The organism is Paenibacillus sp. GCM10027630, assembly GCF_042676305.1.
GTDB lineage: Bacteria > Bacillota > Bacilli > Paenibacillales > NBRC-103111 > Paenibacillus_S.
Map to the genome: position 1 here is coordinate 1 of NZ_JBHTGY010000092.1, position 57,671 is coordinate 57,671.

General features: G+C 42.8%; 58 protein-coding genes, 1 pseudogene, 1 riboswitch and 1 other annotated feature (1 of these 61 running past the window's edge). Of the genes and pseudogenes, 53 read left to right on the forward strand and 6 right to left on the reverse strand.

Features of this window, described 5'->3' with window-relative positions:
• Positions 1-612 precede the first annotated feature (612 nt).
• From ACFQ0C_RS34245 to ACFQ0C_RS34425, 37 genes and pseudogenes are all read left to right on the forward strand, one after another.
• Entirely contained in the window at positions 613-1,134 is a 522-nt protein-coding gene (locus tag ACFQ0C_RS34245) for a GrpB family protein (RefSeq protein ID WP_379373676.1), read from the forward strand.
• A 102-nt stretch (positions 1,135-1,236) separates the two neighbouring features.
• The gene (locus ACFQ0C_RS34250; RefSeq protein WP_379373678.1) at positions 1,237-1,971 is read left to right on the forward strand and encodes a hypothetical protein; all 735 of its coding nucleotides are present in this window, start codon (positions 1,237-1,239) and stop codon (positions 1,969-1,971) included.
• Positions 1,964-2,614, forward strand: a complete 651-nt coding sequence (locus ACFQ0C_RS34255) for an HAD family hydrolase (RefSeq protein ID WP_379373680.1) — start codon at positions 1,964-1,966, stop codon at positions 2,612-2,614. Before ACFQ0C_RS34250 ends, ACFQ0C_RS34255 begins: the two co-directional genes overlap by 8 nt.
• 143 nt (positions 2,615-2,757) lie before the next feature.
• A complete protein-coding gene (locus tag ACFQ0C_RS34260; protein ID WP_379373682.1) occupies positions 2,758-3,063 on the forward strand; it encodes a hypothetical protein in 306 nt (101 codons plus the stop codon).
• Positions 3,064-3,139: 76 nt separating this feature from the next.
• Positions 3,140-3,619: an NUDIX domain-containing protein gene (locus ACFQ0C_RS34265; RefSeq protein ID WP_379373684.1), complete on the forward strand. Its 480-nt coding sequence runs from the start codon at positions 3,140-3,142 to the stop codon at positions 3,617-3,619.
• Positions 3,620-3,803: 184 nt separating this feature from the next.
• A complete protein-coding gene (locus ACFQ0C_RS34270; protein WP_379373686.1) occupies positions 3,804-4,457 on the forward strand; it encodes a YdcF family protein in 654 nt (217 codons plus the stop codon).
• 843 nt (positions 4,458-5,300) lie between these two features.
• A complete protein-coding gene (locus ACFQ0C_RS34275; RefSeq protein ID WP_379373688.1) occupies positions 5,301-6,161 on the forward strand; it encodes a PHP domain-containing protein in 861 nt (286 codons plus the stop codon).
• 29 nt (positions 6,162-6,190) lie between these two features.
• Positions 6,191-6,823, forward strand: a complete 633-nt coding sequence (locus ACFQ0C_RS34280; RefSeq protein ID WP_379373690.1) for a DapH/DapD/GlmU-related protein — start codon at positions 6,191-6,193, stop codon at positions 6,821-6,823.
• Between the two features lie 24 nt (positions 6,824-6,847).
• Complete coding sequence (locus ACFQ0C_RS34285) at positions 6,848-7,549, forward strand: GntR family transcriptional regulator (RefSeq protein WP_379373692.1); 702 nt, start codon at positions 6,848-6,850, stop codon at positions 7,547-7,549.
• 80 nt (positions 7,550-7,629) lie between these two features.
• Positions 7,630-8,055 carry a phosphonate C-P lyase system protein PhnG gene (gene phnG / locus ACFQ0C_RS34290; protein ID WP_379373694.1) on the forward strand — a complete coding sequence of 142 codons (426 nt, stop codon included), beginning with the start codon at positions 7,630-7,632 and terminating at the stop codon, positions 8,053-8,055.
• Between the two features lie 14 nt (positions 8,056-8,069).
• Positions 8,070-8,663: a phosphonate C-P lyase system protein PhnH gene (phnH, locus tag ACFQ0C_RS34295; protein ID WP_379373696.1), complete on the forward strand. Its 594-nt coding sequence runs from the start codon at positions 8,070-8,072 to the stop codon at positions 8,661-8,663.
• Entirely contained in the window at positions 8,663-9,808 is a 1,146-nt protein-coding gene (locus ACFQ0C_RS34300) for a carbon-phosphorus lyase complex subunit PhnI (protein WP_379373698.1), read from the forward strand. The genes phnH and ACFQ0C_RS34300 overlap by 1 nt, the downstream gene beginning before the upstream one ends.
• A gap of 5 nt (positions 9,809-9,813) precedes the next feature.
• Positions 9,814-10,656, forward strand: a complete 843-nt coding sequence (locus ACFQ0C_RS34305) for an alpha-D-ribose 1-methylphosphonate 5-phosphate C-P-lyase PhnJ (RefSeq protein ID WP_379373700.1) — start codon at positions 9,814-9,816, stop codon at positions 10,654-10,656.
• 15 nt (positions 10,657-10,671) lie between these two features.
• Complete coding sequence (locus ACFQ0C_RS34310; RefSeq protein WP_379373702.1) at positions 10,672-11,517, forward strand: ATP-binding cassette domain-containing protein; 846 nt, start codon at positions 10,672-10,674, stop codon at positions 11,515-11,517.
• A 202-nt stretch (positions 11,518-11,719) separates the two neighbouring features.
• On the forward strand, positions 11,720-12,898 hold the full coding sequence (gene phnM / locus ACFQ0C_RS34315; RefSeq protein ID WP_379373704.1) for a phosphonate metabolism protein PhnM: 1,179 nt from the start codon (positions 11,720-11,722) through the stop codon (positions 12,896-12,898).
• Positions 12,899-12,912: 14 nt separating this feature from the next.
• Positions 12,913-13,641 (forward strand): phosphonate C-P lyase system protein PhnL, encoded by a 729-nt coding sequence (locus ACFQ0C_RS34320; RefSeq protein WP_379373706.1) that lies wholly within the window; start codon positions 12,913-12,915, stop codon positions 13,639-13,641.
• Positions 13,642-13,726: 85 nt separating this feature from the next.
• Positions 13,727-14,786, forward strand: a pseudogene (locus ACFQ0C_RS34325) (PhnD/SsuA/transferrin family substrate-binding protein).
• 43 nt (positions 14,787-14,829) lie between these two features.
• Positions 14,830-15,618, forward strand: a complete 789-nt coding sequence (gene phnC, locus ACFQ0C_RS34330) for a phosphonate ABC transporter ATP-binding protein (RefSeq protein ID WP_379373708.1) — start codon at positions 14,830-14,832, stop codon at positions 15,616-15,618.
• Positions 15,608-16,393 carry a PhnE/PtxC family ABC transporter permease gene (locus ACFQ0C_RS34335; protein WP_379373710.1) on the forward strand — a complete coding sequence of 262 codons (786 nt, stop codon included), beginning with the start codon at positions 15,608-15,610 and terminating at the stop codon, positions 16,391-16,393. The genes phnC and ACFQ0C_RS34335 overlap by 11 nt, the downstream gene beginning before the upstream one ends.
• Positions 16,394-17,263, forward strand: coding sequence for a PhnE/PtxC family ABC transporter permease (locus ACFQ0C_RS34340; RefSeq protein ID WP_379373712.1), 870 nt, complete (start codon positions 16,394-16,396; stop codon positions 17,261-17,263).
• Positions 17,264-17,479: 216 nt separating this feature from the next.
• Positions 17,480-18,199 (forward strand): kasugamycin N-acetyltransferase AAC(2')-IIb, encoded by a 720-nt coding sequence (aac(2')-IIb, locus tag ACFQ0C_RS34345; RefSeq protein ID WP_379373713.1) that lies wholly within the window; start codon positions 17,480-17,482, stop codon positions 18,197-18,199.
• A gap of 156 nt (positions 18,200-18,355) precedes the next feature.
• Entirely contained in the window at positions 18,356-18,529 is a 174-nt protein-coding gene (locus ACFQ0C_RS34350) for a hypothetical protein (protein WP_379373715.1), read from the forward strand.
• A 199-nt stretch (positions 18,530-18,728) separates the two neighbouring features.
• Entirely contained in the window at positions 18,729-19,193 is a 465-nt protein-coding gene (locus tag ACFQ0C_RS34355) for a GNAT family N-acetyltransferase (protein ID WP_379373717.1), read from the forward strand.
• Positions 19,194-19,595: 402 nt separating this feature from the next.
• A complete protein-coding gene (locus ACFQ0C_RS34360; protein WP_379373719.1) occupies positions 19,596-19,922 on the forward strand; it encodes an ArsR/SmtB family transcription factor in 327 nt (108 codons plus the stop codon).
• Between the two features lie 132 nt (positions 19,923-20,054).
• A complete protein-coding gene (locus ACFQ0C_RS34365; RefSeq protein ID WP_379373796.1) occupies positions 20,055-20,435 on the forward strand; it encodes a VOC family protein in 381 nt (126 codons plus the stop codon).
• Between the two features lie 241 nt (positions 20,436-20,676).
• The gene (locus ACFQ0C_RS34370; protein WP_379373721.1) at positions 20,677-21,474 is read left to right on the forward strand and encodes an aminoglycoside 6-adenylyltransferase; all 798 of its coding nucleotides are present in this window, start codon (positions 20,677-20,679) and stop codon (positions 21,472-21,474) included.
• A 64-nt stretch (positions 21,475-21,538) separates the two neighbouring features.
• Positions 21,539-21,792: a binding site (T-box leader), on the forward strand.
• 72 nt (positions 21,793-21,864) lie between these two features.
• Positions 21,865-23,541: a glutamine--tRNA ligase/YqeY domain fusion protein gene (locus ACFQ0C_RS34375; protein WP_379373723.1), complete on the forward strand. Its 1,677-nt coding sequence runs from the start codon at positions 21,865-21,867 to the stop codon at positions 23,539-23,541.
• 73 nt (positions 23,542-23,614) lie between these two features.
• A riboswitch (ZMP/ZTP riboswitch) is annotated at positions 23,615-23,694 on the forward strand.
• A 35-nt stretch (positions 23,695-23,729) separates the two neighbouring features.
• The gene (locus ACFQ0C_RS34380) at positions 23,730-24,062 is read left to right on the forward strand and encodes a DJ-1/PfpI family protein (protein ID WP_379373798.1); all 333 of its coding nucleotides are present in this window, start codon (positions 23,730-23,732) and stop codon (positions 24,060-24,062) included.
• Positions 24,063-24,085: 23 nt separating this feature from the next.
• Entirely contained in the window at positions 24,086-24,577 is a 492-nt protein-coding gene (locus ACFQ0C_RS34385) for a GNAT family N-acetyltransferase (protein ID WP_379373725.1), read from the forward strand.
• 34 nt (positions 24,578-24,611) lie between these two features.
• Positions 24,612-25,151, forward strand: a complete 540-nt coding sequence (locus ACFQ0C_RS34390; RefSeq protein ID WP_379373727.1) for a hypothetical protein — start codon at positions 24,612-24,614, stop codon at positions 25,149-25,151.
• Positions 25,152-25,412: 261 nt separating this feature from the next.
• On the forward strand, positions 25,413-26,459 hold the full coding sequence (locus ACFQ0C_RS34395; RefSeq protein ID WP_379373729.1) for a stalk domain-containing protein: 1,047 nt from the start codon (positions 25,413-25,415) through the stop codon (positions 26,457-26,459).
• 80 nt (positions 26,460-26,539) lie between these two features.
• The gene (locus ACFQ0C_RS34400; protein ID WP_379373731.1) at positions 26,540-26,902 is read left to right on the forward strand and encodes a hypothetical protein; all 363 of its coding nucleotides are present in this window, start codon (positions 26,540-26,542) and stop codon (positions 26,900-26,902) included.
• A 5-nt stretch (positions 26,903-26,907) separates the two neighbouring features.
• Positions 26,908-27,309, forward strand: a complete 402-nt coding sequence (locus tag ACFQ0C_RS34405) for a riboflavin biosynthesis intermediates N-glycosidase (RefSeq protein ID WP_379373800.1) — start codon at positions 26,908-26,910, stop codon at positions 27,307-27,309.
• Between the two features lie 310 nt (positions 27,310-27,619).
• A complete protein-coding gene (locus ACFQ0C_RS34410) occupies positions 27,620-28,093 on the forward strand; it encodes a pentapeptide repeat-containing protein (protein WP_379373733.1) in 474 nt (157 codons plus the stop codon).
• Positions 28,094-28,300: 207 nt separating this feature from the next.
• Complete coding sequence (locus ACFQ0C_RS34415; protein WP_379373735.1) at positions 28,301-28,990, forward strand: metalloregulator ArsR/SmtB family transcription factor; 690 nt, start codon at positions 28,301-28,303, stop codon at positions 28,988-28,990.
• A gap of 9 nt (positions 28,991-28,999) precedes the next feature.
• Complete coding sequence (locus ACFQ0C_RS34420; protein WP_379373737.1) at positions 29,000-30,367, forward strand: MFS transporter; 1,368 nt, start codon at positions 29,000-29,002, stop codon at positions 30,365-30,367.
• 78 nt (positions 30,368-30,445) lie between these two features.
• Complete coding sequence (locus tag ACFQ0C_RS34425) at positions 30,446-30,973, forward strand: cysteine hydrolase family protein (RefSeq protein WP_379373739.1); 528 nt, start codon at positions 30,446-30,448, stop codon at positions 30,971-30,973.
• Between the two features lie 734 nt (positions 30,974-31,707).
• On the opposite strand, the gene ACFQ0C_RS34430 is transcribed toward ACFQ0C_RS34425, so the two are convergent.
• Positions 31,708-32,112, reverse strand: a complete 405-nt coding sequence (locus ACFQ0C_RS34430) for a DUF6855 family protein (RefSeq protein WP_379373741.1) — start codon at positions 32,110-32,112, stop codon at positions 31,708-31,710.
• Between the two features lie 118 nt (positions 32,113-32,230).
• Between ACFQ0C_RS34430 and ACFQ0C_RS34435 the strand changes: the two genes are divergently transcribed.
• Together ACFQ0C_RS34435 and ACFQ0C_RS34440 are read left to right on the forward strand one after the other, a co-directional pair.
• Positions 32,231-32,554: an ArsR/SmtB family transcription factor gene (locus tag ACFQ0C_RS34435; protein WP_379373743.1), complete on the forward strand. Its 324-nt coding sequence runs from the start codon at positions 32,231-32,233 to the stop codon at positions 32,552-32,554.
• Entirely contained in the window at positions 32,538-32,996 is a 459-nt protein-coding gene (locus tag ACFQ0C_RS34440) for an SRPBCC family protein (RefSeq protein ID WP_379373745.1), read from the forward strand. Before ACFQ0C_RS34435 ends, ACFQ0C_RS34440 begins: the two co-directional genes overlap by 17 nt.
• Positions 32,997-33,203: 207 nt before the next feature.
• On the opposite strand, the gene ACFQ0C_RS34445 is transcribed toward ACFQ0C_RS34440, so the two are convergent.
• From ACFQ0C_RS34445 to ACFQ0C_RS34455, 3 genes are all read right to left on the reverse strand, one after another.
• Positions 33,204-34,883 (reverse strand): hypothetical protein, encoded by a 1,680-nt coding sequence (locus tag ACFQ0C_RS34445; RefSeq protein ID WP_379373747.1) that lies wholly within the window; start codon positions 34,881-34,883, stop codon positions 33,204-33,206.
• Positions 34,880-41,713, reverse strand: a complete 6,834-nt coding sequence (locus tag ACFQ0C_RS34450) for a DUF7507 domain-containing protein (RefSeq protein ID WP_379373749.1) — start codon at positions 41,711-41,713, stop codon at positions 34,880-34,882. The genes ACFQ0C_RS34445 and ACFQ0C_RS34450 overlap by 4 nt, the downstream gene beginning before the upstream one ends.
• A gap of 95 nt (positions 41,714-41,808) precedes the next feature.
• Positions 41,809-42,447: a methyltransferase domain-containing protein gene (locus ACFQ0C_RS34455; RefSeq protein WP_379373751.1), complete on the reverse strand. Its 639-nt coding sequence runs from the start codon at positions 42,445-42,447 to the stop codon at positions 41,809-41,811.
• 343 nt (positions 42,448-42,790) lie between these two features.
• Between ACFQ0C_RS34455 and ACFQ0C_RS34460 the strand changes: the two genes are divergently transcribed.
• Positions 42,791-43,582 carry a DUF817 domain-containing protein gene (locus ACFQ0C_RS34460; protein ID WP_379373753.1) on the forward strand — a complete coding sequence of 264 codons (792 nt, stop codon included), beginning with the start codon at positions 42,791-42,793 and terminating at the stop codon, positions 43,580-43,582.
• A gap of 212 nt (positions 43,583-43,794) precedes the next feature.
• Here the strand turns inward: ACFQ0C_RS34460 and ACFQ0C_RS34465 are convergent, their stop codons facing one another.
• Positions 43,795-44,580, reverse strand: coding sequence for a hypothetical protein (locus tag ACFQ0C_RS34465; protein WP_379373755.1), 786 nt, complete (start codon positions 44,578-44,580; stop codon positions 43,795-43,797).
• 178 nt (positions 44,581-44,758) lie between these two features.
• Here ACFQ0C_RS34465 and ACFQ0C_RS34470 point away from each other — a divergent pair, with 178 nt between their 5' ends.
• The 3 genes from ACFQ0C_RS34470 (at position 44,759) to ACFQ0C_RS34480 (ending at position 47,557) form a co-directional block, all read left to right on the forward strand.
• The gene (locus ACFQ0C_RS34470) at positions 44,759-45,181 is read left to right on the forward strand and encodes a MarR family winged helix-turn-helix transcriptional regulator (RefSeq protein ID WP_379373757.1); all 423 of its coding nucleotides are present in this window, start codon (positions 44,759-44,761) and stop codon (positions 45,179-45,181) included.
• Between the two features lie 54 nt (positions 45,182-45,235).
• The gene (locus ACFQ0C_RS34475; RefSeq protein WP_379373759.1) at positions 45,236-46,057 is read left to right on the forward strand and encodes an alpha/beta hydrolase; all 822 of its coding nucleotides are present in this window, start codon (positions 45,236-45,238) and stop codon (positions 46,055-46,057) included.
• Positions 46,058-46,294: 237 nt separating this feature from the next.
• Entirely contained in the window at positions 46,295-47,557 is a 1,263-nt protein-coding gene (locus ACFQ0C_RS34480) for a hypothetical protein (protein WP_379373761.1), read from the forward strand.
• Between the two features lie 292 nt (positions 47,558-47,849).
• Here ACFQ0C_RS34480 and ACFQ0C_RS34485 read toward each other — a convergent pair whose 3' ends face one another.
• The gene (locus tag ACFQ0C_RS34485; protein WP_379373763.1) at positions 47,850-48,485 is read right to left on the reverse strand and encodes a peptide-methionine (S)-S-oxide reductase MsrA; all 636 of its coding nucleotides are present in this window, start codon (positions 48,483-48,485) and stop codon (positions 47,850-47,852) included.
• Positions 48,486-48,833: 348 nt separating this feature from the next.
• On the opposite strand from ACFQ0C_RS34485, the gene ACFQ0C_RS34490 reads away from it, so the two are divergent.
• From ACFQ0C_RS34490 to ACFQ0C_RS34535, 10 genes are all read left to right on the forward strand, one after another.
• On the forward strand, positions 48,834-49,682 hold the full coding sequence (locus ACFQ0C_RS34490) for a M15 family metallopeptidase (protein WP_379373765.1): 849 nt from the start codon (positions 48,834-48,836) through the stop codon (positions 49,680-49,682).
• Between the two features lie 61 nt (positions 49,683-49,743).
• On the forward strand, positions 49,744-50,439 hold the full coding sequence (locus ACFQ0C_RS34495; RefSeq protein WP_379373767.1) for a response regulator transcription factor: 696 nt from the start codon (positions 49,744-49,746) through the stop codon (positions 50,437-50,439).
• A complete protein-coding gene (locus ACFQ0C_RS34500) occupies positions 50,432-51,541 on the forward strand; it encodes a sensor histidine kinase (RefSeq protein WP_379373769.1) in 1,110 nt (369 codons plus the stop codon). Before ACFQ0C_RS34495 ends, ACFQ0C_RS34500 begins: the two co-directional genes overlap by 8 nt.
• Before the next feature lie 134 nt (positions 51,542-51,675).
• Positions 51,676-52,554 carry a carbohydrate ABC transporter permease gene (locus ACFQ0C_RS34505; RefSeq protein ID WP_379373802.1) on the forward strand — a complete coding sequence of 293 codons (879 nt, stop codon included), beginning with the start codon at positions 51,676-51,678 and terminating at the stop codon, positions 52,552-52,554.
• A 57-nt stretch (positions 52,555-52,611) separates the two neighbouring features.
• Positions 52,612-53,442: a carbohydrate ABC transporter permease gene (locus ACFQ0C_RS34510; protein ID WP_379373804.1), complete on the forward strand. Its 831-nt coding sequence runs from the start codon at positions 52,612-52,614 to the stop codon at positions 53,440-53,442.
• Between the two features lie 109 nt (positions 53,443-53,551).
• On the forward strand, positions 53,552-54,709 hold the full coding sequence (locus ACFQ0C_RS34515; protein ID WP_379373771.1) for an efflux RND transporter periplasmic adaptor subunit: 1,158 nt from the start codon (positions 53,552-53,554) through the stop codon (positions 54,707-54,709).
• Between the two features lie 44 nt (positions 54,710-54,753).
• A complete protein-coding gene (locus ACFQ0C_RS34520) occupies positions 54,754-56,064 on the forward strand; it encodes an ABC transporter substrate-binding protein (protein WP_379373773.1) in 1,311 nt (436 codons plus the stop codon).
• A 69-nt stretch (positions 56,065-56,133) separates the two neighbouring features.
• Complete coding sequence (locus ACFQ0C_RS34525; protein ID WP_258211853.1) at positions 56,134-56,532, forward strand: RrF2 family transcriptional regulator; 399 nt, start codon at positions 56,134-56,136, stop codon at positions 56,530-56,532.
• 85 nt (positions 56,533-56,617) lie between these two features.
• On the forward strand, positions 56,618-57,535 hold the full coding sequence (locus ACFQ0C_RS34530; protein ID WP_379373776.1) for an NAD(P)/FAD-dependent oxidoreductase: 918 nt from the start codon (positions 56,618-56,620) through the stop codon (positions 57,533-57,535).
• A protein-coding gene (locus ACFQ0C_RS34535) for a class I SAM-dependent methyltransferase (RefSeq protein WP_379373778.1) crosses the window boundary here: on the forward strand, positions 57,528-57,671 show its 5' portion. It continues 555 nt past the right edge of the window; 144 of the gene's 699 nt are visible here — the first part of the coding sequence; it begins with the start codon at positions 57,528-57,530; its stop codon lies beyond the right edge, outside the window. The genes ACFQ0C_RS34530 and ACFQ0C_RS34535 overlap by 8 nt, the downstream gene beginning before the upstream one ends.

A 57,671-nucleotide genomic window follows, 5' to 3' on the forward strand; every position in this document is an offset into this window, starting at 1 on the left:
TATTTGGTTGGGGAACCATAAACTTCGAGATTGTGGGGAGGTACTCCTTTTTTGTGTGCGAAAAAAACCAGTCGTAGCAAGGGGTTCGAATTATGAAATTGACTTAATGTGCATTTATTTTTTCATTCTTAGCTGAATCGGAGCGTTTTCCATGAAAATTGATGTACTTTTGCAGGTTTGTTCTCTCTACAGCCATTTCTGTAGGAAAATAGCTGCGTTTTTGCAGGATTTTGTGAGGACTAGTGGTCGGAGGGAGACCAGTACTGATTTTGAGGTTTAGCCTTTTTATTTGTGTAATTTCTTTTATGATTATTTAAAAAGACATAAGCAATTTGTTAGTCTACAGAATTTGTTTAATAGTCCCGAGACAATTTTAGGAGGGGGAGTCAGTCAGACAGATACTGCACCGACTTACCACAGTCGCGCAGTCCTTCGGGCTTTATCTTGGTAAGGAATGTCGTAACTACCGACCGAAACGGCAATCAGGTATTGTGCTAAACCGAGGTACAGGCAGAATGTTGCAATAGTAATAATGTATCCACATATTCATCAAATTGTTATAAAATGGATGGGTAGCAACATCTTATTCCTGTTAAATTGGGGGGGCTTGCGATGCTTGGATTGCCTAAAGGAGAAGTGTTTTTAATTCCTTGGACTGTGGAGTGGGAAAAGGAGTTTTTGTTAGAAAAAGAGAGGATTGTAGAATTAATAGGAAATAAGATTTTATCTGTCCATCATATTGGCAGTACCTCAATCAAAAATTTAAGTGCAAAGCCCATTATTGATATTGCTATTGTGATTCAGTCATTTCAAGATGGAACAGATTGTATGGCCCCCCTAGAGAAGCTTGGTTATACCTATAAAGGACCAGACCTATTACCAGATAGACATTATTTTAACAAAGGTGAGCCAAGAACACACCAGATACATATATATCAGAGTGATAATAGATATTTGCTGGAGCAATTAGCATTCAGAGATTATTTAAGAATTAACGATGAGGCAAGGGTTCAATACGAAAACCTTAAACAGAATTTATCATTGGTAAATAGCAACAATAAGCATAAATATGCAAATGATAAAACGGAATTTGTGAGATCCATCTTAGATAAAATAAAGCTCCAAAGTAATTAGGGTGTAAAATGCAACTGCTGCTTTAGACGATTTCATTCTATTTGGTGTGGTATTATTGACGGGACTAGATATGAAAGTAAGGAAATGGAGGTGCAGCAAACGTTGCGGACAAAAGTGGTGCTAGCACTAGTAATCACCTGTTTTTTGTGTATAAGTGGTGAATGGAAGATAAACGCTGCTTATGCGGAATCTACCGTCTTAGCGCTTCCTCATCCAGGTGAGAATACGATTACTTTGCTGGAAGATACTGATTTGTATGATGATCAACGCAAAAAGGTCGGGATGTTGGGCCCACAGACGGTGAAAATACTGAAGACGGGAGAGGTTCGCTGGGGACATGGCCAAGGATATTTAGTGCCGATTTACTTAATCTCCACATGGTTAGGCGATCTATCTATTGTGCCCAACAAGGCCTTACGGGGGAATCCGCAGCCGCTCGTGACAAAACTCGATCTTGGCCGGATTGAAACGTTATATAACGATCCTCTGCTTTCAGAGCCGTCCGGTGGAAAATTAGCGCCTCAGATTGTAACGACAAAAGCAAAGTGGGATTCTCATTATTTGATCGAAACGAAGTCCGGTGACAAATGGATTCGTCCTAGATATCCTTTTTTGGATGGGGTAACGGAAGTTTATAAGGAAATGGAATTGTCGAATCTCACGCCACTGATGCGATATCCGGACGGCTTGGAAACAGGCTCAAGTGTGTCTGCTCAAACCGTGGTGGTCAAAGAAGAATGGCAAAACTGGTATCGAATTGATTCTTGGCTAGGGCCAGTTTGGTTTAAGTTGTACAAAGCGGATACGGTGGATAATCAACGAGGAAACCATGATTAAAGGGATCATTTTTGATATGGATGGCGTCATTATCGATTCTCACTCGGTTGCTTATCAGCTTTTATGTGAGACAGCTAATACATTTGGTTGCAACTTAACCATTGAAGAGATCAAGACCTGGGGTAGTCTAAGTTCTAAGCAATTTTGGACAAAGGTGAAAGAACAATTTAGCCTGCCACATGAGATTTCTTTATTGATCGAGAGCTACAACCAAGACAGGGAAATTGAACTCTACAAATTTATGGAACCTGTTTCAGGAGTAAAAGAATTTCTATATGACATCAAAAGAAATCAAGTAAAGACCGCTTTAGCCACTAGCGCTTCTAAAAAAAGAATGGATGCTGTGATTAACCTGTTTGGGCTTCATACACTTTTTGATGTAATCGTCTGTGACGAAGATGTAGTGGCTTCTAAACCAGACCCTCAGATATTCCTGTTGGCGAGCGAAAAGCTTGGTGTTGAACCTGTCGAATGTTTGGTAATTGAAGACTCAGAAAACGGGAAAATTGCCGCTAAGAAAGCTAATATGAAGTGTCTTGGATTTAAGGGATTGAGTCATGTGAAGGAAAATATGGACGGTTCTGACCTAATATTTTTTAGTTTTAATGAACTCAATATAATGGAATTACAGAAACAATTTTAATCCTCGGCAGTTCCCTAAAGGAAATTAAAGTGGAAGAGCTTGCTTCCGCGCACAGAGCGGGGTAGTACTGAATCGGATGCTGCTAAAATGCACCCTTAGAATAGACATTGGAATAACCCTTGGGTTAAGGAGGGGAATGGAAAATGAAAATAACTAAGCTTATTGGGTTATCAGCTTCAGCTGGTTCAATGATCCTTTGGTTTATATTTACTTTTTACAATCCATACACTCATGAACGTGTTGACAATGACGTTTTAATTAATACATTATTTACACTTTTCGCTCCAGCATGTGTGGCGCTATTAGGGTCCGTTATCAAAAATCCTTCAAGCCTCTATACCGCCATGACTCCGAGTATATTTATTTTGTTTGGAATGACTTCAGTTCTATACCTTGTATCAGGTATTTTGTTCATTCGGGATAAAAGCCATCGAAATAAGGTGCTGTAGTCAAGGTTGAATTGGAAACGCTTACTGCGATTGCCTGTCGCGGGTATTAATTTTGAAATAAGAGGAGAATTTTGGAATGACAATAAGGGTCCGGGTTGCATGTATCGCATTAAAAGATGAGAAAATTGTTCTTTTGGAAAAATTAATTCCTAGTTACTTCAATTTCAAACAATTAACACCCCCAGGAGGTGGCGTTGAATTACATGAGACTTTGGAGGAAGCATGTATTAGAGAAATGGACGAGGAAACCGGATTAACCATTGAAAATCCGATTTTAAAAGGTGTAGTTTCGTATATTAATCATGGGAATAACGGTCATTCGGTAACATTCTTCTATTCGTCAGATCATGTCCAAGGTACACTAATAACAAAAGAGCCTGAAAAACATATCCCTCGATGGGTTGAATTAAATAGCTTGAGTGATAATGAGTTGGTACCAAATTACTATAAAGAGTTCATACAGATAATTTTATTCGATCAAAAGTTTCTAAATGCAAGGCTTGAATGGAATAAACCGGATGCAATTGAAAAATTTACGGTGACTATTGTTCCTTAAAATTTTCTATTCGTGAAGCTGCCCCCTGAATGAATTTTCTCCCCACTCAGGGAAGCATCATTTACTTATCAGTAAGTAAATATGTTAAATAAAGGAATTCAATCCTATAATGAATTATGATATTGAATTGAAAATGTGCTTGGAAATCTAATTTGAAGAAATTGAATAGATGAGGGTGGATTTTATGTATAAAAAGCCACAATTCCCAAAGGATCCCGAGGTTCCAAATCTGACTCGGCAACAAATGAATGAATTAACAGAAATTGTTTTTCTCAAACAACAGGAGCCTGTTCCCTGTGATGCCATTTTTGTATTTGGTGGGACACATCCAGGTCATTGGGAAAAAACAATTGAAGCATACCAGGCTGATCTTGGAAAAACCATTATTGTGTCAGGAGGAGTCAGTCCAACTGCCGTCAGACATCCTGAATGGGAAGAGGATAGTATACCGGAATCCCATGTGATTGTATCCAGAATCATTCAAGCTGGCATCCCGGAGAAGGATATAGTGTATGAGGATCACTCAAGAAACACGCTTGAAAACGTAAAATTCGCGAAAGATGTGTTCGATTTTAACACGATAAAAAGCCTGTTGTTTATTTGCAAAGCACATGGGGCCGGCCGTCAATATCGTACCTTAGCCAAATATTTACCTCATGGTTTGGAGTTAGTACCGTATGTTTTTGATACGTCGTATAATAACGATTTGATAACAAGAAACAATTGGATGAACCTTGAAAAGGGCCGATCCCGTGTTTATGGAGAGTATTTAAGAATATGTAATTATGGTGATCGAGGGGATATATTAGCTCTAACTGAAAAAGTAGAAGGCTTATAACCTGTTATGGATCAAGGGGATTTTTAAAGGGATAGCGGCGATGAGCTCAAGGGGATTTTATACGGAACTGAGAGTTCCGCTATTCCGTCTGCCGCCTCTAATCTAGGGTGATAGCGGAAGTGGGAATTCCGTTATGTTGGCCGAATGGAGCAATTATGCACAAAAACAGAGCAATAACGGAACTGGCTGTTCCCGTATCACTCTGATTTTTGGACTTTTCAGGCGATAAAGGAACAATTACTTCCGCATTGCCCTTCACTTACGTGAATGGAGTACTGGCGTGTTGTTTAATGTTATGTGCAGGTGATCTCTTCGCTAAAGTATAGTGAAGCTAACTGTACGTACATGGAACACTGCAGAGGAGTTCATGGCTTTCAATAACGGCTCGAAGACCGGCTTAGTGGAGTAAGGAAGCGGCGCAAAGCACGGAGTAGAACGGTGTGGAGGGAGGAGCGTAAGCGCCCTGGTCGTCACCTCCTGTGACTGCTCGGGTATGCAACCTACCTTTGAAGCTCGTGTTCCTCCCGTTTAAAGAAAAGGACACCGTAAGGCATTTTTCTTAGCTAGACTTTAACAACAGTCTGAAGACCCGTTGGCGGGTCTCTTTTTTTTGCCCATCATCCTGCATGGCTAGCCTAACGATTTTCGTCAAAGCTGCTGAATTACCATCCTACCTTTAAACCTCTACTACAGACGGTAATGTGATCCGGACTCTTACAATTTATTAATATTCACTTTACACTGCATTAACCATTCTTACTTGGCACCAAGTTAGACTAGATCCATAGTTATAAAACCAAATAGACCCTTACAGTGATATGAATAAAATTTAGGAGGTTCATCATGAAAGTTGAACTACATTGCCATACGAATTTATCCGATGGTTCTTTTACTTTTGATGAAATTATCCAATTGGCATTAAGAGAGAATGTTAGCCATCTGGCCATCACGAATCATGATACGACAAAGGGTTTGGAAAATATGATGATCACTGGCGGCAAATCCGGAGTGGAAATCATTCCCGGGATCGAAATTTCTGCCTATGATTTTAAAAGAAACACAAGAGTTCACATTCTAGGCTACTACATTGATCCGGGTAATCCCACAATTGAAGCCATATGCGGTCCGATCCTGGAGAGGCGACATCAAGGCTGCCTTACTATGGTGCACAAGCTGATAGAAGCCGGATATTTCATCACCTTAGAAGATGTGGAGAAGTTTGCCGTAGGGGGCACAGGTATTTACAAGCAGCACATTATGCATGCCCTAATCGAGCAAGGCTATACCACTACTATTTATGGAGATCTATATAAAAAGCTGTTTTCTAGAGGCCAAAACGGAGAGAACCCGGGAATTGCTTATATCCCAATGGAATATGTCGAAGCTAAGGCAGCCATTCATGCAGTTCTACAAGCAGGAGGTGTACCGGTACTCGCTCATCCAGGGCAATATGGGAATTTCGAAGCCGTACCGGAACTTGTGGAAAGCGGTCTTCAGGGAATCGAAGTATGGCATCCACTGCATGGGCCAAAAGATGAAGCAATTGCACAGGAATACGCCTTGAAATATGACTTATTGATGACCGGAGGTTCCGATTTCCACGGCTTTTATGGAGAGAAAGAAGTTGAACTAGGCAGCAAGAGTCCAGGCTTAGAAATAGTGAAAGCTATTAAAGCGCGGAAAGATGCTATCGTTGGAAACTAATTACTTTTTGCAGAAAGGAGCTATTGGTCATGTACTCAATCCACCAGACACACGCCAGCGTCAGACTTTCGGTTGAGCCGAGAATTCACGAAAGCAGCCACATTGAGAACAGCTTTGCCGGGGAATGGGCCTCTATAGGCCCGGGAAATTCGATAATCGAATCCCGAATCGGAAGCTACACGTACACGATGGAGGAAGTGACGATCAACTATACGGAGGTTGGGAAGTTTACTTCCATTGCATCTCATGTCTGCTTGAATCCCGTCAATCATCCGATGGACCGGGTGTCCCAGCATCACATGACATATCGCAGGACGATTTTCGGATTTGCCGATACTGACGATGATGATATTTTCAACTGGCGACGCGAAAACCGTGTTACAGTCGGCCATGATGTCTGGATCGGGCACGGTGCTATCGTAATGAAAGGTGTCCGTATAGGAAGCGGTGCTGTCATCGGCTCAGGTTCTGTAGTTACGAAGGATGTAGAACCCTATATGGTAGTCGCAGGGGTTCCTGCCAAACCGATCAAAACGAGGTTCCCCCGGAAGATTGTCGACAGCTTATTGCAAATTGCTTGGTGGGACTGGCCTCGCGAGCTTCTGGAGGAACGTTTCCTTGAATTAAACGATATCCAAAGCTTCATCAAAAAATACGGCTGATACCAGTGTAGGAGGCGGATCGAAATGTCGGAAGAGATCGATATCATGGATCACCTGATCGAAGAGATTCAACGGGGGAAGTACGACCCCGACGATAAATTGCCATCAGAGAATGAACTTGCCGACCTGTTCAGAGTCCCGCGGATGACTGCACGTAAAGCTTACGAAAGGCTTCAGGAGCTAGGTTACGTTTATTCCAAACAAGGAAAAGGCAGCTTTGTACAAGATAGACACCAACGTATTCCTTTGATCTTGTCCGGTCATGTGAGCTTCAGCCAAAAAATGATTGAACAGGGCTATGATTATCAATCAAAAAACATTTTTTGTGAACCTATCGATTATAATAACAAAATTTACCAATCCCTGAGAGCGGAAGAACAAGACAGAGTTTTTAAAGTAGGCAGATTACGCATTATCGAAGGTCAACCGATTGCCTTGCATATTTCTTATGTCGCAGAATCGATGTTCACTGAAATCGAGTGGACCGGGAGAGAAATCACTTCGATGTTCGAGTTCTATAAGAGTCAAGGCTTTACCGAATTTCAATCCACACAAACGTTGTTAAGCGTGATATACCCTTCTAAATACGAAAGGGAGCTGCTATCTTGCTCCAGCCTGATTCCTCTGTTGGTCCTAGAGTCCGAATGTTTGGACAGTGCTTCGGGCAGGACGCTGGAATACAGCAAGATTCTGTATAGAGCTGACTATTTCACCTATGTAATTTAACTTAATCTTAATATCCGCTGACTTGGCAACAAGGTAGAGTTGGTTTTGGGAATTGATCACTGGAGAAACGAGGCCCGGATATGAAGCGAAAACAAAGAACGGAAGTTTTGATTAACGGATCAAGTAAGATTGCTTCTGAGTTGTCTCAAGTCATAAAGAGTCGGTACGAAATCGAAATGATACAGGAGCCTAAGTATGGACTCGTGATGGTTCAAGTAAGAGAAACCGCGCAAAAAAGTCTGTTCTATCTGGGTGAGGTGCTAGTTACGGAATGTAAGGTCAAGATCGGAGGAGCTATGGGCGTCGGAATCATCAAAGGTGATGAACCGGATAGAGCTTACGACCTAGCCGTGGTCGATGCAGCGTATGGAGCCGATTTGAGTGAAACCGAGACATGGCAAGCCATCCTTCAGTCAGAGGCCGACCGGATAGCGGCAGAGCGGAAAGCATTCCATCAGAAGGTATTAAGGACCAAAGTGAATTTTGAAACGATGGATACGGATTGAGAGGAGCGGACCTGATGAAGCTGGACCTGGTTCATGATATACAGACTGCTTATAGAAAATTGCTCGACTCGATGTCGAGACCGGGAAGGATTGCGGATCTTTCTGAGGAAGCGAACAACCTGGATACAGATACCATTTGTTTGCCGGCCAGCCAGCTGTTGGCTTTGATGCTGCTTGATACGGAGGTCAGCTTCAAGGTGGTTTCTGAACGTGAAGCGCACGTGACCCATTTGTTCAACCAGTTAACATATGCCAAAACAGCGGAGACAGATCAGGCGGACTATATCTTTGTTCTAAGCGATGCAGCGCCCGGTGATTTAGCACTTGCCCTGGAAACGGCGAAAATCGGAGACTTGATCGATCCTCACCACTCCGCAACACTTATCGTGGAAACGGATGGTATATCCAGTGATGCTGAGTTTAAATTAACCGGCCCGGGCATTCAGGATTCCGTCTTGGCTCAAGTGAAAACGAAGGATGATTGGATGGAGATTCGGGCTGAAAGAAACGCAGAGTATCCGTTAGGTCTGGATTTGATTTTCATCGATGCCAGTCATCACCTCTTTTGTTTGCCGAGAACCACTCAGGTTAGAAAGGAGGAGCAGTAATGGGTTACGTAGCGGTAAAAGGCGGAACAACGGCTATTGAGGAATCGTTGAAACGAATTCAATACGAAAGAATAAAACAAAATACCGTGCTGGAAGTTAAAACGATTGAGGGTGGAATGAGAGGTCTTATCGACCAGGTCATGTCGGAGAGCAGCTTGTACAGCGAATCTCTCGCAGCTCTCGCCATCAAGCAGGCAGAGGGAAATCCGGAAGAAGCAGTCTTTTTGCTTAGGGCCTACAGGTCCACGTTACCGAGAATGCACTATTCCAGAACCGTACATTCCGAAGAAATGCGGGTTGAACGAAGAATCTCTGCCAGCTTTAAAGATATACCCGGGGGCCAAATTCTAGGTCCATCCAATGATTATTCCCATCGTTTGCTTGATTTCGACCTCATTGAAGAAACAGAAAAAGCGATAAGCGATTGGTTAGAGGCATTTGAACTTGAGGATGAAGGCGATCGGGATACATCTAGTTCAGATGGAAATAACGATATTGATTTGGGCCGCTTGCCCAAGGTGCTGGATTACTTGAGGAATGAAGGACTCATCTCCGATTGCCCTACGGACCCATCTGAACCGGACGATGTCACCAGGAAGAGCTTGACTTTTCCCGCCAGCCGGAGCCAGAAGCTTCAAATTTTGACAAGAGGACAGACCGGAACTGTAACCTCCCTGGGTTATGCGGTCATTCGCGGTTACGGTATGGTTCATCCTACAGTAGGAGAACTTCGTGTCGGCCAGATGCCAATCTATATCGACAACCCGTTATCACCCTCCGAGGACGTAGAGGATGCTTATTATATAGGTGAAATCAAAGTAACGGAAGTGGAGATGCTGGTCCCGGTAACCGTGGAAAAAGAAAAGGGCAGGGAAGAGCTCGAATTGGAATTCGGCTACGGGCTTTGCTACGGACAAAATGAAACCAAAGCCATTGCCATGAGCATTCTGGACAAAAGCTTGGAAAGAGGCGACAAATCCATTCCCACCCAAAATGAAGAATTCGTTCTCTATCATATCGACTCAGTGGAATCGACAGGGTTTATTTCTCACTTGAAAATGCCGCATTACGTCACCTTCCAATCGAAGCTGAACGATGTGCGCAAGACAAGGCAAGACCAACTCGAGGAAACTGAGGAGGAGTAACGCATATGCATATCCAATACAACTTTGCTTTTTTTGATGAAGGTTCCAAGAGGGAGATCCGCAGAGCGACGCTGAAAGCCATTTCCATTCCGGGATATCAAGTCCCGTTCGCATCCAGAGAGATGCCAATCGCCCGTGGTTGGGGAACCGGCGGTCTTCAGCTCACCCTATCTTTGATCGGTAAAAAGGATAGGCTCAAAGTTATCGACCAAGGCTCGGATGAGTCGGTTAACGCAGTAAGCATCAAGAAGCTGATTCACAAAACAACGGGTGTAGAAACCTTAGACGAAACGTCGGAAGCCACCCTCATTCAATCGAGACACCGTATACCTGAGGTTCCTCTGCAGCCTGGTCAAATTCTGGTTCTGCAGGTTCCGATGCCTGAGCCTTTGCGGATGTATGAATCGAGCGAGCTGGAAACCAAAAGGCTGCATGGAGAAAAAGATTACAGCGGTGCGTGGCTTATGCTGTTTGAACAAATTATGAAGTATCGTAATGTAGCGACCGGAGCCGACCATCCAGTAATGGTACATGACCGATATATCATGGCTCCAAGTCCCATACCCAAGTTCGATAATCCTAAGCTGGACAGCTCAGAAGCTTTGATTCTGTTAGGCGCCGGTCGGGAGAAGAAAATTTATGCGGTTCCTCCTTACACCAAGGTCGTCTCCCTTTCATTTGATGATGTACCTTTTCAAGTCGAATCCTTCCCTAACCAAAAATGTAAACTATGTGGGGCACAGGATGTATTTATAGATGAGCTGTATGATCCGGAAGCCGAAGCCACTTACTACCAGTGCAACGATACCAGTTACTGCTTAACCCGATTAAATCAGCAGTCTATCTAAGGGGGTGACATAAAGATGGGTGAGTATTCAGCACCAATTCTGACCGTGAATAATTTGAATAAACACTTCGGAAGTGGCTGTGACCGATGCAGCAACGAGGAAGACCGTAAACTGGACAAAAACTACTGTCCTTCCTGTGGCACCGTCTATTCCTGTCAAAATATTAAGTTTGACCTGTATCCCGGAGAGGTGCTAGGAATCGTCGGTGAAAGCGGAAGCGGCAAATCTACGTTGATGCAATGCCTCTACTTCGATCAGGAAGTGAGCGGTGGCGAGGCCTACCTTCAACCCTATAAAGAGGGCGGAAGCAATTTGTTTGATGAATCCTCGCAACAAAAAAGATACATCCGAAATCACCTGATGGGCAAAGTGTATCAGAATCCGGTGCAGGGCCTAAGGATGAGGTTTTCCTCTATTGGCAACATTGCGGAGAAAATGATCGCAGCCGGGAACCGGAATGTAGGAACGATGGAATCCAGAGCGAGTGAGCTGCTGAATCGGGTTCACATTCCCGTGTACCGGATGAAGGAAGCACCGAAGAATTTCTCCGGCGGCATGCAGCAGAGAGTCCAAATAGCCAAGGCGTTGTCCAACAACCCCCCGATTCTTTTACTGGATGAAGTGACTACGGGACTCGATTTATCTGTACAAGCTAATGTACTCGACTTGATTAAGCATCTGCAGAAGGAATTGAAAATCAGCATGCTGTTAGTTTCCCATGATCTCGGTGTGATCCGTATGATGGCTGATCGGACGATGGTGATGCTGGATGGCCGAGTGGTAGAACAAGGCCTGACCGACCAAATTCTCGAGGATCCGCAGCATCGATATACACAGCAATTGGTTCATTCATTGCTCTAGAAGCCCGGTGAATTGCCTGCTGCGATAGCGGATCATTCTTCCGATCCCTGTTGTCCCCGAATTTCTTGTATGTATGACGCTTTATTGGTTGAAATTCGGTGACAAGGGCGAACGTTGACGCTTCTCAAGAACGATTCCGCCCTCTACACTACTTATTCACCGGAGTTCTAGTTCATTCATTCAATAGATGGAGGCTATCCACATGTATCTAATAACCAATGGAATCATTATTACGGAAGAAACACTACTTGAAGGATTCGACCTCTTGGTAAAAGGAGACAGAATAGAGAAAATTGCCCGACGGGGTGAAATCATGCTGGATAGCAAGATGGAAGTGATCGATGCAGGCGGAGGGTACGTTTCCCCTGGATTCATCGATATTCATTCCGATTACATCGAACATATGACCGCGCCGAGGCCAACCTCACTATTCGATTTTCGTCTCAGTCTCATAGAAACCGAGAAAGAACTGATTTCTCATGGTATCACGACTATGTTTCATTCGCTGTCGATATTCAAGTCTGCCGATTATAAATACCGCCCTATCCGTGAACCGGAGAACGTTCAAAAATTAATTGATCTGATTGACCAAACCCATAAAAGCAAGCATTTGGTGCGGCACCGGTTTCACGCCAGATTTGAGATCGATAATCTCGATGAGACGGACAATTTGAAGCGCTATATTACAGAGGAAAAAGTCCACTTGATTTCATTCATGGATCACACACCAGGGCAAGGGCAATACAGGGATCTGGAGGTATACAAGAAGACAATCAGAGGCTATGACGATCTAACCGATGAAGGCATCGAACAGATTATCGCCAATCATCAAACGAAACCAATAATGACCATAGAGGGAATTAAGGAAATTGCCCAGATGGCCAAGGATCGAAACATTGCCATTGCTTCTCATGATGATGACTCGCTGGAAAAACTGGATTTGGTTGAAAGCTTTGGCACAGCAATCAGTGAGTTCCCGATTACATTGGAAATTGCAAAGAAAGCAAAGGAGAAGGGTCTATTCACTGTTGCCGGTGCACCTAATGTAATTCTTGGCGGCTCGCACAGCGGAAACCTCTCTGCAGCGGAAGCTGTTCAGCATGAATGCATTGATATTCTTTGCAGTGATTATTACCCGGCAGCAATGCTTCACGCGGTGTTTCAACTAGCCGGCCAAGGCGGAAAAAATCTGGCGGACATGTTTAAGCTGGTCACCCTACATCCTGCAAAAGCAGTTAATATGGATGGAGAATTTGGCTCTATCAAGGAAGGGAAAAAGGCGGATATCCTCATTATTGAAAAGATTGAGCCGGATTTCCCTGTTATTACTGCAGTATGGGTAGATGGAAAGCTGATACAAAAAACGAATTACAGGATTTAATAAGGGGTGATTGCATGGAAAACATACTCTCAATAGAGCAATTAACCAAATCATTTACATTTCACAATTTGAATAAACAGATCAGAGCCATCGATCAAGTAAACTTATTCCTTAAAGAAGGCGAATTCGTAGGAATTACCGGCAAAAGCGGCAGCGGAAAGTCTACCATATTGAAATGTATTTATCGCACTTACTTGCCGCAGTCCGGAAGTATCTGGTATAACTCTCAAAGATTCGGACAGATTGATCTGGCGACCGCTTCCGAGATAGCCATCATTGAATTACGCAAGTACGAAATCGGTTATGTGTCGCAGTTTTTGAACGTTATGCCTCGAACGACGGCCCGGGAACTGGTCAAAGAAGCTATCGTGGAAACAGGCCATGATACGGAATCAGCCGATTTAAAAACAATCAGAATGCTGGAGCATTTTGAACTTGACAGCAGCTTGTGGGATAGCTACCCAGCTACCTTCTCAGGCGGTGAAAAGCTGCGCTTGAACATTGCAAGAGCGATGGTCAAGCGGCCGAGGCTGCTGCTATTGGATGAACCGACGGCGAGTTTGGATGAAGCTTCCAAGGGCAAGGTTAAGGTTCTGATCCAGCAGTTGATGAATGAAGGGACCACAATGCTGGGAATATTTCATGATCTTGAGTTCATGCAAAATTTGTGCAACCGGGAATATAACATAAGGGATGGCAGTGTTTTATTGACTGAAAAACAAAAAAACCATACAAGAAATTAAAGCTGCATTAACAATCCGTTGATATATGACATGTACACTAAGTAAGGTTATTGAATATTTTTTAAAATTCGGGAGGAGTTTGAAAATGAAAAAGTTAATGGCTCTTGCAATTTCCTTATCCCTCACAGCAGTAATGGCAGGTTGCGGTTCAAAAGCGGCGGATTCTCAGAACGCAGCTGCACCTGTAAAAACGAAGGATACTCTTACAATGGTATGGTACCCTAACGAATCGGGTGCGGATTTGAAAGATACTCGGGAAGAGCTGGCCAAAGTAATTGAAACAGCAACGGGAAAGAAAGTTCAACATAAGACAACAACGGATTATATCATTGCTATCGAGGCTATTGCCAACGGCACTGCGGACGTAGCTTTTATGGGACCTCAAGGCTATATTGAAGCGAATGCGAAGAATAAGAAGGTTCAACCGATGGTTGTGCCAAGTGGAGCCTCAGGTACACTGGACGACGCCGTCTATTTCAGCTGGTTAAACGTTAGAAAAGGCGAAGAGGAGCCTTATAAAAACGGAAGCGGTTTTGCTATTGACAATATTGCCGGCAAAAAATTCTCCTTCGTGTCCAACAGCTCCACTTCAGGATTTAAAGTGCCGTCTGCCGGAATTGTAAGTTATTTCAGCAAAAAGGGATAAATACAAAAACTTGACTGCTGATGATCTGCTTCAAGGCGGTAAGGACAAGTTCTTCAGCGAGGTGCTTTACGGAGGTTCACACCAAGGCTCCGGTGTTAACTTGCTGACGAATAAAGCGGACGTCGCAGCATTCTGCGACACTTGTGTAGCTAACTATGTTGAATTGTCGTCCGGTAACGCAAACAAGCCAGGTGCGGTTTACAAAGTGAAACAAGGCGCTGCCGAGCCGTTTAATACATTGGTGGGCAAAGAATTCACCTTAATCTCCGTTACACCGGTTCTTAATTCTCCATTTGCTGTCAACACAGGTACGATTAGCGCCGAAGATCTGAAGAAGATGAAGGATGCCTTCCTTTCCGATGCAGTTACCAAAAATCCTAAGATTTTCTTGCCGAAGGATTCCAAGGATTCCGGTTTGTTCAAGTTAAGTACCGGCAAAGAACATTTCCTTGCAGTAGAAGATGCATGGTTCAACCCTGTTAGAGAATTGTCGAAATAATGCTCCAAGTCTTTTTCCACAAATTAAACTATGGGAGTTAACCATGACAACGTTATTGGAATTCAAGCAGGTATCGAAGCAATACGGTGCAGATACAAGAGCGTTATCAAATATTAACTTCGCTGTTAAAGAAGGGGAGTTCGTCTCGATCATCGGTCCTTCGGGAGCGGGGAAATCGACTCTCCTTCGCTGTATTAACCGTATGATTGACGCGAGCAGCGGAGAAATCTTTTTTGATGGCGCCAATGTTTTGGGGTATAGAAAAAAGGAATTAAAGAGGCTGAGAACCCGAATCGGTATGATTTTTCAACACTATAATCTGGTCAACCGCCTGAGCGTCATAGAGAATGTCCTTCATGGCCGGCTAGGCTACAAATCTACCGTTGCAGGTGTGCTAGGATTATACACGGAAGAAGAGAAGGTACAGGCTTATAGCGTCTTGAAAACCCTTGGCTTGGAGGAACAAATGTACAAGCGTTGTGACCAGCTAAGCGGCGGACAAAAACAACGAGTAGGGATAGCCCGAGCCTTGGTTCAGGATCCCAAAATGCTGCTCTGCGATGAGCCGATCGCTTCTCTGGATCCGAACGCATCCAAAATCATTATGGATCACCTGAGAAATATTTCGTCCACGATGGGAATTACAGTTGTCATCAATCTGCATCAGGTGGATGTGGCGCTGAAATACGCCGATCGAATCATAGGTGTTAATAGTGGCAGTATTGTGTACGATGGTCCCCCTGAAGGCATCCATTCAGAGCAGCTTCGCAAAATTTATGGCTCCGAACTGGATGAACTTTTAGTGGACCAGGGAGGGAAATATGCAGGTTAATTTCTTTGCCGTTAAAAGAAGAAATTCCTTCCTCTACTGTGCCTTATTGATCGTATTGACAATAACCGCAATCATCATTACGGAATATGACGTAGTTAAGGGCTTTACATCTATACCGAAAGCTATAGATTGGGCCTCTGCCAACTTTTATCCGAATGAAAAGGCCTTGAAGAAGCTTCCCGTTATTTTCGACACGCTGATTGAAACTGTATTGATATCCATTGCCGCAACCACCGTATCTGCCGTGTTTGCTTTATTGTTTGCTATCTTTGGTTCTAAAACGACAGGAGTCGGTGGAGTATTGAGCCAACTGAGCAGAGCAATCGCTACTTTGTTTCGTAATATCGATGTTGCGGCATGGTCCATGATTTTGTTGTTCTCCTTCGGCCAAAGTGTTATGACAGGGTATTTCGCGCTCTTTTTCGGATCTTTCGGATTTCTTACACGTGCGTTTACGGAAGCAATCGATGAGGTGAGCAACAGCTCTGTGGAAGCACTAAGAGCGACGGGAGCCGGTTATTTCTCCATTATTTTTCAATCGGTGATCCCGTCGAGTATTCCTCAGCTTCTAAGCTGGATGCTGTTTATGGTGGAAACGAATATTCGTCATGCTACCATAGTAGGAATTTTGACTGGGACGGGGATTGGATTTTTGTTCAACCTGTATTATAAAAGTCTTAATTATAGCTCGGCAAGCTTGGTAGTGATCGTCATCGTTGCCGCTATTTTATTGATTGAATCTATTTCAAATTATGTTAGGAGAGTGATTTTGTAGATGGGACTTGATGAATCCGTCAGAGCCGTTTATGACAGAGCTGGCAACAAAATTGAACCGATTCCTGGCAAAATTAAGGCTAAGCCTTTCAATAAAGCGTCTTTCGTTATACAGATCACTTTATTCACGCTTGTGGCGTTGACTGTATACGGTTTCAGCACATTCGATTACAAAGGTATTCATGTATTCGAAGCCATCTATTCGACGGCTGTTTCTGTCAAAACCATGTTTTTCGAACCTCATTTTCAACATTTTACATTTACCGAAGCACTTAAACAGATTATCATAACACTCGGTCTTGCATTTTTAACTACTTTGTTCGGTGCGATCATCGCGTTGTTTCTAGGGTTGATGGCGGCACGTAATCTGTCCACAAATTCCGTCTCCGCATTTATCAAAGGTGGATGTGCTTTTATCAGAGCCGTTCCTACGGTGTTATGGGTTTTAATATTTGCGGTATCTGCGGGTTTGGGAAGCGTAGCAGCTGTCATCGGCATGACGTTTCACTCGGTCAGTTACTTGGTTAAAGCTTACTCGGAATCATTCGAGGAACTGGATAAGGGTGTTATCGAAGCATTAAAGGCGAGCGGAGCTAATTGGTGGCAGATTGTGTTTCAGGCAGTTATCCCTTCCTCTATCACTTATCTGGTCTCATGGACTTTCATGAGGTTTGAGATCAATTTTGCCGTGGCGGTTGCCATGGGAGCAGCGGCCGGGGCAGGCGGAATCGGTTTTGATATGTTTATGGCTAGCGCATTTTATTACGATTTGAGGGAAATTGGGAGCATTACGTATTTCATCCTTGCGTTTGCCATTCTGTTAGAAATCTTGGCTACCCGTATTAAAAGAAAACTTAGAGTTAATGTATAAGTAGGATGAACCGACCAATTGCTGGATTATGGATTCAACTATTGATAGGGCAGGCGAATGATTGTATTCGACCTGTCCTTTTCTATGTATGAGAAAATGTCTTTTTATCTACGGGTAGGATTATTCGACTATAATAAAAAATTCTCAGGTTATCTTTGAATATTTTGATATTATCGATAGTGACAGGCATTTTGAATGGATTTGAGGGATAAAACCGTGAGGGATCGGAATGAAATCAAACTAACTGCCCATAAACTGATGGAGCTCCATGTTGAAGCGTTATTTACGCATGATCAGAATAGGAGGCTTCGTACGATTAACGAGCCTTGGCCGGGAGAGGACCCTGCTCCCCGATTTTTCTTGGGGAGGACTATTGAAGGAACGGCTTTCTGCCGGTTCCGGTATGATGTTCCGGAGATACTTATCGAAAAGCTGGAGAAATTAGGCGCCGATGAATCCATCGTTAGTGATTTTCAGACGAAACCAAAACATTTCGAAACATACATAAAACTCCTCCAAGGGGAAAGGTTTACGATGGGACCTTGTTTTCTTGTTCCTGGAGAAGCAGCACAGACTATGCATACGGTCAGCATCACCAGGGACAATATGACGGAATTTTTGCGCAGCGGTTTTGAATGGCTGACTTCAGAAATAGACTACGTCCAGCCCTGTATAGCGCTAGTGTACGAAGGTCGAGCTGTCTCGATCTGCCGCAGTGTTCGTATCACATCCAGGGCACACGAAGCAGGGATTGAGACCTTGGACATGTTTCGTGGGAAAGGATATGCTGCAGCCGTTGTTGCCGGATGGGCAATGGCGGTACGGAAGCTGGAGTGTATCCCGTTATACAGTACTTTGTGGGGAAATCTTGCCTCCCAAAGTGTCGCGAGAAAATCAGCCTTATCCTTTTATGGGGTGAATTTCACAGTGAGTTGATCCACATTATGCGTAAAAATACCAATATATGTAATAACTAAAGTCATTACTAAGTCATTACCGTCTACATGACTGCAGTAACTAGTTAAGAAATTATGGAATTGATAACATTATCAATGCAACAACCAATTATTGAAATGAAGGGAGGCAAATTGAATGGAGCTGTTACGTAAACGTTTGATAATGGGAGTTTTGGCAATAACATTGGCAACCGGAGTAGGACTTTCTTCAGCCCCAAGCAAAGCAGATGCTATGTCAGCAATCTTTCCGCCATGTGATACTTTTATGGATTGTGTCTATACAGCAAGCTGGTACTATTTCTATCGGTAACTAAATCGCATTTGTGTTTAATTGTCAAAGAGTCTCGTATTCACGAGACTCTTTGTTGTTCATAACAATTCAATCAAATTCATTTAGCCAGGTTGGTCAAGATCCTTTTCCACTTCCATGTATGTGCAATTGAGAAAATACATAAATATGAGGAAGAAGGTGGAGTACCCTAAGTAATAGGAAAAGGAGCAGATCAGGCATGAATGTAGTTATTGTCGATAATGAGGCTCTTAAAGAGAAGATTGAGGATCTATTGTACACTGAGATGTGGGAGCCATACGGAATGGGTAGAGATATGAGACAAGCTCTCGCCATGTCGGGAGAGGAAGTAAAATTCGCGTATCTGGAGGGCGAGGACGTCGTTGGAGCCATGGTTTTGATAGTGAACGGTACAACAGCGGAAATCCGATTTGCCGCGGTCGCTTCACATTTTCGGAAGCAGGGCATCGGGCGCCGGCTATGGGAAGAAATTGTTACGTACATCACCCACCAATCGAATATTTCGACGGTTGAGCTGCATTCCAGGAATATAGCGATCCATTTTTGGAGCAGCCTCGGCTTTAAGGAAGATTCACCATGGTTAGATCATAAGCTGTATGAGCCGCATGGGATCCGTTTTAAAATAATGAAGTACAACTTCCCCATACAGAGTGAAAACTTATAGAAACATTGTTTCTTTTTGAAATATCTGTAGATTAATGGTTAATGGAAAAAGTGTAGAGAAGCTTGCTTCAAGGCGGCTTCTTTTTATTTTCATTGAAATAATAAGTAGAATAACGTGTTGTTGGCAAGTCTCCATTGTTACATTGAATAACCATCATTAGTCTCAGATGAATAATGAAGTGAAGGTGTTCAATTAATTTCATGCCATTAATTATTAATAAAGCTAATTTTAATGGCGAGGATCACTAACGCCATGGGCATTGAATTTTGAGACGAAATGTGTCTTAACCATTCCTTTTCAGTAATATTCCTGTTATGGTATATTTACTAGGATAATGAAAAATAAACTACAACTACTAAACGAAGAATACCTACAATTACAGCAAGAGATCGGATGATGACCATGGATACTAACGTCATGAGTGCATTGGCAGAGCCTAACCGCATGCAGATTGTTGAGCTTTTGCGCGAAAATCCGCTCACGGTAGGGGAAATCGCCGAACGGCTGCAGCTGCGCCAGCCTCAAGCATCCAAGCATTTGCGTGTTCTTAGTGAGGCTGGAATCGTGGAAGCCAAGGTGGACGCGAATCGTCGGATCTACAGACTGCTACCTGATCCCTTTCGGGAGCTGGATGATTGGCTGGAAAGCTACCGCGTCATCTGGGAGAAGCGGTTCGACCGCCTGGATGACTATTTACAAAAGCTGCAGGATAAGGAAACACGGATGTAACGCTGTGGCAGAACAGGAATGGAATGAAGCTTGAAAGGTAATATAAATTGTCATTGGGTATCAGATACCTTGATGATGGATAGGATTAGGAGCATCGGGTTTAGTATTTAATTATATAAGGAGTGGAAGCCTATAATTAGTAAAGTTGGGCAAATTATGTTGTATGTAAATAATCAAGATGAGGCAGTTGAATTTTGGACAGAAAAAGTAGGATTTAGTGTGATTTCTGAAGAAAATAACGGTCAAGGAATGAGATGGATTGAAATTGCACCAACAAAAGGCGCACAAACAAGCATCATCCTACACAATAAGGATTTCGTTGCTAAAATGTCACCTGGGCTAAATCTTGGTACACCTTCTTTAATGTTTTTTTCGGAGAATATCGATGAATTACGTAGTGATTTATCAAATAAAAATATCAAAGTCGGAGAAATTGTTAATATACCTTCCGGTAGAGTATTTAACTTTGCAGATAATGAAGATAATTACTTTGCTGTGATGGAAAACAAATAAATGATTACTAATTAAAATAACGATCAGCCATTGCGCTTATCGTAGCTTTTGTGAAATTGAGAACTGAACCAATATCTAGGTGGCTGACGGAAATTGTCGGCTGCCTTTTCGCTATTTAAGGTCTTTCAATAAGAACTTATATTGGTTCCGATTTGATAAATACTATTGAAATTAATATATCAGGTGTGTTATGTTGGCGTAATGCCTATTTTTAATAGGTTAATTTACAGGGGTGATTAGGATGTTAAAACATCATGAAAAATTTGTTGAAAATGTAATAAAGAACATAAAAGATGATGAACGCTTTGTAGGTATACTTGCTGGGGGTTCAATGATAAATAACAGTATGGATCAGTTTAGTGATCTTGATTTGATTCTTGTTTATGAGCCAACATATAAAGAGGATATTATGATGAACAGACTACAAATTGCAAGTGAATTTGGTCATCTTTTATCAGGATTTACTGGAGAACATGTAGGTGAACCTCGAGTACTAATTTGCTTGTACAAAACACCTCTTCATGTAGATTTAAAATTTTTAACCATTGAGGAGTTAAAGGTTGGTGTGGAAAAACCTCTTGTGATGTGGCAACGGGATTCATCCTTAAGTCAGCTGCTTAATGAAACCAATTATTCTTTCCCTTATCCTGATTTTCAATGGATTGAAGATCGATTTTGGGTATGGGTACATTACGGTGCTACAAAACTTGGAAGAGGAGAGCTTTTTGAATTAATCGATTTCCTTTCATTTGTAAGAGGGACTGTTATTGGTCCATTAGTGTTAATGAATAACAATTTACTACCAAGAGGTGTTCGTAAAATTGAAATGGATGCACCTGATTTTATCGAAGCATTAGAAAAAACAGTAGCTGTTCACGAAAAAGAAAGTTGTTATAACGCAATGAAATCTACAATATCACTATATTTAAATTTTAGACAAGGTTATGAAGGCGATATCCAAATAAAATCAGAAGCTCAACAAGAATCCATTAAGTATTTAGAAGACGTATATGGAGGAATGCAGAAGTCCATATTTTAGGAATTTGAGTAAGAGAATAGCAGTTTACAAAAAAGGGAATCATTTGATATTATTAAGTCAATATTCAAACGCGATGATGAGAAGAGTAAGGGAAAATGTTCTTGCACAGAGAGCTCCGAAAGCTGAAAATGAGCAAAGAGCTTTTCCACGAAACAAGCCTCTGAGCAGCATGTCGGAACCCTCAATGGTGATGGCATGACGGGAGCTCCCGTTATAGAGCTAGAGTATAAGCATTGCCTGCAATGCCGTACTTGAAGAGGTTAATATGGCGACATATTAATGAACCTGGGGTGGTACCACGAAAATTTCGTCCCCAAGACAGAAGGTCTTGGAGGTGAGGTTTTTTTTGTTTCTGGATACCACTTTTGCATTCATTAGGAGGAGTCGACATTGGATAATAAGAAGGAGCATCCTACAGAAAACTTTTTGTTAAAGCTGATTAGTCAAGAACTTGAACAGAGTGCATTTGGCAGGGATATGTGCACACGATTTCCTCCCGAGCCTAACGGTTATCTTCATATCGGAAGCGCCTACGCCATTCACTCGAATTATACAATAGCCCAAAAGTTTTACGGAACGTTTCACTTACGTTTTGACGATACAAACCCTCTTAAAGAGGACATTGAGTATGTGAACGGGATCATTGCGGATATCAAATGGCTTGGCTACGATCCGGGGGAACATATCTACTACGGCTCGGACTACTCAAACGAAATATATAACGCTGCTGTCACCTTGATCAAGCATGGTAAGGCCTATGTGTGTGATTTAACGCCAGAGGAAGTAACGGAGTATCGAGGGACTTTGACGGAACCAGGCAGGAACAGCCCTTATAGGAACCGATCAGTCGAGGAGAATCTGGAGCTTTTTACGAAAATGAAAAATGGGGACTACCCAGCATCCTCCAAGGTTGTTCGCGTCAAAATCGATATGGGATCACCCAATTTAAATCTACGAGATCCTGTTATTTATCGAATTATCCATGCTGAGCATTACAGGACGGGAAATGAATGGTGCATCTATCCGATGTACGATTTTGCTCATCCTATCCAAGATGCGATTGAAGGTATCACGTATTCTTTATGCTCTATTGAGTTTAAAGATCACCGCCCCTTGTACGAATGGGTCTTGAGGGAGCTTGAGATTCCTGAGCCTCCACGGCAAAGGGAGTTCGGTCGGCTGAACTTAACTGGTGTAGTGACAAGTAAACGGTTCTTAAGGCAGCTGATAGAAGGAGGACACGTAGACGGTTGGGATGATCCTAGACTTCCTACCATCCGAGGACTTAGAAGACGAGGCTTCACGGCAGAAAGCATACGCAGCTTTATTGAGGAGATTGGCAGCATCCGAAACCAAAGCACGGTTGACATTTCGCTCTTGGATCATTGTCTCAGGCAAGATCTAAAAGCAAAAGCGATTAGCGTCATGGCTGTTTTGCAGCCTCTAAGGGTCATCATTACTAACTACCCGGAAAATGACACGGAACTGCTAACGATTGAAAATAACAGCGAGAACGAGGCGCTAGGGAGTAGAGAGGTTCCTTTTTCCAAAATCATCTATATTGAGCGCGACGATTTTATGGAGCAGCCGTCCAAGGGCTTTCACCGGCTTAGCCTGAATACCGAGGTAAGGCTGAAGGGGGCGTATTTCATCAGGTGCGAGGAAGTGATTAAGGATCGGGATACCGGTGAAATTACAGAGCTCCACTGTACCTACGATCCACTCACGAAGAGTGGTACCGGGTTTGCCGGGCGTAAGGTAAAGGGGACGATCCATTGGGTCTCAGAGAGCCACGCGATTAAGGCTGATATCCATCTATATGAGAAATTGTTGCTTGACCAGGAGAACCCGAAGGATAACGAAGATTGGACGACCAAGATAAATTCTGACTCAAAGGTTACCCTAAAGGACGTTTTAATGGAACCTTTCGTAGAACATGCCCACCGGGAACCGAATTTTCAATTCTTACGTCATGGCTATTTTTGCCTAGATAAGAAGTATACAAACGGTGAACGCCTTGTATTTAACCGTATCGTGCCGTTAAAAGATACTTGGAGTAAAAGATGAAGCAACTAAAAATCCAGTTTTGAACATTGTTTATTGAAAATATTGGTATTTATGTGTATGATTATTTAAACTCAATACTGTGTGTGACTGGCGTAAACATGGAGAACCATGAGGGAGTACACAGATAAATAGCCGTACGCCTGGGCAAAGTATTTGATCAATGATCAAGTGCTTTTTTTGTTTTCATAATAGAAAGGTCAGGTGTTCCAAATGAAAATGGCTTTTATTCTGTTTGTACAGGAGCATTACTATTAGGGGCAGCTGGTTTTTTATCTGGAAAAAGGGCAACAACAAACCCTCCAGCTTACGATATTCTCGAATCATATTGCGAAGAAGTAGTTAGAGCAAGAATTGTTAGGGACGGAAATGTTATTACGGGTGGTGAAGTTGCTACTTCGATTGACCTGGGATTGTACTTACTTGAATACATTACTGATGCAGAAACGGTACGAAAAATACAAAAATCAATGGACTATCCTTACTATCAGACAGGCAAACTTGAATCTGACTATATTTATTAAAGATACTTAATAGGGGGGCTCAGATGAACATTCGACTTATTACATGTAATGACACAGAGGATGTTATAAACATTATGATGGAACATCGAATACAATTTCCAAAGTTCATAATAGAAAAATATCCGTCCAGATGGAATGAGTTCTTTAAGAGAGAAAATGATAAAATTGGATTTTATGTTGCGTGTGACGATGGGGAGAGCAATGCAGTCCATGGCTATGCAGGATATATATTTAACGATGAGGTAGGCCTTTATGAAATAGTTGGAGTAGCAGTAAAAAAAGATTTACAGCGTCAAGGTATCGGTAAGGAGTTAATCAACACTATTTGCAACAGAGTTAAAAAGATGCAGCAAAGTAAGATTATTCTTTACACATTAGGTCATGAGATGAATGAGACTACATTAACATTTTATCGAAATATAGGCATCGACATGGTATCCCAGGATAAAGACTTTTTTAGAAGTGGTTACAATAGAGTTACGTTTATTAAAGATCTTACCCATTATGCTGATTGAGCAGGTGTATATTACTGTATTGTGAGGATTCGTGATGATAGATTTTCTATGCCATTATTTTGATGAAGCAACAGGACCTTTTCGCAATTTATCCGATCTGGAACCAGCAGAAGCTGAACAAGTCCTTAACGAAATTCGTATTCAGAGGAAGGGATTTGCGAGTAATAGATCAATGGACTATCTGACAATTCGTCGAAGTCTTGAAACGAAAGCAAGAGAATTATTTATTCTTAAAGGTGGAAAGCCTATTCGAAGGTACCCTCATTACATGACTGTTGGTGAATGTCCATGGCTCTTAGAGTGGTTTGAGAAGAGCAAGGAGCTTCGAATACCAGTTTCCTCATTCGATCCTGATTCCATAAGCTTTACGTATGGGGATTTATTTCCAACGATGAGATACGGGGATGGAAAGAAGTATCGAGGGCAGATATATACGTTAAATGAGATCAATCAAGTAATAAATGAATTCGGAATTCCGCAAGAATGGAATCCTCAGGGCAATTATGGACCAGAAAGGTACATAGAAGTACAAGTTTGGGATGATGAACCATTAACCGCCTGGCTATTGAAATAATGGAGACTATAGCTTAATTATTTGACTATTTCCTTTCCTAAGAATGTAGTAAGTATGATAATCCCTTTGTATCACATGTCTTGTTTGTTTAACGTATGATTATTTATATATTTGTCCTCCTGCATAAAGGAATTTTATGGTACTTGTAGAATGTTAACGTCTATGGAAACTGCGGCTAAGGTTTGATGATACCTAATGATCAGACTTCGATCCGTTAACATTCCAGATGGTAATAACTATAATATTTAGGAGGGTATCCAAATGAAGTTGAGTGTTACCGTTTTACTAGTCTTACTCCTGTCTTTTACAGGTGCCGGGACGCTATTCGCAGCAGATCAAAAGATGGCGAATGACCAGGTGTCTGTCCAGGTGGACGGTCGCAATATTGTGTTTCCGGATGCTAAGCCATATTCGGTATCGGCAAGCGTTTACCTCCCCGTCCGGATCGTTGCAGAAAATATGGGGATTCCTGTTATTTGGGATTTGAATACTAAATCGGTACGTATCGGTGAGGGAGATACAGTTGTAACGTTTAAACCGGAAGCTGCTATGAGCGGGAATAAGCCCTTTCTGAAGGATAATCGGGTCTATGTCGATCTTGCGTTCATTCAAGACAAGCTGGGTGCTGGAGTTGTCTGGACTAAAGAGACAATGGCGGTTTCTATCAAGACTAAATCGAATGTGTTAAAGGGAGTTCAGTTGTACAAGCAGTCAATGGTGAAGCTTACCGGCGAAAAGGTGATATACGTCGATCCTTATAAGGTGGATGGAGAGCCTATGGATGGAGACATTATTTTTATTACACATACGCATGGTGATCATTTCAACATCAATGAAATCCAAAAGGTAGCTAAAAAAGATGCTACAATTGTATTTCCAACTAAAGAGCAGGATAAATTGACAGCAGCCGGATTCGAAAAAGTGATCGGTGCAGTTCCTAATGAAGAAGGGACTGTGGATGGTATTTCCTATAAGGCTGTACCTGCGTATAATACTCAATCCAGTAATCACCCGAAAGATAAGGAATGGGTAGGGTATATTATTAAGGTGAACGGAGCGTCTTACTACATGGCTGGAGATACGGATTTGATTCCGGAGATGAAGGACATCGATGCAGACGTTGCCTTCCTTCCAATGGGTGGCACGTATACGATGGCTTACGAGGAAGCAGCTAAAGCAGCAAATATTATTCATCCGCGAATTGTTATCCCGTATCATTATGCCGATGTAGTCGGCACCCGTGACGACGCGGTAAAATTTATTGATTTGATTGAACCTGGAATAACAGCTATATTGATGAAAGAGTAGTAGGAGTTCAATAGCAACTAGGATGGGGCTGCCGGTAATTTCGGCAGCCTCATTGTGCTATATGGCAGGATGCAGAATTATTGAAGCAAACAAAGGTTGCAAAATTTTTTGAGGAGGATATGAATATGAAAGTATGCCTAGTTGTTAGAGTAATTGACGAAAATGAGTATATGCTTGCTGGTTATACTAGAAGCATAGAGTTACCTTTTGTTCCAACCTTAGGTCTGAAGTTTAAACAAGGAAGTGGTACCACTATGTGGGATACTGAACTTGGAGAGCTGAGTCCTGTTATAAAAGAAGTTGTTTATAATCTTGATGAAGAGACTGTTTATTGTTTGTTTGAGATAAATGAATCGCTGCAATCGAGTTTTTGGACTGAAATTCCAACAGATGTTCTTGAAGACAGCTTTGAGCTAAACCAATTTGGTACTATTCCCAATTAAAGACAATAAAAAATAATTTAAGGGAGTGGTACGAATGGAAGAGAAGTTTACATTTTTTTGGAGGACGCAATCGCCTTTTTAAAGATCCAAGACAACAGAAAGCATTAGGTAGAGCTGTTAAAAATTTTGATAGAGTAGTCTGGGAAAGTAAATGCAGAGAGTATGTTTACTTGGCAAATAAGGCCAAATTTTTGCAGAATGACGATATTCTAAGAGAGCTGCTTAAAACTGTTGGTACAACGATTGTTGAGGCAAGTCCCGATGATAACATTTGGGGAATAGGGTTATCAGCTGAGGATCCAATGGCTCAAAACAGATCTATTTGGAAGGGAACAAACTGGCTTGGTGAAGTTCTAACTAGTTTACGTGATGAGATAGCAGTTGGACAAAACAACAATCTGGGATGATCCATCCCTCCGAAACCAAAGAGCAGTTTGCCGCGGCAGCTGCTCCTTGGTTTACTAAACCACTAAAATAGAAAGTTAGGTCATTGATATTCAAGCATCCAGCAAGAAGTCCATTGAGGAGACAGCTCATGGGCTTTTTTATTATCACTTTGTATGGATTAATGAGAAATATTTTATACTTGGAAATGCAATGTGGGCAGTCCGTCACTACGAAAGGACAGTATAACATAATGGATAAAAGAGGTTAAATTGGATTTATAGAGAAATAACATATGTAGTTTAATTGCTATATACGGAGGGGAAAACAAGCATGAATTTAAAGGTGGAGACATTCGACTTACAAATGGCAGACATCTCTGCTTCTAAGCTACAGGATGTCAGAGCTGAGGAGCTTGATATCAATAATGTCAGCTTAGCAAAGACAAAAATTAATAACACGAACATGAGCAAAATGAATTTGAATGATGTAAACATGGGTGGAATGAAGATTTCAAATGCTAATTTATCAGATGTAGAAATCAAGCATGCTAATTTTAGCCACGCTGTTCTTGATCATATCCATTTATTTGGAACAGAATTTCACAATGTGGTCCTTCCTAAGGAAGAAGACGGAAACTTTAATCCCGAAGGACAATATAAACCAATAAGTTTTCATAACTGTAATCTGTCAAACGGGCAGCTAAGAAGCTGTGATTTATCAAATGTTGAGATCGTAGATTGTGATATTTCAGGATTAAAAATAAACGGTATCCTAATTTCAGATTTAATCAAAAACAGAGCTTGATAATAAAATACTCTTGATTTACCCCCACTATCCCTAAGTAAGCAGTTCCCATAAATTTGAAGCCTAATATCATCAACTGCTTACTCCCCTTTTAAGCCCCCTAGAAGGACTTGGACATACATCCCATATTGCATTAATAAAAGTTTTGACAATGAAAGGAAGATTATATATAATTCAATTGAATTCTTGAATATAGGTGGCGATGAGATGGATGTACCCAACGGAAGACCTTTCAAAGATGCTATTTATAAACAATTTGCTCGGATCGGAAAATGTTTATCTAGCGAAAGGCGGCTTGAGCTTCTCGACCTGCTGTCTCAAGGCGAGAAGTCCGTCGAAAAGCTTGCTCAACAGACGAATATGACCATAGCCAACGTGTCTCAACATCTTCAAGTCCTCTCTGAAGCTTGTTTGGTGACATCCAGGAAGAAGGGAACATTTGTGTATTATGAGTTGGCGAACACGGCGGTCAACGAATTATTGCTGTCTTTATGGCAAGCAGGAGAGCACCAGCTTTCAGACATACAGAGGATAAAAGAACAATTTTTGAATCCTAGTGACAGCTTACATAAAATTACTTTAGATGAAGTATTGTCTAGACAAAAGCTGGGAGAAATCATTCTAATTGATGTACGACCTATCGAAGAGTACGAATATGACCATGTTCCTGGAGCGATTTCCATTCCGATGAATGAATTAGTAGAGCAAATGAATAAGCAGCCTAGTAATCTTGATATTGTAGTTTACTGCCGCGGCCCTTACTGCGCATACGCGGCACAAGCAGTAGAGGTGTTACGTAATAAAGGGTTTCAAGCATACAGGTTGGAAGAGGGGATAAATGAGTGGAAACAACACATGAAGTCCTTACCGTTTTCGGATGAAAGAAAAATGAGGTGACATTATATCATGGAGCTCAAACAGACCGCGGTCAAAAGAAGAGAAATGCTGCTTATTACTGCTGTAGCTCTCGGCACCTTGCTAAACCCGCTCAATACCACGATGATTTCGGTTGCTTTGGCCCGATTGCAAGAGGATTTCCAGCTTTCATTTGCCGACGTATCATGGCTTATCTCCACTTATTATTTGGCCAGCGCGATTGGACAGCCGCTCATGGGCAAGTGGAGCGATTTGTTCGGCCGCAAAAAGGTGTTTATGCTCGGGCTGCTGCTCGTCACCTTGTCGTCGAGCCTCGCTCCGCTGTCTCCTAGCTTCGGTTGGCTAATCGGGTTTCGGATCATCCAGGCTATGGGCAGTTCGGCTTTGTTTCCGTCCGGCATGGGAATGATTCGTAGTCAAATTACTTCCAATCAAGCGAAGGCGCTTGGCATCATATCGATATTTTCCAGCACATCGGCTGCATTCGGTCCCTCACTTGGCGGATTGTTACTGCACTACGGAGATTGGCCTCTGATTTTCCTTTGCAACTTTCCGTTTATTATCGGTTCCTTTTTGCTTGCATGGAAGGTATTTCCAAAAGATCCGAAAGCGGCCGGGCGCGCAGCCGATATGGATTGGCCGGGCGTCGCGTTATTTTCTGCTACCATTTTCATGTGGCTGCTGTTTTTCCTGTCGCTGGCTGATGGTTTAAGTCTATGGAAGCTCATAGTCGGAGCGGGATTGTCGTTTTGGCTTTACCGATATGAGCTGAGACAAAGCAAGCCGTTTATCAATGTTGCATTTTTGCGGAAAAATATGAATGTAACCCGTATCTATGCGCAGTTTATTTTGACGAATATCGCATTTTATTCCATCATGTTTGGCATTCCGTCTTACTTGCAGCGTGTACAGATGATGGACCCTCAGAAGACTGGCCTTGTCATGTTGTCGATCGCCGGCTTTAGTGTTTTGGTTACGCCGCTGGTCGGGCGTTGGATTGACCGGAGCGGATCCAAGCCGACGCTGATTGCCGGAACGGTTTCGGTCGTTGGGGGAAGCTTACTGTTGTTGCTCATTCAGGATCAGGCGAGCGCGGTGACGATATTCCTAGTACTTTGCGTGCTCGGGATCGCCAACGGCTTTAACAATTTGGGCATGCAAACGGCACTTTACGATTTCGTAACGAAAGAAGAAACCGGCATTGCCTCCGGACTTTTCATGACTTCCCGGTTCATCGGAACGATTCTTTCTTCTAGCCTGCTTGTAGCGCTCTTCGGCAAAAACATCACCACCCCGCATCTGCACAGTATGGCGTGGATATGTGCGGGAATTGGTGTGCTAATGCTTGCTTTGACCGTGAGGATGCCCAGAGGGAACGTGCGAAAAGGTGTTGAATGATGATTAGTCGGACGTTCAGAAAGTACAATAGCTACATATTTACGACATGGTCCATTATTATAATCATGGGGTGAGATATTGATAACGAAAATTGAAAGTGCCTTGCTTGTAATTGATGTTCAAAATGGCATGTTTCATGAAGCCTACCCTGTATACGACGGTGAGGGTTTACTAGAGCGCATAAGTGGACTTATCCAAAAGGCTAGAGCATGTGGTACTCCTGTTTTATATATCCAACATAATGAAGATGAAGGTTTGGTAACCAATAGTCCAGATTGGAACATACACCCCATGATAGCTCCAGTTCGCGGAGACACCATTATCCAAAAGCATACAGCCGATTCGTTCCATGATACTAATCTCCAAATGAAATTGGTAGAGCTCGGGGTTAGAAAAGTTGTTTTGGTAGGAATTCAAACAGATATATGCATCGATGCAACATGCCGTCGAGCCAACGAATTAGACTTTCAAGTAACTGTGGTCAAAGACTGTCATAGTACATGGAATCAAGGTGAGCAAAGCGCGACACAAATTATAGAGCGTTACAACGATCAATTTCGATCTTTCGCGGAAATTCTTGAATCTTCGAACATTGAATTCTGTTAGCTAGGTGTAAAAGAATGGATCGGAGGCTGTCCCAAAAGGGTATCAGTGAATGAATCAGTCCCAAACTATGTACAAAGACGCCTCCAAAACCACCATATAAGCGGAAATGGAAGCGTCTTTTTTGTAGGGAAATTCCCCTCAGAGTGGGGGTTCGAAAATCGAAAAAGAGTCCGGCCGCTTTTTGGATGTTACTTAAGTGATGGGGCGAGAAGCGCTGTTCAAGGCTGCTAATCTAGAGGAGACCAGGATTTGTCGGGGCCGTTGCGGAAAGAAAGAAAATAGATGGAAATTGTAACGCTAATTCAGCGTGGATATCGCCTGAAATCAATCTAACTGGAAAAACTAACTCTAATAGAGGGGATATGCTGGATATCAGCCCAAATACGTAGAATTAGCATGAGGAATTCCAGCTATAAGACTTGGAACGCTATTTTCGGAGTAACTAACTTGACATTTTCCTGATAATTGCACGGAGTGCGCCAGGCTGCCATGCAATGCCGTAACCGAACCACGAACCTGATACCCGCGATGAGTACGCGCTGGAAAGCGAACTCATCTTATTCATCACTAAGAATACACAAGAATATGCAAAAAGCCTTCAACTATTAAAGTGGAATTGAGGGCTCTTTTGCAACCATCTATTCAGGATAAAATGGTGAAGGGGTTGTCTCAAAATGACTTTTGGGACAGCCCTTTTATATTTCCGATGCCTGTTAATCTGGAAATATTTTTAATTAAATCGCCCTCATTCGATTGTTTCTTGGGTTGTGCTCGACTTCCGCAAGTCCCAATTCCTCCATCAATGGTGGGATATACATCCCGAATCTGCCTCGAAAACCTTTTTTCAAGCCGTACCAGCCGCCAATGGGATTCTCAGGAGAACGTCCCCATGCTTCAACCGTCCCTTCTTTGGCCTGCTTTTGTTCATCGGCGCTACCGAGCTCTACCCAATCACCGTGCTCTTTAAGATTAGCATATAAATCATCAATGCAGCGGTAGTCATAATGCAAAACAGTTTTACCTACAGTGCAGACGAGGATTGTTTTGCCGTCTTTCTCTTCCTTATACATTTCATATTCCGAGGATAGAGGAGGAGTCTTTAATTTCCATGGATGTTCTTTGGTTCCGGATGTAGGCATATATCATTACTCCTTATAGATTAGTTTGTTGTCTCCACGTCAGAATATATCAAAAGAGATCGGTTTGCAAGCCTTTTGTTAAGTTGACACTTAATTAAGTGTATGCTAAATTAATAGCATGATCGATAAAGCCATTCAAGCTATAACGGAGCCTCGGCGCAGAGATATATTACATCTCGTCCGTAAAGGGGAGCTGACCTCAAGCGCCATTGCGTCACATTTTGACGTATCAGCACCTGCTATTTCGCAGCATCTTAAGATTCTGGAAGAGGCGGGACTCGTTGTTGTCAGACGGGCCGGCACCAAACGATTTTATGGCATAAGGAGGGAAGGGTTTGCCGAATTAATGCAGTATATTGAGAGCTTCTGGGACGACAGCTTGTTGCGTTTGAAGGAAGCCGCGGAAGAGGAGGAAAGGAAAAGACATGAATCCAATAAGTAGCAATGATACGATCAAGAAAGAGATTTTTATCGAATGCCGTCCGGAGACGTTGTACTCTTTTTTTACAGACCCTGATAAATTAGTTCGTTGGATGGGGCGCCAAGTTTTACTCGATCCGAGTATCGGTGGTAAATATCGTATTGATGTCAACGGAAGTGACGTTGCTATGGGGGAGTATAAGGAGCTGATCCTTAACGAAAAAATCGTCATGACATGGGGCTGGGAGAAATCGAAGTTGGTACCGCCCGGAGCCAGTACGGTAGAATTCAAATTAACCCCCAAAGATAACGGGACACTTTTAGTGATGACTCATTACGATCTGCCGGCAATAGAAGTTGCCTCACATGTACAAGGCTGGACGCATTACATGCTTCGACTGCAATCGATGGCTCAAGGCCAAGATCCAGGTGTCGATCCGTGGTCTGAAAATGCTATGCATTAATTTTTTGTAATCGCAAACAATTTCCCATAAAGTTCCTATATTTACATATCATATAACTAAATTGGATCAAGGTATGTTGTCAGCTCACGACACAACCTTGATCCAATTTTTGGTTTATGATACTAGTATCGGAAACATTTCTAAGAGCTGAAAAGGGAAGCCTGGAACAAAGATCGAGTTCCATCATGTTGGCTTCTGGGATATTGTCTATTCATCAGGATCTTCAACAATAATTAAATAGCTATTCGAGCGAACCTCACTTCTGTATGATCTGCCATCCAGATCGAACCGATATTGAGCTACTGCATGCCCTCTAATTTTTGAAGTTTCCATATATCCACTAATTCTAGCCAAATAAGTGATGGTGATTCTTGCTTTCGGTATTATATTGCCAACGTATAACAAACCTCCTGCAAAAAGTGAAGCTGCTGGCATCCCTTGAATCTGAATGCTTTCATTTAATAATGTAGCTTCCATAGGAACCAGATCGGCCAGAATAACATCGGTAGTCCAATTCCCGGAGTTGGTTAATTCGAGCACAAATTCGACCGTTTCATCAGGTTCAATAACATCTGGCCGAACATCGACATTCAGCTGAATGACGGGCGAGAACAGCCCTGTGGATACAGTGTTGGACATAATCGTTTCCTGAACCAGCCGTCCGTCAGGGAGGCGAAAAGTGTAATAAACCTTCGCTTGATTAACCAATTCAGCTGTTGTCAATTCTCCAACCAATGCCGTGACGTTTACCTGAAATGAAACGGTAGTTTGTGTATGCGCCCGGAGTGTTCCGAGACGAATTTCTTCAGGCCGACCCCCATTAAATGATTGTCCATTTAGCTGCATGCTGTCCCATATGAAGAGAACTCCTTTGGGCAGCACATCCACAAGTACAGCATCTACGGCAATGGCGGCATCGTTGGTCACAACAAGTTCGTAGATTAGCTTATCACCATGAGTGGCACGTAGCCAATTCACTTGTTTACTTAGGGAGATAGCTGGTTGAATAACGTTGATTGTCACAAAGTTGCTGTCTACCTCTTGATAAGAGTGATCTGCCTGATACCGGATAAAGGCCTGATTGGTAAATTGGGAATCCGCCGGTACCTGTGTAATTTGTACACGGAAGCTGATGCTAATGGAAGTGTCTCGTGCTATCGAGCCTGCCGGAATACCCAGATTGGGATTGGATGATGGCATATAAACCTCGTTAACCATTACACTACCGGGTACGAACACGGCTCCTTCCAATACCCGGAAGGTAGCTACAGCATCATGAATCGTCTGGCTTCCTTGATTCATAACAGAAATTGAATAAGTTACTGTATCCCCGATAAAAGTCTGTTCGGTATTCGCCTTTAAGTGAGCGGCTACCTTAACGCCTTGAACCTGAAGAATGAAGGAGTTGGAAGAAACGGATCCTGTAACCTTTCGTCCCTCATCCGTTTGGAAGCTGAAATCCGCTATACCCTGATTGACTAGCTGAAGCTCCTTTGGCAGGGATATAAGAATAACCTGAAATACAATTTGAACAAGCGTTTGTACACTAACGATACCCAGTTGGATACCCGCAGACGGATGTGTACCAGGAAGAGGAACACCGTCCCTAAGTACGCTGTTGGATATAAAGGCTGTTCCTTCAGGGAGGCTATCATACAGGGTAACCAGAGCGTCTTTATTGCCAGTATTGTGCAGGGTCAGACTGTAGGTAATGGTCTGACCCAGAGTGACTTGAGTATGTTCCGCACTTTTCACCAGCTTGAGTATAGGTCCTACTAATGGTGTGCTCACCGTATTGGAGTATGCAACACTATCAATCCCGGCTGAGCTGAAAGTGACCCGGGATTGATTGAGTAGTAGTTGTTTGGATAGTGAATTGGACGTCATATCGTAATGACCTGTACCTGGAAGGACACCGTAGAAAACCCGCCTGCGGCAATAGAACCAATAGCGATACCTGTATTCGGGTTAGCGGTTGGTCGCGGTGTTCCGTCAATGGTAGTGCTGCCAGTCACAAAGCTGGTTCCAACTGGAATAGGATCAACGAGGATCACATTATTAACGGTTTCGATACCGTTATTGCTGACAACAATGGTATACGTGATTATATCGCCAACCACCGCATCTATTGCAGAGGTACTCTTAACCACGGATATATTAGGAGAGGAAACAGGAATAACCAATTGGTTGGATAGAACACTTCCTGAACGTTGAATTCCATCGGGCGGCGTGAAGGTGAAACTCGCTGTAGCCTGGTTTACAAGCTGTTGTGGTGAAGGCAGTGAGTCGACAGTTACCTGCAGAGTTACTGTGACGTTAATGGAATCACCTGGAGACACAGTGCCTACCGCTATACCTCCAGCTGGATTTGCACCTGGCTGAGGCACACCATTGATTAATACGCTGTTCGGAATAAATTCCGCACCAGTAGGGATGTTGTCTGTCAAAGTGACCTGTGCATCCAGATTTCCGCTGTTGGTCAGGTTGAATGAATACAAAATCGTATCTCCAACAGTAGCATTAGTTGTATTGGCACTCTTAGCGACTGCAATAATCGGCTGATAGACAGGAGTAATAACCGTATTGGAGAAGGAAGCTCCTGAAAAGGCTCCGGAAGTAAAGCTGACAGAAGCTCGGTTGGCAAGTTGTGCCGGATTCGGGAGTGAAGTGACCGTTATAGAGAAGGTCACTATGACGGTAGCTTCTGGTGCAATTGTACCAAGTGAAATGCCTGAGGATGGATTGGCTGCTGGCCGTGCGTTTCCATCTATGGTTACACTGCCCGAATTAAATACGGTTCCTGTTGGAACAGGGTCGGTCAGAATAACATTGCTGACATTGGATATCCCGTTGTTCGTTACGGCTATGCTGTAAAGAACTGATTCGCCAACTACGACATCTGTAGAGAGTGTTGTTTTGAGCACATTCAAGTTTGGAGAGGATACAGGAACCGTTACCGTATTGGAAACTATGGAGCCATTTAACGTGCGTCCATTTGGAAGCGTGAACGAATATGCGGCAGAAGCCTGATTGCTGATTTGCTGATTGGTGGGCAAGGAAACAATAATAACCGAGAATATGACCTCGACATTGGTAGTAACGTTACCAAGCGGTATGCCTGCTGATGGATCAGTCCCAGCTGCCGGAAATCCGTTGATGAGGACGCTATTGGGAACAAATGCCGTACCTGCAGGAATCGTATCCGTTAATGTGACAGAGGCTCCATAGTTGCCAGAATTTGTTATATCTACAATATAGGCGACTGTGTCCCCGACAGTAGCGTCTGTTGTATTAGCACTTTTGGTTGCGGCCAATATCGGCTGATATACAGGAGTGCTTACCGTATTGGAGAAGGTAACGGCAGCGATGGCCCCTGAAGTGAAGCTTACCGTAGATTGATTGTTCAGTACGCTCGGTGTGGGCAGTGAAGTGACGGTTACATTGAAAACTATGGTTACAGTAGTACCTGCCGTTATGGTTCCAAGGGAAACGCCTGTGCTTGGGTTTGCACTAGGTCGGGTTACACCATTTACGGTGACAGAGCCGGCTACCAGCGAGGTTCCTGCAGGGATAGGATCTGTGAATACGACATTGCTGACACTTTCAATTCCGGTATTAGTAAGCACTGTTGTGTAGGTGACAATATCCCCGATGGCTACGGAAGTGGATGGCGTGCTTTTGACAACAGCTACATTGGGAGAGGATACAGGGATAATAACCGTGTTTGATGCCGCCGAACCATTAAGAATGCGCCCGTTCGGCAGGGTAAATACGTAGGCTCCCAATGCCTGGTTAGTTAGTTGCTGTGGTGAAGGCAAGGTAGTAAGGACGACAGAAAACATCACAGTTGTGCTTGAGGCGGCATTGACCACGCCAGCATCAATTCCGGTTGAAGGATCGGTTCCGGGATGCGGTATATTATTGACAAGCACGCTGTTAGGCAAAAAAGTGGTGCCTGCTGGAATATTATCAGTAAGCGTAACTTGGGCCGGATAGTTGCCAGTATTACTTACCACCACCGTATAATTTACGGTATCACCAACTGTCGCATTGATGGTATCCGCATTTTTCACGAGAGTGATGATCGGCTGAAAGACGGATGTGGTGACCGTATTAGAAAAGGTAGTTCCTGAGAAAGCACCAGATGTAAAGCTGACTGCCGCTTGATTATTCAAAACAGCTGGATTGGGAATGGAATTAACGATAATGCTGTACACAATCGCAACAGAAGCAGAGGGGGCTATGGTGCCAAGAGCAATACCAGCAGCTGGGATAGCGGAAGGTGCGGCTACTCCGTTAATAGTAACACTGCCAGCAACAAATGAAGCTCCTGCGGGTGTAGGATCGTTAAATTGTACTTTGCTGATGGCTTCGATACCATTGTTCGTAATTGTGATTGAGTAAGTAACGGTATCTCCGATGGCAACGGATGTGGATGATGTAGATTTGGTAACGGCTATATTCGGGGCGGATACGGGAAAAGTTACGGTATTGGATGTGGCTGAGCCATTCAACAACCTTCCGTCAGGAGGCATAAACGTATAGGTTGCCGAAGCAGTATTGCTCAGCTGTTGTGGTGAAGGCAGGGTGGTGACGACAATTTCAAAACTGGCGCTGACGCTCGTGCCGGCTTTGACCGTACCCAGACTGATCCCTGTTACAGGTGAGGCACCCGGTTGGGGAACCCCGCCTACATTCACACTGTTCGGGGAAAAGACAGCACCTGCAGGAATCGTATCGAACAGGGTAACCACTGCGTCCAAATTACCTGAATTGGTTGCAACGACTGTGTAAATGACCGCATCTCCAACGGTCGCATTGTTCGAGCTGGAGCTCTTCACCAAAGAAATTTGCGGCTGAATAACCGGAGTTATCGTGACATTGGATGATGAAGAGCCTGAGAAGGCACCGGAAGTAAAGCTGACCGTAGACTGGTTGTTAATTTGTGAAGGAATCGGCATGGTTATCTTCTCCTCAAATGTTACGGTAACCGCAGCGCCTGGGGCCAAGGTACCGATTGGAATGCCGGATGACGGATTTGCGTTCGGCTGGGAAACACCGTTCACAACTACGCTTCCGGATATGAATGATGTATTATTGGGTAGGATATCGCTTAGATTTACGTTATTGACATTAGCGATGCCTTTATTAGTTACAACTATTGTATAGGTGAGTGTATCACCAGTGACGACGAATGCAGGACTAGTGCTTTTAACCAAGCTTACGTTAGGCACGGATACAGGAACTGTCAGCACATTGGAATTAGCTGTGCCAGGCAGTTGACGACCATCAGGCAGATTAAAGCTGTAAGAAGCTGCAGCCTGGTTCACAAGCTGTTGTGTGGAGGGAAGCGAAGTGATCGTCACTAAAAAGCTCACAGCAATGGAATCCCCAGGAGCTACCTGCCCAACCGGAATTCCTGTAATAGGGCTTACTCCTGGTGTGGGTACACCCCCTATAATCACGCTGTTAATGTCAAAGGTCGCTCCAATTGGAATATTATCGGTTACTGTCACATTGGCCGCGATATTTCCAGCATTGCTGACTTGGATCAAGTAATTAAAGGTATCTCCTACGGTTGCGTTCGTGGTGCTCGCACTTTTACTCAATGCTACAATTGGCTGATATACAGGTGTGACGACCGTATTTGAAACTGCAGTCCCGCTAAATGAACCAGACTTATAGGCAACTTTGGCCAAGTTGCTGAGCTGAGCAGGGCTCGGCAGTGATGTGACCTTGATTTGAAAGGTGACGGTTATAGCTGCTGACGGATTAATAGTGCCCACAGAGATACCTGAATCGGGTCTTGCGTTTACCGCTGCAGCTCCATTTATTTTTACACTTCCTGCAATGAAGGCAGCCCCTGCCGGGATCGGATCGGATATCACCGCACTGGTAATGGCCTCTATTCCGGTGTTGCTGACAACGAGTGTATAGGTCAGCACATCGTTGACGGCTGCTGCCGTCAGATTGACACTTTTGCTTATCGATACTTGGGGGGGGGACGCAGATAGACTCAAAGTATTTGAACTGCTTGAGCCAGAAAGGCTTCTACCGCTCGGAAGCTGATACGTATATCCGGCTATCCCCTGGTCCGTCAGTACCGGAGGAGAAGGAAGTGAATTCAGCAAGGTTTGGAATGTTACGGTTACTGTGCTGCCTGGTGTTATGGCTCCTATCGGAATACCTGTATCAGGGGAGATTCCAGTTCGAACAACGCCATTCACGGTAATGCTGTTCGGTATAAAAATCGAGCCTGCAGGAATATTGTCGGTCAAGGTAACCTGTGCGGCAATATTGCCAGTATTGCGAACTATCAATGTATACGTCACGTTGTCTCCAACGACAACGTTAGAAAGACTGGAGCTTTTGCTGATCCCAATAATCGGCTGGTAAACCGGGGTAGTCGTGATGTTAGATAATGATATTCCGGTGAAGGTGCCAGAACTGTAGGATACGGTTGACTGGTTCACAAGCTGGGCAGGTGCGGGAAGCGAAGTGATCAGCAGCTGAAAGCTTATCGATACGGAGGTGCCTGCTGCAATCGTACCTATGGATATCCCGCTTGCTGGCACAGCGGTTGGCCTTGCCGTGCCACTTACGGTAACACTACCTGCGACCAGAGCGGTACCGGCTGGAAGAGGATCTGTAAATACGACATTGCTGACAGCCTCTACGCCGTTATTAGATACGACAGACGTATAATTAATCGTATCACCCACAGCTGCATCCGCTATACTAACGCTTTTGACGATTGTAACATTAGGCAGCGAAACGGGAACTGATAAGGTGTTTGAAGAAGCAGAACCTGAAACTGTACGTCCATCCGGTGGTTGGAAGGTATAAGTTGCATTAGCTTGATCTACCAGTTGGGGAGGAGAAGGGAGAGTGTTAACGAGCACTTGGAAAGTTACAGTTGTCGTGACCCCGGCTGCCACAGTACCAATAACCACACCGGTAGACGGGTTTGCACCAGTAACGACGACACCATTGATTCTAAAGCTGTTTGGCACAAAAGTGCTTCCTGCTGAGATATTATCGGTGATCGTCGTCAACGCTCCAATATTGCCTGAGTTCACAACCTGCAAGGTATAGGTGACCAGATTGCCTACCGTTGCGTTGGAGGTGCTTGCGGTTTTGGCAATCGTAAGGATAGGAGAATACACTGGAAGTGTCACACTATTGGAAGGAATAACACCGGTAATAATCGATCCTCCAGCAACGCTTTGAAAAGTAAAGGCAGCATTAGCCGTATTCACAAGCTGTTGTGGACTCGGTACAGACGTTACGTTAGCCCGGTATGTAACGGTAATCGAGCTGCCGAAGCTTAATGAGCCGAGTGGAGCTCCCGCTGTAATGTCATAGGTAGGCTTGACTACACCTGCAACGCTAACAGAGCCATTTACAAAAGAAGAGCCGGGGGGCAGAGCATCCGACAGAACGACACTCGCAGCGCTAGCCGTTCCTGTGTTGCTGACTGTTACCGTATAGGTCACGGAATCTCCATTGATGACGCCGGACACATTAGCACTTTTGACAACATTGATTTGGGGCGCATTTATATCTACCTGGATAGCGTTTCCATTAACGACGTAGGCATCTCCGGAAGTAGTCAGGCTTAGAACTGCCGAAGATTGGTTATTAGCCAGTCTTGCAGAGATATCTACGTTGGTAATATCCCATCCTTGTCTTCCTCCAGTAATATTGGTTCCTGGAGCACCGTTAGTTTGGTTGCGGTTACCGAAGGTGCCCGTTGTGTTGAGCAATCCTGCGTCGTTGTTAATTTGTGAGGCAAAGAAGTTGGCGGCGAAATTATTTGGCCCCGATAAAGCTACCAAAGAGGTGGTTGTTGGTCCGAATAGCGCCTGATCTCCTGTTCGGTTCGCATCTCCTTCCTGGGCACTGAAAATGGCCCTGCCACCTAGAGCCCCTGTCACAGGTGTGGCAAAACCGGTAATCGTTGTGTTAACCGCCGACGATGTTGCTTGAACGAGTACCGCTCCGGCCCGGATTGACATATTGCGGAAGGGAAGGGAAGGGTTCTGGTAAATAACACCGAGTGTCCATCCCGCATGGTTTGCTGTTGAATCGCCTGGGATAACAATCGTTCCAACCACACCGCTTGTTATATAAGTACCAGCCATGCCTTGCTGTATAAGTGAGGTGACGTTAGCTGAACGAACATAAGCGAGGGCCCCATTTCCCAGATCGACCTGATTCGCTGTTGCGGAATCGGGCACGATGCTTGATGTTGCTACCGGTGTAGTAAACGTAACAGGATTATTAATCGCCGAGGTGAGATTGACCGTACCATTAACGTAAGTACCACCCCAAATTAATTCTGCGTACAGCACAGTACTACCGGTTGGCAAGCTCAAAATCGCGGCCGAGCTGTTGCTTTGGTACAGACTTGTAGTCCCACTTGGATAGGTACCGTAAGTAGAACCGGTATTTGTTGTAATGAAAGCACCGATACTGTCTAGCACGCCGGGTACACCTGCTGTATCGGATCGGCTTAATCCTAAAGTATTTCCTGTAAAGGTGATAGCGCCGGTTGCGTTGAACGTAGCTCGAACTATGAGAGGAATGTTTATCACCCCCTTGATCTCGATAAAGGAAGACCACTTTTGCAAACCAATTTTCAAAATTCCCCAATTAAGTATATTACCTTTATCCCAAAACTTGTTTGTCCAAATGTAAGAATTATTAATACTCAAAATTCTACCTTCCATTCATGTGAAGCCAGCAGCTGGAATAGTAAAAAAGAGGGCTTACGCCCTCCAATTAACTTTCATTTCTCCACCACTCGATTTCAACTGTCTTCAAGCTGCCTTTTCCTTCTGTACGCCTCCAATGAGCGGGGTTCAAGAAAAGTCTGCCGACTCATATGCTCAAGCTCATCATGCGAAATGTTAAGTTTGACAGCCACCAGATGATACATAATTTCGTGTACGACATTAACTTCTATATCCTGCAGTAATTCCAGCTCATCCGTCTCATAGAGCGGCGGAACATAGGGCGGTTTGTAAAATAGCTCCATGCGAAGCAGCCGGAAATCGAAATCTGGTTGCGGTTCAACGTAACCCGCAAGATCTGGACAGCGCGCTCCATGAGATGGCTGATAAAAATGGGATGTCCAATAGCGCGGGGTAAACTGATCGAACTTTTGCTTCAAATAAGGATTGGACATGTGAACAAAGCTGTGGGCATAAGGGGACAAAATACAGACGACCGCCTTATGAATGCACAGTCTGTATAGTTCCGACATCACCTTATGGAGGTCCTGAACATATGGCAGGGAGCGGCTGGCCATAACAAAATCAACCGAATTGTCTGGCAGCGGAATTGCTTCATTTAGATCCCAAACCAGGTCGACACCCGGCAATAACTGACGATCGATACCAAAAAAACCTGGAGCTTTATCCAACCCGCAGCCGATATCGATTTTCACCTATATCACTCCTTCCTGACCTCATAGTAATGGTTACCACCATTGTATTAAAAATCGCGGAAGTGGACTCGGCTATGTACCTATAGGGCACAAGTTTAAGCGTTCATTATATAGAGAGACAACACGGATTTTCTTGTTCAACGACTCAAATGTACCTATGATGATAATTCCAATAAACTCCACTCGTGGGATGTGAACTTAAAATAAGCAAATCTATACAAGCTATTTTCTCTTTTTCCAAATCGATACACCTTTATTATTTAGTAGAAGATACAAGTACTCGCATTATAGACTATTGATGAAATCGTACGATAAATAAGGGCATGGGGGGAGGTAAACATTGTTGAGACCTTTAATACAACTACTTCATTTTGGTTATCATCAGGCGATGAGCTGTATATTTCCTGTTGCTATCTTTGGAACTTTAGCTCTCTCTAGCATAATAAAGGTACCTTTCATTCATCGTTACGATACCATTCTAATTATATTGCTTGGGGTGCAATACCTCATGTACCGCAGCGGATTAGAGACACGCGATGAAATCAAAGTTATCTGTATATTTCACTTTATTGGTTTGGTGCTGGAGTTATATAAGGTATGGATGGGATCATGGTCATACCCTGAGCTTGGGTATACGAAGCTGCTCGGTGTCCCGCTTTATAGCGGATTTATGTACGCAAGTGTAGCAAGCTATATGTGTCAGGTATGGCGGAGATTGCGGATGGACATGACTGGCTGGCCTGGGTTAACTTCTTCGGTACTGCTAGGTGGAGCTATCTATTTCAACTTTTTCACCCATCATTTTATGCCCGATTTTCGTTGGTGGCTGACGGCGCTTGTATTTATTGTTTTCCGGAAAACATGGATCATATATCGGGTTCGGACTGTAACTTATCAAATGCCCTTAACGCTTGCTTTTATCATTGTAGGTTTTTTTATCTGGTTAGCTGAGAATATTTCCACATTTTTGGGTGCTTGGAAATACCCTGACCAGCAAGAAACCTGGCAACTAGTTAGTTTTAGTAAGATCAGCTCGTGGTTCCTTTTAGTAATTATTAGCGTCATTATCGTTGCCCAACTTAAACATGTTAAAGCTAGTCGAGCAACGAACGTTTCAGGGTCCAGTTACACCTAGCTCTTGGATTAATTTTTTAAATGTATCGTATGCAGGTTTCGGAGAATAATCATCCCGCATAATACCATATTGATGGAAAAGATCTTCTTTGGAACTATCGGCATCCCGGAGTCCAAAGAGCTCGTAATGAGAAATGTTAAGCTCAAGACGCAATTCATAGATCGTTCGGATAACCGTCTCAAGAACTTTCACTTGTTGCTCATAAGATCTTTCTATATTGGCAACAGGGTTCTTTCCCGTAGGCCATCCATTTTCTGTAACCCGTATAGGGATTGAGGCGGGATACCGGCCGTAACAAGATTTTTTTCCCGTAAATTGAGGAGTGTGCGTTTTACAGAAGTGGATATTTCTTTTATATCGAGAGGTTGTTCTTCGAATACATCCACATAAAAATTATGTCCAACAAAATCGACACAATCTATAAAGGTGTTTCCTCCAAGCTTACTGAGATTAACCCAAAAATCAGGAACCGCCATTGGACCATCGGGGACTGAACCGAATCCAATTTTTATCGGGAGATTATTCTCTTGGGCTTCTTTCTTTGCTGCAATGACTCCTTCTACAAGGGCTTGAAGTATATACGGCTTCGAACCTTCCATAAACGACAAATTGGGTTCGTTTGTTATTTGAAGAGAAGCTAGTTGGGAGCCGTATTGGTTAATGACTTTTCGAATAAAAGTAAGCCAACTTTCAAGTTCTATTCCAGGTTCTTGTTGGTTCGTCCAATCTCCGCATCCCACGGTTAAATCTCCTAATAAACCGGCCTCTGAATAACGATCCGCATTTAATAACATTTTTGATTCCCATTCTTTTGTATAAATGAGATAGTTTCTTGGGAAAAGCTTTTTTGTCTCGCCTCGAAGATCTCGGAGTACCCATTGAATCTTATCGTAGTTATCCTGCGATCCGACAGCCAAGCCAAAAGGCGTACCTGCCACACTTAGCGGGTAAATCCCGAAGGTTAATCCAGAAGAAATGGATTGTTCTCTTTGACTCATTGTATACCTCCATCTTTTATTCAGTCCCATAGACTAAAACTCAATAATTAATCAATTCCCACAATATCAAATAAATACACCTATTACCACAACTGGCTTATGAAACTACTAGTTCGATCCCGCAGCAGGGGGGTCACCAAGTATTGACATTAGTTTGACATCAAACTATAATGCAGTTATGGAAACTAGAGATGTCATTTCAATAATCTCCAAAATTAGAGAGAAAGTTAATAGGTTCATTTTAGCAGAGATGGTGAAGCAGGGGATAGAGGGTATTGGCACTTCGCATGGTGATATCATCTATGCGCTTTTTAAGAATTCCAGACTCACAATGGCGGACATTTCTAAGAGGATAAATAAGGATAAATCTACGGTCACAGCACTTGTTGACAAGTTGGTCCGACTCGGATATGTGACAAAGGAACGGGACAGAGAGGACACGAGAATTGTTTATGTTGCTTTAGCTCCTAAGGGGAGTGAACTGGAACCGATCTTTGAAGCAATATCTAAAGAATTATTAGACCTGTTTTACTTAAACATCTCAGATAAAGAAAAAGAAGATTTACTTAATATTTTAAAAAAGATTTACAATAATTTTTAAAAATTTTTAATCAAATAGTTTGATATCAAACTAAATAACGAGGAGGAGAAAATCATGAGAGATTTCACGAAAGAATTGCCAGATCATACGGAGAAATACATTGGGGAATACGATTTATTTCTAGAGATATTCGAGGGGGAGAACCTCCCAAAAGCAGCTAGCAATAGACCCCCTTTGCTTTTTGTACACGGTGCGTTCACAGGAAGTTGGATGTGGAGCAAATACATTCCTCACTTTATCAGTGAAGGGTGGAAATGCTATGTCATGAACTTGAGAAGCCACTATAAAAGTAGGCTGCTGGATATGACGAAGATAACATTCGAAGATTACTTGGAAGATATGAAAGAGGTTATCGCAGAGTGCGATGTTCCGCCGATTCTTGTCGGATTCAGCATGGGGGGAATCTTGAGCCAGAAGTTGGTTGAAACCACCGAGATTTCCGGTTTGGTATTGATCGATTCGGTCATCAGCAGAGAAGTTTATGAAGTAGTACCATACAAGGAATTAGACCAGTCGACACCTGGCATCATAATGCCTGCACCAAACCGTGAAGAGCTTTCAAGCATAGATGAAACGGCAGAAGACATTGAATTCCAAAGAAAGTATTTGACAATGGAGTCCTCGAGGGCATTTAACGCTTTTGTTTTTTCAATCGAAGCCAAGGGTATCTCTATTGACAGCCGTTCTTTTTCTTGCCCTTGCTTAGTTGTCAAAGCAGTGAACTGTGACGATGACGATCGTCGGGGAAGAGTGACAGCGGAGCACCTCCGTGCTGAATATAAGGGGCTGTGGAACACAACTCATACCGGTGTGCTCGTAGGGCAGAGATATATGGAATCCGTAGATACAATCATGGAATGGTTAAAAAGATTTTAAGATCCACAGAGGTTCTTGTCATTGCTCGATGATAAGAACCTTTTTGCATCCCCGAAAGCAAACTGATTGCAGTGTTAATGCTTCACAAAAGATGTTTTTGGCCCTTGTCGATAGAAATAACGTCCTGGTTCGGTAACAGCAGGGTTTTGAGAAAAATATGATATTGGCAAGAATATAAATGTAGGCTCAATTAGATAATAAAAAAGATAGTCCTATAATCTTATCGGGGTACAAAAGATGAATCATCAACAAAATAAAAGATACATCCAATTGATGAATAACGTTTCAACAAACACCAGTATCTTATATCCCATTAATCCTTGGATTCCGCTTTGGTGGTCAGCCGCTTTTCCTGGCTATGGGCATTGTTTTATGAATAATTACTTGATTGGATACTCTCTTATTATTTTTGAGTTCACCATTAATAATCTGGCTAAAATAAATCAAGCGATTTATTTTTCTATGATCGGCGATTTTACAGGTGCAGCTAAGGTCATCGACCTTAGATTTTTTTATCTGTATATCGGCGTTTATATTTTCACAATGTTCGATTCTTACCGTAGAGCAGCAGATTTGAACAATACGTACATATTATCCTATCGAAAAACTAAAACCATCAATTCGACATCGGTTTCATCATTTAGTGTTAATGGATTGAATAAAGTAAGTCCGTCAATTGCTATGTTCTGGGAAATGATGATGCCAGGCTTAGGTTCTTTATATTTAAACCATATAGTTTCGTTCTTTTTCAGTGTGGTTACATGGGTTTTGACTATTTATAGTTCCCGCTTTTACGTTGGTCTGTATTATTCCTTTATAGGAGAGTTTGAGAAAGCGAAGTCAGTTGTGGATCCTCAATGGTATTTGTTCATACCCTCGATATACGCTGGGTATATCCACTTTTCCTACTTGGAAGCCGTTAAGAACAACATACAATATAAGCTTTCTCAATCTCAATTTCTTAAATCCCAGTATCAGAGCAAATCGTTTAAGTTACCATTTCTTATGAAAAAAGGGGAAGCGCCCATGTATATCGTAGCGTCTTTCGAGCACTCGGTTTCTATAGAAATCGCCTTAACTGAGCTGGAACAACTGGGTATACAAAAGGCAGATATTTTAGCCTTACCATTGAATGTGCGAACCGAAAAGACTAAATTATTCGATAACGCGCATTATTCAGATGGGGTAAGCTTCGTTGATCTTGCCACCATTCTTGGTTCCATATTCATGCTATTAGGTGGCATATATGGCTTTGTTCTCAAGCTCGGACCCGTTTTATGGGCATTATTTGGACTAGTCATAGGTGGTGTATTAGGTTTTATTATAAAGCTTATCGTCATAAAGAAGAAACCTGCGCTTGATATATTTGGCAGAACAAGAGCAACCGAGGTTTTCATGATGGTCAAATGCAGCCAAGAACATGATGGGAGAGTCAAAGATATATTTTGGAGAAATAAAGCGTTGGGAATCACGAATTACAATGAAGAGCCTAATTGGTAATACCGCTTATCGAGTAAATCGCCAAGATTTCCAAGAGAAAAGGACATTATAAAAAGCAGCCCTTTAACAAAAACTTGGGAGAGATAAATTGCTACCCCAGTTGAGCCTAATGTTAAAGAGGCTGTTTGGTTGTTAGTATCCAACTAATCCATTTGCGAGATCAGGAGCTTCTGAAGCTGCTGAAGTAAGATAATGTTCCAATTATCATATCATATTCGGCCAACCTTTAGAAACGGATTGGTGGTACATCCGGAACCGGATTGTCATTTTTCGGATGAATCTGAGTAACATTTTACCATTTTATCCGCTGGATAAGATGGATTATCTCTTCTTGTTCCTCTTTGCAAATTTGCCAAGTTCGAATTTCATTGATAATTTTCTCCATATTGGTATAGCCTTTGGCCAGACCGTTTAGACGTCCAGCCAAGGTTGCGTTCGTCAGCGCTTCTTCGGATGGAAAGAGCGCTTTAAGCTTGTCGATCGCATCTGGATATCGTTTCAAATAATATTTCTGATGCCTTTCCTCAGCAGGATAAAAGCCGGTATAGGGAGCAACCTCCGTGTCCGGCATTCCATTCCCTTGTTCCACGCTGTTTCTCATGACATCTTGGATTATACGTTGCTGTTCTTGGTTGCGAAACAATACTAAGGATCTGTACTGCCGTCCTTTGTAATCGTTAATATTTATTGGATTGTGATTGCTCCAGAACACATTCAGTATGGTCTCCAACTGTATGATACCTGAATCGAAATCCATTTCGACCGTCTCGGTATGATCTCCGAGTTGACGGTAAGTAGGGTTAGCTTTAGTCCCTCCGGCGAAGCCTACACGCGTTCTGATGATACCAGTTAGTTGTCCGAACAAAGCGTCAGGGCTCCAGAAGCAACCCATACCAATTGTCACAGATTGGATGTTGTTATTACTCATTGCATTCACCTCTATATGATCATATCATTTAGTAGCGTATGAAGAAAAATAGCTGAATTTGAAACGACTGGTCAGCCAAATTATTTTATTTGACGATTGCCCCTGGTTGGGTGAAGACCGAAATAGGTGGCAAATATGCTAAAATGGATGTTATAGAATGCAGTAGGACCAGCGTTAAACTTGCCACCTTACCCCATAGATTGGCCAACTGGGAAATTCTATCATTTGGACGACGAATTGCCTTGGTAATAAAGTAAAAACTTAAGAAAAATTTTATTTTTAGCTCACTTCTTTTTTAAATAGTTTTCCTTATCCTAAATTGGATGATAGATAAGGGGGAAACTAGAGATGAAGAAAATCTTTTTGTTGGTTATTATTTTATTGCTATTGGGCTATGGAGTGGCTCATTACAAAGCGACATCGGAACAAAATAAGCAGGCTCGAGAGGTAACTCCTCAAAATAGCGAACTTACGATAAAAGTAACCAAAGATCAGATTTACAAAGGCAATTTGCTGCTTGTCAATAAGGACCATCCGGTGCCTTCAGGATATAGAGATTCCGAAGCGGTCAGTCTGTCAAAGCATAAGGAATGGATGAAAGGCTTCGGCCTGCTGGATAACTCAATTAAGCTGTCACAAAGCTTAGTGCAAAAATTTTCAACCATGATTGAAGCAGCAGATAAAGATGGAGTACGCCATTTTTTAATCAACAGCGGTTATCGAGACGCCAAAGAACAAAATGAACTCTATCAACAAATGGGTGCGGAATATGCGATGCCTGCAGGATATAGCGAACATAACCTTGGTTTATCGCTTGATATCGGATCTACACGAGGGGAGATGAGTCGAGCACCAGAAGGTAATTGGTTGAAAGAAAACGCATGGGATTACGGTTTTATTTTACGTTACCAACAGGACAAAACAGCAATTACAGGAATTCTGTACGAACCTTGGCATTTTCGTTATGTAGGTTTGCCGCACAGCGTAATTATGCGAGATAAGAATTTCGCCTTAGAAGAATACTTGGATTACTTGAAAGAAAAGAAAACAATAACAACAACGATAAATCATAAAACCTACGAAATCACTTACTATTCAGTCTCAAAAAACACCACCATCCATATGCCAACGAATGGTCGCTATGAGATCTCAGGCAACAATATGGATGGTGTCATTGTGACCGTGATATTGAATTAGGGCTTATGAATCCTCATTTGAGGCGAATGGGGATTCTTTAAATTTAAGGAGACGGGAAATAATGAAATCGACTACAATTCTGATAGCGGATGATGAGGCAGTGATTGCCGATTTGATTGAGTTGCATTTAGAAAAAGAGGGTTACCGCTGCATTAAAGTATATGATGGGCAGGAAGCTATTTCTGCTGTTCAGACACATTCCATCGATTTGGCGATTTTAGATATTATGATGCCTAAATTGGATGGTTATGAAGTGACAAGGCAAATTCGAGAGCAGCATCACTTTCCTATCATTTTTTTAAGTGCTAAAGCGACGGACCTCGATAAGATTGCAGGACTAATAAGAGGAGCAGATGATTATGTGACCAAACCGTTTAACCCGATGGAATTGGTTGCTCGTGTGAATGCTCAGTTGAGGCGGTCCACCCAGTTTAATCAATCCACACAAGCGAACAAGCTTGCTTTGGAGGCAGGCGGTTTGCTCATTTATCTCGAAGAGCGCACCGTATTCCTTTACGGCAAGCCTATTGAACTAACTCCAAAGGAGTTTGATATTTTGTATCTGCTAGCCAGTTATCCGAAAAAAGTTTTTAGTGCAGAAAACATCTTTCAACAGGTGTGGGGAGATGCCTACTATGAAGGCACCAACACGGTCATGGTTCATATTCGTACCTTGAGGAAGAAGCTTGGAGAAGACATTCATAAAAACAAACTGATTAAAACAGTTTGGGGGGTGGGATATACATTCAATGGCTAAAGTGATCCGAAGCTTTCGATTTAAAATGATTCAGCTCTTTGGTTTAAGCATGCTTTTTTCTGCGGCTATTACCTACATGCTCTATAAAACCCTCCAGATTTATTATTATACGACAAAATTTGAAAATCCATTGACTCAAATCCGATATTTCATAAGAGATATTGGGGATATTAACTTCTTTTTGCTAATTTTCATACCACTCTCGATTATGTTCTTCTTTCTACTCACCAAAAAATATGCGGCTTATTTTCAAGAAATATCCAGAGGAATTAATCAGCTTACAAATGGCAACTTCAAAAGTCGAATTGTTATTCCATCCCAGGATGAATTCGGAGATATTGCTAGAGACATCAATCTGGCGAGTGAAAAATTGCAGCAAGCTTTGGAGAGGGGAGACTTTGCAGAGAACAGCAAGGAACAATTGGTCTTGAATTTGGCTCATGATTTGCGTACGCCGTTGACTTCCGTTTTAGGGTATTTGGATTTCATTCTTCAGGATGATCAATTGACTGCTGAACAAATCAAGCATTATACGGGCATTGCTTATACGAAGTCTCAACGTTTAGAAAAGCTCATTGACGAGCTATTCGAAATCACACAAATGAACTATGGCAAGATTAGCATTGAAAAAAAACCAATCGATCTGAGCGAGCTTCTCATCCAGTTAAACGAAGAGTTATATCCTGCCTTTGAGAAAAATAACCTAACTACCCGATTGAATGTGACCCCGGATTTGTTCGTTTTGGGTGACGGAGAGCTATTGGCACGCGTATTTGAAAATCTACTGACGAATGCCGTTCGTTATGGAAAGGATGGCCAATTTATTGATATTAATTGCAATCTGGATGCAGAAACTGTAGTGGTTCAAGTGGTTAATTATGGAGATTGTATCCCACCGGAAGAGCTGCCTCATATCTTCGATATGTTTTTTACCGGCGACCAAGCGCGCGCTCATCGTGAGGGGAGCTCTGGCCTTGGCTTATCCATTGCAAAGAATATTGTAGCACAGCATCAAGGCACAATTTCGGTAGAAAGCAGTGTAATTTATACACTTTTTGAAGTCCGATTCCCGCAAAAACGGGCATTTGAAGCACTAGGTTAACTATTGTGCCGACCATTTTATAAATATTTTATAATTACCCTGCTTATTCTTTTAACAGTCTCCCCTATTCTAAAAGTAGGAAAGGAAGGAGGAAACTGTGAATGAAGAAGTGGGGTTTTTGGCATCGCTTCGTCATGAAGAAAAAAATAAAGAAATGGATTCACACGGATTCAGCGTCTGCATGGATATTTCTTGTACCGAGCGTTTTGGGATTTGCGTTATTCTACCTGATTCCGTTTGCCATAGGAGTGTTCTATTCTTTTATGGATGGTACGGTAGATGGCCATTTTGTGGGATTGACTAATTACCATGAGCTGCTTGCGAGCGATTCCTTCCGAAAGGCTGCATCGAACACGTTTTATTTTAGCGCAGTAAGTGTTCCGCTTATACTCGCGCTATCGTTAGTATTAGCGATGCTCTTGAATAAAAATATTTATTTGAGAAAATGGCTGCGAACTGCCTATGTGCTGCCGCTTGTTGTTCCCGTCGCCTCGATTATTCTGATCTGGCAGATGTTATTCGATTGGAACGGCTCCGTTAACGCCTGGCTGAGCTTCAACGGAATCGAACGTGTGGATTGGATGAAGAGCGATGCAGCTCGATATGTAATCATTATCGTATATTTATGGAAGAACATCGGCTATAACGTGATTTTGTTCTTGGCGGGACTGCAGCAAATCCCGAAGGATTATTACGAAACCGCTCAAATTGAAGGGGCAGGGTGGTTACGGCAGTTTAGCAGTATTACACTTGTTTATTTAATATCCACGATGTTCTTTGTAGTCATCATGTCGATTGTTAACTCGTTTAAAGTGTTTCGGGAAACGTATTTGATCGCAGGTGAATATCCGCATGACAGTATATACATGATGCAGCACTATATGAACAACATGTTCACATCGCTGGATATTCAGAAGCTGACTGCCGCGGCGAGCTTGATGGTCGGTAGTATTCTTCTGATCGTCATGGGATTGTTTGCTCTTGAACGCCGATATAGGCAGTACATGGAATAGGGGGAAGGAGCCGTGCCGGTTTCCAAAGTATTGCATAAAAGTGCGCTAACGGTCGTCATGGGCGTTATAGCAATCCTGTTAATATTCCCCATTGTGATCACTTTCACAAATTCGCTTATGACAGAACAAGAAATTGGCATCAATTATGGACCCATAGGGCAGATGAACAAGGCGGCTACAGGGAAATCAAACTCTTTTGTAAATGTAAAATTGCTGCCCGATCAATTGACCTTGGAGCAATATGGCAAAGTATTGTTGGGCAGCCCGAGATATTTGACGATGTTCTGGAATTCAGTATTTATGGTAGTACCGATCATCGCAGGTCAAACCTTCGTAGCAGCACTTGCCGGTTACGCGTTTTCCAAGCTGCAATTTCGCGGCCGGGAACACTTGTTTCTCGTCTATGTCTTGACCATGCTCATGCCATTCCAAGTGACGCTAGTACCGAATTATATAATGGCGGATAAGCTTGGTCTGCTGAATAGTTCAAATGCCATTATATGGCCTGGAATATTCGCAGCTTTCGGTGTGTTTATGCTTAGGCAGTTCATGCTGAATATTCCCTATGCTTATATCGAAGCGGCCAAGATTGATGGTGCTGGACATTTGCGAATTTTCTGCAAAATTATTATTCCGATGATCAAACCTGGTTTGGCCGCACTCGTTATTTTATTATTTGTTGATTATTGGAACATGGTGGAGCAGCCGCTTATTTTTCTGGACGATCCATTCAAGCAGCCGTTATCGGTTTATTTATCAAGGATCAATGGTGAGCAGGGGCTTGCTTTCGCTGCATCCATACTTTACATGGCTCCGATGGTGCTGCTGTTTTTGTATGCGCAAACGTATTTCATTGAAGGCATTCAATTATCTGGCATCAAGGGGTAGATTTTGCAAAACTGATACATATCATGCAAGTTTTGCTTAAGCAAAACTCAGATAATGCTTACGAAGTGACCTTTCCTTTGGAAAGTTCTTAGGAGGAGAAAGACGGGATATGGAGCTAGACAAAGAGCCGGATGATCGTTGGCGCCGACGAAGCATTCAAGTCATGTTCGTTGTTTTTATGAGCTTGTTAATATTTTTTACATTATACAGCAATACTCTGCAGTCGCTGTCCTTGCCGAAAGTGAGAACGGAAAAGCCGACTAAGGGAAGTCTTTTATTTACGATCGAAGGCAGCGGTAACCTGCAACCTATAGCCGAAGCTAAACTATTGAATGTGGCCGGTTGGAAGGTATCTAAGATTCTCGTTAAAGAAGGAGATCATGTGCAGAAGGGTCAAAAGCTAATTATCTATGACAGCAAATCTGCCGAACGAGAATTACAGAACGAACTGACCAACCTGGACAAGCAGAAAATCGAGCTGCAAAATGTTCAAGATCAGTTCATTGAGTCGACCTCAGAAGGGAACGAGCTAAAGATTCGGAATGCAAGACGCAATATCGAAACACGTAAACTTGATCTGGGCATGCAGGAACGTAAAATTAACGAATTGAGGGACCGGCTGACTAGCCAACAGGAAATGACCGCTCCATTCAATAGTATTATAACGAAATTAAATGCCGTTGAAGGGTTATCATCTGCGGGAGAACCGGATGTAGTAATCTCGAATAGCAGTCTAGGATATCGATTGGATATTACGGCCGACTCAATGATCTTGTCGAGCATGGGGATTTCTAGCGGAGAGTGGATAGAGGTCGAGGTACATACTGTCGAAGAACAACAGTCTCGTATGTTCGAAGGCAAGATTGATGAAGTAGCGAATGCACAACCGCGTACAGAGAGCTCATCTAGTAAAGATGGGGAGAAGATTACAACGATCCCTCAGAAGGTACTTCGTATTAAGCTTGTTAATTCCGAGCTGAATGGGGGTGAGCAGGCAAGGGTCAGACTCAAGAAACGCTCCTACAATGAGGGGCTGGTCATCTCCAAAGAAGCGATTCATCAGGATCGTAACGGCATGTTTATTTATAAAATTGACGAGCAGAGAGGTGCGTTAAGTAATAACTTTATTGTTCGCAAAGTCCCCATTCATTCCAGTGAAACGAATGACAATGAAACGATGATTCAATCGGATAGCATCTATGAGGACGACCTGATTATTCTGGAAAGCAGTGAGCCTTTACAAGATGGAAACCGTGTTCGTCTGTAAATTTATAATATGGATTTGATAAAATAATAGGAGGCATTCATTCGATGAAAAAGTGGCTGTATATGATTTTTATTGCTATTATAATGACTTCAATGACCGCATGCAGTTCTGGAGGCAGTGAGGAATTGGTAAATACGGAGAAAACAGTATCCAAAGGGAAGAAAACTGTCGTTACTTTGGCGTTGCAAGAATGGCCTTCCACGATGCAAAAATCGAGCGCATTTTTTCGAACGGTAGAGAAAAAGTTTGAAGAAAAGTATCCGGATATCGATCTGCAAATTCAGATTTCAGAAGACTATGAAAAATACAAAAAAACGACGAATGCAGCGTTGCTATCAGGGAAAGGCCCGGATATTTTCGAAATAAGCAGTTTGCCTATCGACGATTATGTGAGCAAAAAGCTTCTTCTGAACATGGATGAGTCCATGGGGCAGGACAAAACGCTGAATAAAAGCGATTTGCAAATGAATATTTTAGATGTAATGAAGCTTAATGGAGGTATGTATGCCATGCCTATAGGGTTCTCCCTTAGGGCTTTCGTAGGGGATGGGGACATTCTTAAAAACGCGAATGTCGACGATAAGAAATGGACCTGGAAGGAGTTTGAAGAGACTTCAAAGAAACTGGGGAAGAGTGGTACGGAACGCCGCTACGCTTTAGCAAATGACCCGCCGGAAGTCCTTCTTCAAGAAATGATTGTGGATAAATATTCAGAGTTCGTTGATCATACAGCGAAGAAGGCAAAGTTCGACTCTCCCTTATTCATAGAAGCGATGAAACAAATAAAAAAAATGTACGATGATAAAGTTATGACTTCGGAACCGGCGGATATAGGAAAGCAAATGTTCTATTCCACCGTTTTGCAATCACCGGCAGACTTGGTCAATGGTCTGCATCAACTCTTCTCAAATCCAAAGCTGCTGCAAAAACCGGAACAATCAGGCGGTGTGAGGATTATCACCACTTCCAGGTTCGCTATTCAAGCCAAATCTTCAGTTAAAGAGGAAGCTTGGAAGGTTATTGCCTTCTTATTATCTGAAGAAGGGCAATCCCTGCAAGAAAGACAAGGGTTTTCAATGCTTAAATCCGTGAATGAGACGCAGCTGAACGACATTCAGAAACAAGTCAATAATGGTACGTATAAGCTCCCAGACGGGAAAGTACCCAAGGTATCGGACGAGGAATTTACACAGTTCAAACAATTCATTCGTACAGCGAATAACTTTACAAAGGTGGACGGAAGTGTGATTTCCATTGTTGGTGATGAGTCCAGATCATTTTTTAGTGAACAAAAGTCTCCGGAGGTAGTAGCCAAGCTGATCCAGAACAAAGCGACAACCTTTTTAAACGAATAGTGAAAATGCTTGCCTTTTAGAAAGAATGGAGTTATTATGGATTCACAAAGTCTTTAATGGAGGTATTGAATGAAATATTCTCAGGCGACCGACTATGCGCTTCATTCGATGCTCTATCTGGTAACAGCTTCGTCTGATAAGCCTGTTGGTGTGCAATTGCTGGCTGAGAAGCTGGGCGTTTCACAGACCTATCTCTCTAAGATGATGACGAAACTTGTCAAGGCTGGATTGATTCAGTCCGCACCCGGCGCAAACGGTGGATACCGCCTCAGAAGGAAGCAGGAAGATATCTCCTTTCTCGATGTCATCCATGCGATAGAAGGGACTGCTTCCTTGTTCGAATGCAGCTTAAATCATGGAAGCGAATGTCTGATCCAGCAGGTTGTGATCGACGCCGAGCGTCAGATGGAGCAGTATTTGGAGAACAAGAAAATAGCAGATTTGGTGAAATTAATTAAGACGGAGTAAGATCCGTCCTTTTTTTGGGATTATTATGGATATAATAAGTCTGTTATATCTTTAATAAATATTGAAAGTGAAAGGAAGAATTAGGATGACTCACGATTGTGTTATTATTGGCGGAGGTCCGGCAGGTCTAAATGCTGCGCTTGTGCTAGGCAGAGCTAGAAAAAATGTGGTGGTTATTGATGAAGGGCGACCACGTAATAGAGTTACTCGCGAAATTCACGGTTTTCTTACAAGAGATCAAATTAGTCCAAGCGAATTTAGGCGAATTGCGAAAGAACAGAATAGTTCCTATCCATCCGTTCACTTTGTAGAGGACACTGCCGTAGAAATTACGGCTACCGATGGTTTTTTTCAAATTAAGACGGCACAGGAAAAGACCTATCGAAGCAAAAAGCTGCTCTTTGCTGTAGGAATGAAGGACCTCCCGGTAGATATTAAGGGGTTGGCAGAAGTATATGGTAAAAGCGCCTTTGTCTGCCCGTACTGTGATGGCTGGGAACTAAGAGAGCAGCCGCTTGTCTTAATTGTCAAGGGAGCGGATGCACTCCACTTGGCCAAAATGATATCTGGATGGACCAATCATTTTACAATCTGTACCAATGGACCTGATGAATTGACGGACGCACAACGTGAGGAACTAAGTCAGCATAACGTGCCTGTATTTGACTCGCCGATCCAGCTTGTCGAATCTAATGACGGTATGGTGCAGCAAGTTGTTCTGGAGGACGGTAAAAAAATCGCATGCACTGGGATATTTTTTAGACCGAAGCTTATTGCCGGATCAAACCTGCCGCAAGAAATAGGCTGCCAGATCACGGAAGCAGGAACTGTCATCGTCGATAATTTCGGTAAAACGAACGTTCCAGGCGTCTTTAGTGCCGGTGATGCAGCTTCGCAACTTTATCAAGCCATTACAGCCGCTTCATTGGGCTCATTGGCCGCTGTAGGTATTAACAATGAGTTGAATGAAGAGGCTTGGAGTCGGGGGCATAACAATGAATGAAGATCTTACATTCAATTCCAAATTAGCTGAACTATACGATAAAAATACTCGAATATCAGTTCCCACATATGACTCGTTATTCGCTATGATTCAATCTTATTATCGAGTACAATTGGGCGAAAAAGCGGCATCTTTA

What these genes read in the sequence shown, in the direction of transcription:
- ACFQ0C_RS34245 (WP_379373676.1), top strand. Translation starts at nt 613, where the DNA reads ATGCTTGGATTGCCTAAAGGAGAAGTGTTTTTAATTCCTTGGACTGTG.
- ACFQ0C_RS34255 (WP_379373680.1), top strand. Translation starts at nt 1,964, where the DNA reads ATGATTAAAGGGATCATTTTTGATATGGATGGCGTCATTATCGATTCT.
- ACFQ0C_RS34260 (WP_379373682.1), top strand. Translation starts at nt 2,758, where the DNA reads ATGAAAATAACTAAGCTTATTGGGTTATCAGCTTCAGCTGGTTCAATG.
- ACFQ0C_RS34265 (WP_379373684.1), top strand. Translation starts at nt 3,140, where the DNA reads ATGACAATAAGGGTCCGGGTTGCATGTATCGCATTAAAAGATGAGAAA.
- ACFQ0C_RS34270 (WP_379373686.1), top strand. Translation starts at nt 3,804, where the DNA reads ATGTATAAAAAGCCACAATTCCCAAAGGATCCCGAGGTTCCAAATCTG.
- ACFQ0C_RS34275 (WP_379373688.1), top strand. Translation starts at nt 5,301, where the DNA reads ATGAAAGTTGAACTACATTGCCATACGAATTTATCCGATGGTTCTTTT.
- ACFQ0C_RS34280 (WP_379373690.1), top strand. Translation starts at nt 6,191, where the DNA reads ATGTACTCAATCCACCAGACACACGCCAGCGTCAGACTTTCGGTTGAG.
- ACFQ0C_RS34285 (WP_379373692.1), top strand. Translation starts at nt 6,848, where the DNA reads ATGTCGGAAGAGATCGATATCATGGATCACCTGATCGAAGAGATTCAA.
- phnG (WP_379373694.1), top strand. Translation starts at nt 7,630, where the DNA reads ATGAAGCGAAAACAAAGAACGGAAGTTTTGATTAACGGATCAAGTAAG.
- phnH (WP_379373696.1), top strand. Translation starts at nt 8,070, where the DNA reads ATGAAGCTGGACCTGGTTCATGATATACAGACTGCTTATAGAAAATTG.
- ACFQ0C_RS34300 (WP_379373698.1), top strand. Translation starts at nt 8,663, where the DNA reads ATGGGTTACGTAGCGGTAAAAGGCGGAACAACGGCTATTGAGGAATCG.
- ACFQ0C_RS34305 (WP_379373700.1), top strand. Translation starts at nt 9,814, where the DNA reads ATGCATATCCAATACAACTTTGCTTTTTTTGATGAAGGTTCCAAGAGG.
- ACFQ0C_RS34310 (WP_379373702.1), top strand. Translation starts at nt 10,672, where the DNA reads ATGGGTGAGTATTCAGCACCAATTCTGACCGTGAATAATTTGAATAAA.
- phnM (WP_379373704.1), top strand. Translation starts at nt 11,720, where the DNA reads ATGTATCTAATAACCAATGGAATCATTATTACGGAAGAAACACTACTT.
- ACFQ0C_RS34320 (WP_379373706.1), top strand. Translation starts at nt 12,913, where the DNA reads ATGGAAAACATACTCTCAATAGAGCAATTAACCAAATCATTTACATTT.
- phnC (WP_379373708.1), top strand. Translation starts at nt 14,830, where the DNA reads ATGACAACGTTATTGGAATTCAAGCAGGTATCGAAGCAATACGGTGCA.
- ACFQ0C_RS34335 (WP_379373710.1), top strand. Translation starts at nt 15,608, where the DNA reads ATGCAGGTTAATTTCTTTGCCGTTAAAAGAAGAAATTCCTTCCTCTAC.
- ACFQ0C_RS34340 (WP_379373712.1), top strand. Translation starts at nt 16,394, where the DNA reads ATGGGACTTGATGAATCCGTCAGAGCCGTTTATGACAGAGCTGGCAAC.
- ACFQ0C_RS34350 (WP_379373715.1), top strand. Translation starts at nt 18,356, where the DNA reads ATGGAGCTGTTACGTAAACGTTTGATAATGGGAGTTTTGGCAATAACA.
- ACFQ0C_RS34355 (WP_379373717.1), top strand. Translation starts at nt 18,729, where the DNA reads ATGAATGTAGTTATTGTCGATAATGAGGCTCTTAAAGAGAAGATTGAG.
- ACFQ0C_RS34360 (WP_379373719.1), top strand. Translation starts at nt 19,596, where the DNA reads ATGGATACTAACGTCATGAGTGCATTGGCAGAGCCTAACCGCATGCAG.
- ACFQ0C_RS34370 (WP_379373721.1), top strand. Translation starts at nt 20,677, where the DNA reads ATGTTAAAACATCATGAAAAATTTGTTGAAAATGTAATAAAGAACATA.
- ACFQ0C_RS34385 (WP_379373725.1), top strand. Translation starts at nt 24,086, where the DNA reads ATGAACATTCGACTTATTACATGTAATGACACAGAGGATGTTATAAAC.
- ACFQ0C_RS34390 (WP_379373727.1), top strand. Translation starts at nt 24,612, where the DNA reads ATGATAGATTTTCTATGCCATTATTTTGATGAAGCAACAGGACCTTTT.
- ACFQ0C_RS34395 (WP_379373729.1), top strand. Translation starts at nt 25,413, where the DNA reads ATGAAGTTGAGTGTTACCGTTTTACTAGTCTTACTCCTGTCTTTTACA.
- ACFQ0C_RS34410 (WP_379373733.1), top strand. Translation starts at nt 27,620, where the DNA reads ATGAATTTAAAGGTGGAGACATTCGACTTACAAATGGCAGACATCTCT.
- ACFQ0C_RS34415 (WP_379373735.1), top strand. Translation starts at nt 28,301, where the DNA reads ATGGATGTACCCAACGGAAGACCTTTCAAAGATGCTATTTATAAACAA.
- ACFQ0C_RS34420 (WP_379373737.1), top strand. Translation starts at nt 29,000, where the DNA reads ATGGAGCTCAAACAGACCGCGGTCAAAAGAAGAGAAATGCTGCTTATT.
- ACFQ0C_RS34430 (WP_379373741.1), bottom strand. Translation starts at nt 32,112, where the DNA reads ATGCCTACATCCGGAACCAAAGAACATCCATGGAAATTAAAGACTCCT.
- ACFQ0C_RS34435 (WP_379373743.1), top strand. Translation starts at nt 32,231, where the DNA reads ATGATCGATAAAGCCATTCAAGCTATAACGGAGCCTCGGCGCAGAGAT.
- ACFQ0C_RS34440 (WP_379373745.1), top strand. Translation starts at nt 32,538, where the DNA reads ATGAATCCAATAAGTAGCAATGATACGATCAAGAAAGAGATTTTTATC.
- ACFQ0C_RS34445 (WP_379373747.1), bottom strand. Translation starts at nt 34,883, where the DNA reads ATGACGTCCAATTCACTATCCAAACAACTACTACTCAATCAATCCCGG.
- ACFQ0C_RS34465 (WP_379373755.1), bottom strand. Translation starts at nt 44,580, where the DNA reads ATGAGTCAAAGAGAACAATCCATTTCTTCTGGATTAACCTTCGGGATT.
- ACFQ0C_RS34470 (WP_379373757.1), top strand. Translation starts at nt 44,759, where the DNA reads ATGGAAACTAGAGATGTCATTTCAATAATCTCCAAAATTAGAGAGAAA.
- ACFQ0C_RS34475 (WP_379373759.1), top strand. Translation starts at nt 45,236, where the DNA reads ATGAGAGATTTCACGAAAGAATTGCCAGATCATACGGAGAAATACATT.
- ACFQ0C_RS34480 (WP_379373761.1), top strand. Translation starts at nt 46,295, where the DNA reads ATGAATCATCAACAAAATAAAAGATACATCCAATTGATGAATAACGTT.
- ACFQ0C_RS34485 (WP_379373763.1), bottom strand. Translation starts at nt 48,485, where the DNA reads ATGAGTAATAACAACATCCAATCTGTGACAATTGGTATGGGTTGCTTC.
- ACFQ0C_RS34490 (WP_379373765.1), top strand. Translation starts at nt 48,834, where the DNA reads ATGAAGAAAATCTTTTTGTTGGTTATTATTTTATTGCTATTGGGCTAT.
- ACFQ0C_RS34495 (WP_379373767.1), top strand. Translation starts at nt 49,744, where the DNA reads ATGAAATCGACTACAATTCTGATAGCGGATGATGAGGCAGTGATTGCC.
- ACFQ0C_RS34500 (WP_379373769.1), top strand. Translation starts at nt 50,432, where the DNA reads ATGGCTAAAGTGATCCGAAGCTTTCGATTTAAAATGATTCAGCTCTTT.
- ACFQ0C_RS34505 (WP_379373802.1), top strand. Translation starts at nt 51,676, where the DNA reads ATGAAGAAAAAAATAAAGAAATGGATTCACACGGATTCAGCGTCTGCA.
- ACFQ0C_RS34510 (WP_379373804.1), top strand. Translation starts at nt 52,612, where the DNA reads ATGGGCGTTATAGCAATCCTGTTAATATTCCCCATTGTGATCACTTTC.
- ACFQ0C_RS34515 (WP_379373771.1), top strand. Translation starts at nt 53,552, where the DNA reads ATGGAGCTAGACAAAGAGCCGGATGATCGTTGGCGCCGACGAAGCATT.
- ACFQ0C_RS34520 (WP_379373773.1), top strand. Translation starts at nt 54,754, where the DNA reads ATGAAAAAGTGGCTGTATATGATTTTTATTGCTATTATAATGACTTCA.
- ACFQ0C_RS34525 (WP_258211853.1), top strand. Translation starts at nt 56,134, where the DNA reads ATGAAATATTCTCAGGCGACCGACTATGCGCTTCATTCGATGCTCTAT.
- ACFQ0C_RS34530 (WP_379373776.1), top strand. Translation starts at nt 56,618, where the DNA reads ATGACTCACGATTGTGTTATTATTGGCGGAGGTCCGGCAGGTCTAAAT.